Below are 57,671 nucleotides of genomic sequence, written 5' to 3' on the forward strand. Positions count from 1 at the left end.
GTTGTTCCTTTGGATGTTTATAATAAGAAAAAACACATAAAGTAATTTCTTAACTTCATCTTCTTAAGCCTACTTCCTGTAGGCTTTTTTGCTTTTGACTCTTATCTGTTTTTAAAATACAATTTCCTATTAAATAAAAAAACCCTTTCGGGTTTGGTTATTGAACAAATTAATTTGTAAAAGGAGTAAAATCTCCTGATTCAACTTCATTTAACAAAGCAAGTACATCATCCGTTCCGGTATAAGTGCCATAAAATACTCCGTCTGCTACAGCCACAATTAAAGGCGTTGGTACTTGTGATAAACCTAATTGAATATCGACAAGAAAAGAAACTTTGAAATCGTCTTCGTCTGTCATGTTTTCGGTATCAACGAAAAAGATAACTTGTCCATTTTTTTCAATTTGTTTAGCTAATTTTAAGACATCGCTTTTTATAGAAGTACAATTAGTACATGATTCACTGTAAAAATACACTAAATAATCTGGAATTTGATCTTGATTTTCGTCTAGTTGAGTCAATATTTGTTCATACGAATCGATAACGGTGTAATCAGTATAATCGCCTACCTTCGTAGCCAAATCATAAATAAAGGCCACTCCCACTATGCCAATTACAGAAAGAATAATTCCTACGATTACTTTTAAAATAACTTGTTCAGATGTTTGTTTCTTAAATCCTTTTTTATAAGTCGCCATAATTTCACCTCAGCATGTATTATTTTACATAATTTTCTTTGATTTTGCAAGTATTATTTCTCTTCTGAAAAAAACTTTACTCTTTTTGTTCTTCGATAACGCAAAGGCCAATCGCGTAGGTAGACTCGTGAGAGATAGATAGCCAAATTTTTTCGCCTGATAATATTGGCCGGAACAAATATGGTTTTCCAAAACCATCATTTAATACACAAAGTTCTGTCATCGAATAATGTGGGCTTTTAAGATTGAAAGCTTTTATTATCGCTTCTTTTATTGCAAATCTTCCTGCAAGAAATTCTTGTTTTCTTTTCTCAGAAGAAAAACTCATGTAAATCTTGGTTTCTTCTTCACTTAATATTTTATGATTAATTTTATCGGTTATCCTAGAAATCAATACAATATCGGTTCCAATTCCTATAATCATTTCGTTTCCTCCTGAATTAAAAGAGAAAGAGCTAAATCCTTTATGGCTCTAAATCGATGATTTAAAGCGGATTTTGAAATTTTATCTTCAAAATCTTCTTCCGACGCATAACTTAGTTCTAATAAACTTGATTCTGGGAATTTCTTTCTTAAAAAAATTGCTTCTTTCATGCTTTTAGAAATTTGATTTCCTAAATTATTTTCAATAATCTCGATATATTTAAGTTGCTTGTTTGCGGCATCCATTGCTTTTTTTTCATTTGCGATGTCGCAATTAATCACCCGATTAATCGAGTTTCTAAAATCACGTTTAATTCGACTGTCTTCATATTCAAACAATGAATTTGTGGCCCCAATGACTCTCAAAAAATCCGCAAGTTTTTCTGCTTCTTTTAAGTAAGTGATATATCCTCTTTTGTTTGGAGCAACTTTTGCATTCAATTGAAATTCATTTGCAATGTATTTGATTGTATCGGCTTGTTTTTCAGAAAAAGCTTGAATTTCAAGATGATAAGATGCTGTTTCTGGACTATTCATTGATCCTCCAGCTAAGAAAGCGCCTCTTAAGTATGCTTTTTTACAACACTCTTTTTCAACCAAATTTGCATCGACGTCTTGGAAAAAAATAGCGTTTTTATTAATTAATGATAAATCATTTAATATTAATTCTACTTTTTCCGTAATTCGAATGATAAATAAATCATGCTTTTGAAGTCTTGCTTGTTTTTTGCTAATAAGCGTCACATCAATTTTATATAATTCTTTGGTAAGCTTCATTAATTTTCTCACGACTGCATTATTTGTGGTTTGAAACACAAGTTGAATACCTTCGCTATTTAATTGAATAGACCCTCCAATATGCAATAACGCAGATAACTCTGCTTTATTACAACACTCTGCGTGTTTAAGGTTAGCTAATTCTGTTTTTACTTCTGTTGAAAAAGACATCGTTATCACTCCAAATTTCTTGAATCATCTAAATACTTAACAGCACTTAAAGCCGCTATAGCTCCATCGGATATCGCTGTTACAATATATCTAAAATCTTTCTTTGTTACATCTCCGCAGGCAAACAACCCCTTGACCTTGGTTTCCATAAACTGATTTACTGGAATAAATCCCGATTCATCTGTAATTAATAAGTTATTAATATAAGTTGTATCTGCTTGGTTACCTATATAAATAAATGCGCCTTTTGCTTTAAAGTCATATGTAATATTATTGAAACAGTCTAGTAATGTAATCGCATCTAGTTCTTCGTTTCCAATAAATTCAATTACTTTTGTCGATAATTTTACACTAATTTTATCGTGTTCTTGAATTCGTTTTATTAATCCTTTACTCGCAGTAAATTCTTTTAACTCATGTATAATTGTCACGCTTTTACAAATATGACTTAAATAAATACTTTCCTCTAATGCAGAGTCTCCTCCGCCAATGACTACAACATCTTCGTTCTCAAAAAACAATCCATCGCAAACTGCACAATACGAAATCCCTTTTGAAAGTAATTCAAATTCATTTGGAACTTTTAGAGGTTTAGGACTCGTACCTGAAGCCACGATTACCGCTTTAGCGAAATAAGTCTCTTTTTCTGTAGCAACGATAAAATAATCCTTTTCTTTCGTAATTTGATTGACAAATCCTTTTGTATCTTCAATTTCTAAATCTCGTAAGTGATCAACCATTTTTTGGATTAACTCTTCTGCACTCACTTTACCAAAACCTAAATAATTATCTACTTGAAATGTTGAGTGAAGACTTCCTCCTGGAGAAGCTTTATCTAGTAATATAACTTCTTTATTTGCACGTTTTGCATAAATCGCACTCATCATCCCAGAAGGGCCAGCACCAATAATAATGATATCAGTTTGTTTCATCATCAACCAAATTATCTGGTTTAATATACCCAAAATATCCTGGAACGGTATCATAAGTTTTTCCGGGTCTTTTCAAACGAATATATACAGAAAGTAATATTCCGCCAAGTATCATTAAGACTGAAGTTACAATTGCAGATTTTAAAGTCAATCCAAATAATTCAAATGTAAGTGGATCAGTTCTCATAGTTTCAATAAAAATCCTTACGCTACCATACCATATCAAATAAAAAGATAATAATTCTCCAAAGTGAACTTTTTTAACTCTTCTTAAAACAAGCATCATCCCAAATCCAAGAATATTTAAACTTGATTCATACAAGAATGTTGGATGATAAAATCCAGTAACCGGCTCATGTAATCCTTCTAAAATATACATATTATTTACGATAAATTCTGGCAAATGAAGCGTATATCTCAAATAATTAAATTGTTGTTCAAGCGACAAATTCATAACACCGCCTGTCATTCCTCCAACTAATCCTCCATGAGCTTCTTGATTAAAGAAATTGCCCCATCTTCCAAATGCTTGAGCGATAATAAATCCAATTGCAACAATATCCAATACTTTAAATATATCAATTTTTCTTTTTTTAGTATAAAGGTAAGCACATACAATTGCGGTCACAAACGCACCATGAATTGCAAGCCCTGATAATCCAAAACTTGAAAAATCAAGTGTTCCGGTTGTGAAACCTAGAGTTCGTAATAGTGATTCAGTAAAAGTTCCATAAACAAATTGATCCCACTCAAAAACAACATACCATAATCGAGCTCCTAAAATTGCAACTGGTACAATCCATAAAAACCCATCAATTAAGTCGTCTTTTTTGAGGCCAGTTCTTGTTCCTTCTCTCAAACCCAAAGAAAGCGCAACGATAATTCCTGTCATAATAAAAAAGGAATAAAATACTACTGATCTTCCAAATAGTGTAATTACTCGATTGTCCAAAGTATAGATTGCTTTAATCGTTGTATCTTTTTGAATCGAAGAATATTGACTTTCAAAAACATTCCAACGTGTAAAATACGTGTTTTCTTTATTGTCTGGTTCTTCTGGAGGAATAATTTCGCAAGGTGTTCCTACTTCACAAGTTATCGATTTTAAAACGGTAGCATCATAATCAACAAATTCTACGGTATAACTATCCCCAACATTTAAAACTGTCTCTTCGCAGCCAATTAATGTCAAAGTAAAAACAAGAAATAAGAATATGCTAATAATCTTTAATGTGTTTTTCATTCTTCATCCTTCTCTTCCTTTTGATTTAAACGTATTTTTTCATTAAGTAAATCATTAAATTCAGTTGCAGAATGATATCCTAACGCTTTCGACTTATAATCATAAGCGGCGGCTTCAACCAAAGTTGCTGTATTTCTTGCTTCGGTAATCGGGAGTGTGAGGCTTGTTACTTCTGTATCAAATATTAATTTTTTCTCTTCAGTTAATCCTAGACGATCAAATTTAGATTCATCATCCCATTTTTCTAATTCTACAAATAAAGAGATTCGTTTTGTTTCTCTATAAGCCTTAACACCAAATAAATATACGACATTTACAATTCCGATTCCTCTAATTTCCAAATATTTTTTTAGCAAATCGGGAGCTTCTCCAATGATTATACCAATTTCTTTTTGATAAATTTCAATTACATCATCCGCGACTAGCATGTACCCTCTACGAATTAATTCTAAAGCTACTTCACTTTTTCCAACTCCGCTTTTGCCTGTGATCATTACTCCAACTCCGTTTATATCCATTAATACGCCGTGAACAGATGTTCTTTCAGCTAGTTTTGCTTGCAAAAATGCAAAAAGCTCACTAAATAAAGAAGTTGTTTTATAAGAACTTTTTAAAACCGGGATCTTATAATAATTCCCGAATTTAATAAAAATTTCAGGAATAACCACATTTTTAGAAAAAATAAATGCAGGCGGTTGTTTTTCAAACAGCATTTTTACTCTAATTTCTTGGTCTGATTCATTTAACCAGTGGAAAAAAGTTCCTTCTTTAGAACCAATAATTTGAATTCGATCGAATTCATAAAAGTCAAATAATCCAGCTAATTCAAGTCCGGGTTTTGATAAATTCGGATTTTTAATTTCTCGATTGACGCCTGCTTCTCCAGCTGCAATTTCGAGCTTTAATCCTTCAATTACATGTTTAACGGTTATTGACATATTATATTTCACCTTACCTACTATTTTTTTTGGTTTGTATTTCTTATAGAAGAAATTTTTACGGCGCCAACATAAGCTTTTTTGAAAAAAACACGCACAACTTGAAAAAGCAAAACAAATAGAATGGGATAAAGATAATCAACGAATGAAAACATACTTGAAAACACAATTAAGTCAATAAAGTAAAAAAAGAGTACATTAAGCAAAAAGAAAATAAGGCCTGATGAATATAGCACGATTTTTAATTGCTTTTTTAACAAATACTCTTTATACAGTTCTTCGTACAATGTAAATAGAAGAGCAATTAAAATATAGAAATAATCGTTTTTTGCTTCGGCAAATTTAAAAATAAGAATTAATCCATAAATCAATATGAAGTTCACCAAAAAACCCGCAATTAAATTAATGATTCGATTAGTTGAATATTTGGCAGCTAAATCAATTCGAATCACGTTTCCTTGCGGAGGTTTGTTTTCTTTATTTTGTTTTTTCTTTTCTTCTTTTTGTTGATTTTTGACTTGTTCAATCAATTTTTCTAAATCTTCAATGTTTTTTCGCAAGTCTTTGTCATTTTTGTCCATGATAATACCTCTCATGCAAAATCCTACCACTAAATAAAAAGTCTATTATATAATATCATAAGTTCGTGTTTTTTTCGAGTTTTTTGCTAATCTAATATTGAAAAAAAGCAGCAAAAGCTACTTTTTTTGTTCTAAAATTGGTTTTAAATATTCTCCAGTAAAACTTCGTTTTTCTTTTACCACATCTTCGGGCGTGCCAACAGCTATAATTTCTCCGCCTCTATCTCCGCCTTCTGGTCCTAGATCAATGATATAATCTGCGACTTTAATGACATCTAAGTTATGTTCAATCACCACAACTGTTGCTCCTTTTTCTACGATATCTTGTAATACGCTCAATAGATTAACGATATCGTGGCTATGAAGTCCGGTTGTTGGTTCATCTAATATATAAATCGATTTATCTGTGATTCTTTTGTATAATTCGCTAGCTAATTTAACTCTTTGTGCCTCTCCGCCCGACAGCGTAGTGGAGGATTGACCTAATTTTATATAACCTAAACCAACATCATTAATGGTTCTAAGTTTGTTATAAATTTTGGGAATATTGCGAAAGAATTCAACGGCTTCTTCCACGGTCATATTCAAAACATCAGAAATGTTCTTTCCTTTGTATTTAACTTGCAGCGTTTCTTGGTTATATCTTTTTCCATGACATTCTTCACATTCTACGAATATATCAGGCATAAAATGCATTTCAATTTTTATTAAACCATCCCCAGAACAATGTTCACAACGGCCTCCCTTTACATTAAAAGAAAATCTTCCTTTATCGTATCCTCTAATTTTAGCTTCTTTTGTTTTGCTATATAAATCTCTAATTTCATCAAACACTCCTGTGTATGTTGCAGGATTGCTTCGAGGAGTTCTACCAATAGCAGATTGATTGATATCAATAATTTTATCAAATTGATTATACCCTTCAATAGAATCACACTCGCCTGGGATTTCATTTCTCTTTGTCAACTGATTTACAAGGCCTTTGTATAAAACTTCATTTACAAGGCTTGATTTCCCAGATCCAGATACTCCTGTAACCACTGTTAAACAACCGATTGGAAAATCAACATCAATATTTTTTAAATTGTTTTGTCTTGCACCTTTCACTGACAAATAACCTCTAGAATGATCTCTTCTTGAAGCGGGAATTGCTATTTGTAATTTCCCAGAAAGATATTTTCCTGTAATTGATTCTTCACAATGTATTATTTCATCTGGTGTACCCGCAAAAATAACTCTTCCTCCGTGTTCGCCAGCTCCAGGACCAATATCTACTACATAATCAGAACTTTGAATCATTTCCATGTCATGCTCAACAACGATCATGGTATTTCCTAAATCTCTCATTCCTTTCAGAGTTCCAATCAATCTCTTGTTGTCTCTTTGATGTAATCCGATAGATGGTTCATCCAAAACATAGAGGACGCCTGTAAGTCTTGATCCAATTTGAGTTGCAAGTCTGATTCTTTGAGCCTCTCCTCCGGATAGAGTTCCCGACGCTCGAGAAAGTGTCAAGTAATCTAGTCCAACGTTAACCAAAAATAGTAAACGTTCTTTAACCTCTTTTAAAATAGGTCTAGCAATTTCGCTATCGCGACTTGATAGATTAAGTTCATCAAGGAAATCAAGTAAGTGTAAAATGCTTTTTTGTGTAAATTCATATATATTAATATTTCCAACTCTTACCGATAAAGATTCATCACTTAATCGCTTCCCGTGACATTTCTCACAAGTAATATCATTCATCATTGTTTCAATCCAGTCGCGTACCATTCTCGATGTTGTTTCTAAGTATCGTCTTTCCATGCTTGTAATAATACCTTCATATGCACGTTTGGATTGATGAATTTGGTCACTTGATTTAGATTTAAATTGAAAGGATATTTCCTTATCGGAACCATATAAAATTAAATCTTTTTCTTCTTGTTTCAAATCTTTAAAAGGCAAGGAAATGTCTATTTTATGGGCTTTGCACGCCTGAATTACTTGTTGGAGATAAATTGATTCAGTATTAGCGTATTTATCAAACACTCCTTCCAAAATTGATTTTTCAGGATGAGGTATAAGTAACGCTGGGTCTATTTTTCTTTTAAATCCTAATCCAGAACATTCTTCACAAGCGCCATAAGGCGAATTAAAGGAGAATAATCTTGGTTCTAAATGACTAACCGTAAATCCGCAAATCGGGCAACTAAATTGCTCGCTAAATAATACTTCTTCATCGTTAATTAACACCTTAACCAAGCCATCTGATAATTTTGTGGCCGTTTCTAATGAATCATATACCCTTGATCGGATTTCATCTTTAATAATGATTCGATCGATAACAACGTCAATATCGTATCTTTTTGTTTTCTCCAAAATGATTTCTTCATCTAACTCGCGAAGTTCTCCATTAATACGAATTTTTGTATATCCTTCTTTTCGTAACTCTTCAATTGATTTTTCATGCATACCTTTTTTTCCTCTAACAACCGGAGCTAAAATAATAACTTTCGCTTCATGATTCTCAAGAATTTTATTTGTCATCTCTTGGATAGATTGTGCCGTAATTTCGATGTTGTGTTCCGGACAAAAAGGTTTTCCAATTCTAGCATATAGTAATCGAACGTAGTCATAAATTTCCGTCACAGTTCCTACGGTTGATCTTGGATTATGAGAAGTAGTCTTTTGATCAATCGAAATCGATGGAGATAATCCTTCTATAGAATCTACATCTGGTTTTTCCATATTACCTAAGAATTGTCTAGCATACGAACTTAATGATTCTACATATCGCCTTCTGCCTTCTTCATAAATGGTATCAAATGCTAAACTGGTCTTTCCAGAACCAGAAAGACCCGTCATAACGATTAACTTATTTTTAGGAAGAGTTAAATCAATTGATTTTAAATTATTTTCTCTTGCCCCTTTAATAATTATTTGATCATTCATTGTTCATATCACCTGACTTAAATTATAACACAATTTCTTATTTACTATGAGAAAAAAGAACCGTACTAATTACGATTCTTCTGAAATTAAAAGAATGAATTTCTCTTCATCAATAACTGTAACTCCTAATTTTTGCGCCTTATCTAGTTTTGACCCCGCTTCAGCCCCCGCAACAACAAAATCTGTGTTTTTTGATACAGAAGATGAAATGTTTCCTCCTAATTTCTCAATAATTTCTTTGGCTTCGTTTCTTGTATAATGATTAAGTGACCCAGTTAATACTATAGTCTTATTTGAAAATGGCGTTTCTTGATTGATTTGAACTTGTGAATACTTCATATTTAAGTTATAAGTCATTAAAGTTCTTATCAGCTCAACATTCGATGAATCATTAAAATAATCAGTGACACTTTTTGCAATTACTTCTCCAATTTCGGGAATAGATTTTAACTCTTCTTGATTGGCACTCATGAATTGATCCATGGTTTGATAAAATTTAGCTAATACTTTTGCAACTTTGCTTCCTACGTGTCTTATCCCTAGTCCAAAGATAAGTTTATCAAGAGAATTATTTTTGCTATTTTCAATGGCTAAAAGCAAATTTGAAACACTTTTTTCACCGAACCGTTCTTTTTCAATTAATTCAGCATATCTGTTTGAGATCGAGAAAATATCAGAAATGTTTTTTATAAATCCATCGTTAAATAATTCAGTCAGTATTCTTTCTCCTAAACCATCTATATTATATGCTTCACGAGAAGCAAAATGAATCAATCCTTCTAGGTGTTTTGCTTCACAATTGGGATTTAAACAATAATAATCTGCTTCACCTTGTTTTCGCTCTAAAATTGAATTGCATTTTGGGCAATGAGTAATCATTTGAAATGCGACTTCTTTTCCCATACGAAGTTCTTTTAAAACTTTTAAAACTTCAGGAATTATTTCGCCTGCTTTTCTTACAACTACCATATCTCCAATGCGAATATCTTTTTGTTTACAAAAATCTTCGTTATGAAGCGTCGCTCTAGAGACAAGTGATCCAGAAATCATCACAGGAGATAATTCGGCTACTGGTTTAACAACTCCAGTTCTTCCTATTTGAAAACGAATATCATCCATCTTTGTAACGACTTCTTCAGGAGGAAATTTATAAGCAACTGCCCATTTTGGAAATTTAGTCGTATACCCAATCCGTTCATATAAATCAAATTCATTAACTTTAATAACAACTCCATCAATTTCATAAGGTAAATCATTTCGAATAGCTTGGATATGACTAATGTAGTCTATCACTTCTTGTATGTTTTGACATTTCTTGGTTTCTGGATTAATTTTAAATCCCCATTGTTTAAGTTGCATTAAAGATTCATAATGGTTATCTACAAAATCCCGATCCATCAGATAATAGATAAACACATCTAAATTTCGTTTTCCAACAACCTTAGGATCCAATTGTCTCACACTTCCGGCCGCTACATTTCTTGGATTTTTAAAAGGCGCTTCTCCCAGCAAAGTCTTTTCTTGATTCATCTTCTCAAAAGAGATTTTACTTATGTAAATTTCTCCTCGAACTTCTAAGAAATTTTTGTAGGAAATACTTAAAGGAACCGATTTAATGGTTTTGACGTTTTCGGTAATATCTTCCCCAATAACGCCATCTCCCCTTGTTGCGGCTTGAAGTAAATATCCGTTTTCATATTTTAAGGAAACGGATAATCCATCAATCTTTAGCTCGGCAGTGTAGGAATAGTTTTGTGTAATTTTTTTTATTTTTTCGTCAAACTCTAAAATATCTTCTTCGCTAGAAATGTTCCCTAAAGAAAGCATTTGAGAATCGTGTACTACTTTTTCAAACTTGTCTTGCGCAATTCCACCAACCCTTTGAGTTGGTGAATCTTTTGTTTTATATTCAGGATATTCGTTTTCAAGATTTTTAAGTTCTTTCATTAATTGATCAAACTCTTGATCTGATATACTCGAATCATCCAAAACATAATATTCATAATTGTATTGATTTAGCATCTCTGTTAATGTATCAATTCTTCTTTTAATATCCATTATTTTCACCGAACCTTATTTATGCTAGGATGATCTTTCATTAAAACTTTTATGCCAACTTCTTTTTGAAAAGCAATCGTGGCTTTGTCTTCCGAAATTGCGACAATTACGCCATTTCCAAATACTTGATGAACAATTTTATCTCCGATAGTTAACCCTAAATCTTTCTTTTCATAATTTGAAGAAACCTTAGGATTTATAATGGTGTTTTTATGTTGTTTTAATTTTTCAAAAACGATTTCTTTTGGTTTTGCAAGCCCTTGACGTAAAAGCGTATCTTCGTCAATTTCACTTAAAAATTGCGAATCAAGATTTTCCATAAATCTTCCATACATGAATCTCGTTCTTGAACTTGTTAAAACTGCAAGTTCCTTTGTTCTAGTTAAAGCAACATAAAACAAACGTCTTTCCTCTTCTACATCTGCACGTTCTAACAAACTTTGACTTGATGGAAACAATGATTGTTCAAGACATGCAACAAATACAATTTTAAATTCTAATCCTTTTGCTGAATGAACGGTCATTAAACTTACAAATTTTTCATCTTGAAGCAAATCTTCCGCTTCTTCTCGAAGAGCAAGATCGGTCAAAATTTGAACTAATTTTTCGTAATTTGAAACAGAAACATCATAATCTCGAATTTTCTCTAAAATAATTGTCTTAAATTCTTGAATGTTTTCAATTCGTCTCTCTGCTTCTATTTTTCTTTCAACACTCAAATCTTCATTTTGAAGCATTTTTAAATATCCTGTTTTTTGTAGTAAGTCATCATATGTAGTCAAAAGGTTTACTTCTTCAATATTTATTTGAATGGATAAAAGCGAACTTTTCAAATCAATTAATCTTGATGCTGCATGGCTGCTCACAAAATCCAAGTCCGAATCAATAACGTCCATTAACTTTAAATTATGATTATGTGCAAATTCTTTTAATTTTATAAAAGAACTTTCTCCAATTCCTCTTTTTGGTTCATTGTAAATTCTTGAAAAAGAAAAATCGTCACCTAAATTAATAAGTAGATGTAAGTATGCAATAATGTCTTTAATTTCTTTTCTTTTGTAAAAAGATATATTCCCAATGACTTTATGAGGGATATTATATTTAAGGAGGATATCTTCAAATTTACGACTCATAGCATTGTTTCTATAAAGGATAGCCATGTCTTCAAAAGAATAGCCTTCTTTGTGTAGTGATTTGATTTTGTTATAAATATAATAAGCTTCTTCTTCATCAGAATCCGCTTTAAAATGAATAACCTTTTCTCCTTCTCCTAATTCGCTAAATAAGTCTTTAGGAATGCGATTCTTATTATTTTTAATTACGGCGTTTGCGGCTTTTAAAATATTTTCTTTCGATCGATAGTTTTGATTTAAAATGATTTTTTTATGTGTTGGGAAGTCATCCATAAATTTTTTGATGTTTTCAATATTGGATCCTCTAAATGCATAAATACTTTGGTCTTCATCTCCAACTATAAATAGATTCTGATGATTTTTTGCTAACAGGTATACAATTTCATATTGCAAATCATTTGTATCCTGAAACTCATCCACTAAAACATATTCGAACCACTCTTGATATTTTTTTAATACTTCAGGAAAATTTCTAAACAAGTCCAAAACAAGCACTAATAAATCTTGGAAATCTACTAAGTTATTATTTTTTAAATAATTTACGTACACTGGAAAAACAGCATTTAGTACTTTTCGTATAGGTTCTGGGTATATTTCTAATATTTTTCTATCGGCTTTAGCAGCTTCTATCAACCCGTACATAAGTCTTGGGCTGTATTGTTTTATATCATAGTTTAAATCTTTTAAAATATTTTTTGTAATTATTTCTGAATCTTTGTCGTCAATTATTTGAAAATTATTATCATAATCTAAATGGTGAATGTCATTTCTTAATATTTTTGCTCCCATAGCATGAAATGTGGAAATCCACATTCCTTTTAAAGGAAGATCAATCAATTGAAAAACACGATTTCGCATTTCTTCTGCAGCTCTATTTGTAAAAGTAATCGCTAAAATATGACTTGGTGGAATGCCAATTTCATCAATCAAATAAGCAATTCGATTTGTAAGAACTCTCGTTTTTCCAGATCCCGCACCAGCAACTGCCATAACGGGTCCATTCACGATTTGAACTGCCTCGATTTGTCGTTCATTCAGTTCATCAAAAATCACATTTTTCACATTCATCACCTATTAATATTATACCATATTATTGGTATAATATTTCTCGAAATGTATGAAAAAAACCAACTCAAATTGAGTTGGTTTTTATTTTATTTTGAGTCTTTATTAATTTTAATATCCGCAATAATTCTTCGGATTGATGAAAAACTTAAGAATACAGAAAGACATAATAATAAGACAAAACATATTATAAAAACAATAAGTTGTGCAGTACTCCACCACTGTGCAGATGATTGATTCATTTCACTTGCCAAAGAGATGCTATTGGAAACAATTCCAAGAATACTCGCAAAAACGACTAAAATATAGATTCCCAAATATAAGAGTTTTTTTATCATTTTACTTATGACTTGATTTCAATTCGACTGTTCGATTGAAAATCAATTTATCCAAACTCGAATCATAGTCTGTTGAAAAATAGCCGTTTCTAACAAATTGAAATTTTTCTCCTATGTAAGTCGTTTCAAGAGATTTTTCAACAAATCCATAAACAGTTCTCCACGACGAGGGATTCAGCCTGTCCATCATTGGTCTGTCAGAATCCGAATCAACCATTAATGGCTCGAATAAATTAAATGCTGCAGCCCTTGCAGATGAAGCTTCTACAAAATGAATATTTCCATTTGGTTTTCGCTCGTTAAATCCTGATCCTGATTTTGTTTTTTCATCATATGTACAATGAATTTCTTTGATAAATCCTAAGTCATCATAAATTACTTTGTTACATTTCACAAAATATGCATGCATCAATCTAACTTCTAACCCAAGTGACAATCGCTTCCAATGCTTGTCAGGAGCTTCCTCTAAAAAATCATCCCGCTCAATGTATACGGTCTTTCCAAAAGGAAGCACTCTTGAACCTAAATTAGGATTATCTTGATTGAATTCTAGTTCTAGTTCTTCGGTGGTATCTTCGGGATAGTTTGTAATCACTAATTTTAAAGGATTAAGAATCGCATTCACTCTTTTTGCTTTTGTTTTCAAATCATCTCGCAATGAATTTTCAAGCATTTCACTTGATACAGTGGAATTAATTCTTGATAATCCCGTGCTTAGCACAAAGTTTTTAATTGCTTCAGGGGTGTACCCTCTTCGTTTTAAACCAACCAAAGTTGGCATTCTAGGATCATCATACCCTCTTACAACTTGAGCTTCTACAAGTTGTTTTAAATATCTTTTAGACATAATAGTGTTTGTAATATTTAGTCTTCCAAATTCATATTGATGAGGAATTTTTTCCATTTCACACTTTTCAACAAACCAATCATATAATACTCGATGATCTACGTATTCAAGCGAACATAGCGAGTGTGATATTCCTTCAATAGAATCTTGTAAAGGGTGAGCGTAATCATACATTGGGTAAATACACCATTTATTTCCAGTATTGTGATGGTTAATATGAATAATACGATAAATGACAGGATCTCTTAGATTAATATTTGGACTTGACATACCAATTTTGGCTCTAAGGGTTTTTTCTCCGTCTTTATACACTCCGTTTTTCATTTCATGAAATAATTTTAAGTTTTCTTCAATGCTTCTATCGCGATTTGGAGATGCTTTTCCAGCCTCGGTTAATGTGCCTCGATAAAAGCTTATTTCTTCTGCCGATAAATCACAAACATACGCTAATCCTTTTTGAATTAATTTAATTGCAAGATTAAAAGTCTCTTCAAAGTAATCGGATCCAAAAAAGATATTTTCTGGTTCGTATCCCAACCATTTTATATCTTCGATAATTGCGTCAACAAAAGAACTATCTTCCTTTACTGGATTTGTATCATCAAATCTCAGATTAGTTTTTCCATGAAATATTTTTGCAAGTTCAAAGTTCGTAATAATAGCCCTTGCATGTCCAATATGTAAATATGCATTTGGTTCTGGAGGAAATCTTGTAATGATTTCTTTGACCTTCCCAGTTTTTAAATCATCTTCCATTATTGTTTTAATAAAATTAGATTGAATTTCCAAATATACCACACCCTTCTATTTTAAATCTAATCTAGAGTATCCGTTTAACATAAAATCATCTGCAATTGGATCTTTTTGAAACTTAAAATATCCAGCTACTGCAATCATAGCTGCATTATCAGTACAATACTTTATTTGAGGAAAATAAACAGGTACTTCTGTAATTATCTCATACATTTTTTGTCTTAAGCCCTTATTTGCGGCAACTCCACCAGCAACGATTATCTGCTTTACTTGATATTCTTGAATTGCTTTTTGGGTTTTTTTTACCAAAATATCTGTTACTGCTTCTTGAAAACTACTACAAAAATCGATAATATCTATCGTTTCTTTCCTTTGCGTCAAATTATGATGAAAATTAATCACATGCGATTTTAACCCAGAAAAACTAAAATTATAATCTTCAGAATCAATCATAGGTCTTGGAAAATGAAATACATCTTTCCCAAATTGTGCTAATTTATCAACCTGAGGCCCTCCAGGATATGGCAGTCCAAGTATTCTTGCGATTTTATCATAGGCTTCGCCTACTGCGTCATCTAAGGTTTCTCCTAATTTTTCAAATGAATAGTGTTCTTTCATAATAATCAATTCTGTGTGTCCTCCAGACACAACTAATGCTAGAAGCGGAAATTCCATATCGCGTTCTATATTATTTGCATAAATATGCCCTGCAATATGATGAATTCCCACAATAGGAATATGATAATTTAAACTAACGACTTTTGCGGCATTAACGCCAATTAATAAAGACCCAATTAATCCAGGACCTTGCGTAACGGCAATTAAATCTATTTCATCATAATTAATTTTCGCCTTTTTTATTGCTTGATCAAAAACAAAAGTAATCCCTCTTACATGTTCTCTTGAGGCAATTTCTGGGACAACTCCCCCATACTCTTTATGAATATCTATTTGGCTTAATACTTCGTTCGAAAGAACTGTTTTTCCATCTTTAACAATAGATACACTTGTTTCATCACAACTCGTTTCAACACCTAATACAATCATTTATCTTCACATCACATTCTTTTTAACATTAAAAAAGCATCTTCTCCATTGTCGTAGTAATTTCTTCTTATGGCAACTTGAGTAAAACCATAATTTTTATAAAGAATAATTGCTCTTTCATTTGAAGGCCTTACTTCTAAAGTTAATTCTTTTACATTAAAGGATTTCATATAGTCAATCGCAAATTCAATAAACTTTTTCCCAAATCCGTGTTCTTGGTATTTAGGTAATACATATAAATTTAAAATCTGAGCCATTGGGGAATCAATCCAAATACTTAAATGACCTAGAAGTTCTTTTGATTCTTGATCTTCCATCAAAAAATAATGAGCAAAAGGATTAATTTCTAACTCATTTATCATCGTTTCTTTTCCAAGTGTGTGCCCTAGCACCAATCGATCAGCAAGAACAATTTGGTCTACATCTTCGACCTTCATATAGCGAATAACCGAGTTCATTGTAACCTCATATTTCGTTCCGCTTCTGTAATTTGCATATAATTTGGCACTAAGCTGTGAACGTCTTCAACTAAATTCAATAAATTACTTTTTATTATTTTTTCAATTTGAGGTTTGCCTTCTTTTATAATTTCAAAAGGCTCTTCAATTCCGTTTGTGTAGGATTCAACATTTTCTAAAGCCTCATTCTTTATGCAAATTATTCCTTCGCTTGTTTGCTTGTAAAGTCCCATAAAAGCATTTTCTCTTCTTGCATCGATAAAAGGTAAAACATATTTTTCATCAGAACTAGACGCCATTAAAGCTAAAGATGAAACGGTAAATAATGGAATACGGTTAAGATACCCTATCATTTTTGCAACTGAGACTCCGATACGAACTCCCGTATAACTTCCAGGCCCTATGCCAACGATGATTTCATCTAAATCTCTTAATGTTAAGTTGGCCCTTTGAAGTACTTCATTTAACAAAGGAATGATGGTAACCGAATGATTATTAATTCCTTCTTGATATTTATAATCCACTTCAATGTTGTTAATAAGCAAACTCAAATACACATAATTTGTAGCGGTATCAATAACTAATTTCTTGGACAATTTTCGCATATTTTCCACTTCCTTTAACAGTAATATCTCGTATAAATTCATCAACAAATTCTATATTAATTGCAAGGAAATCTTTAGGTAGCATTTGTTCGATATACGGATACCATTCAATAATTGCGACTCCATCATCATATATAAATTCATCAAGTTCATAATCATAAGACGAGTTTTCTAACCGATAAGCGTCGATATGGTAAACAGGTAACTTGCCCTGATAAATTTTTAGTATGGTAAAAGTAGGTGAATTCACCGTTTCGTGAACACCTAAATAGAAAGCTAAATATTTTGTAAACGTTGTTTTTCCACTTCCTAAATCTCCCTTTAATCCTATGATAAAACCTTTTGAGATATAGAAACTTATTTTGTGTGCAAATTCATCCATTTCTAATAGAGAATTTATTCTTAACTTGAAATCCATATCAATCACCTAATAACATATCTACCTCAAATTATAACATATATTCAAAAAAATCCTCTAAAAAATCTAGAACCAAATGTATATTTTCGCTTGATGCGTCGACTTTTTTTTAGAACATCTCGATTTTGTTTCGCTTTATGGTATAATGATTTCTAAGGAGTATAACATCTATACGAATTTTTTAATGGTGTTATAAAATGATGCATATGTTTTTGATTATCCACAATCCATTATCAAACAATCGCAAATCAAAAAAAACAACAAATAAATGGGTGAAGTTTTTTAAAAAAAATCACATACCATTCAGCCTTCGTTCCACACTAAAAATTGAAAATCTAAATACCTACCTAGATAACAATAAAACAATAACTGATATCTTGTATTTAGGTGGAGATGGTTCAATTAATTATCTTATCAATAATGTAGATGTTTCTAAAGTTTCTCAAAATATTTATCTATCAAAAAGTGGATCAGGAAATGACTTCTTACGAAGTTTAAAACAAATTAAAGAAGGGCCCATAACTATAGGTGAAGCTAAAACCAATGTTTCTACAACTAAATTCATAAACGGTTGCGGAGTTGGAGTTGATGCTTCGGTCTGTTATTATGTTAATAATGATAAGAAAAAAAACAAATTGTCTTATTTTATTAATGTATTTAAAGCTGTTGTAAAATACAAAAGAATCGAAATGGATGTTACCGTAGATGGGACAAAGCATTCCTTTACAAAAGCCTATTTAGTCTCAATCCAAAACGGAAAATATTATGGTGGAGGAATGAAAGTGGCTCCTCAAGCAAATCCAACCAATGATACCTTCCAAATTTGTGTTGCTCACTCTTTAACAAACGCATTAATCTTCTTATTATTTTTAACCATTTATCCAGGGCTTCATATCTATATTAAAAAAAGAATTACCGTGCTTGAAGGAAAAGAAATCTCTGTTAAAACAAGCGAGAAACGCTATTTCCAAGCTGATGGCGAAGTGTTAGAAGATGTAAATGAATTAAGTGTAAAAAAAGTTGAAACCAGACAATTTATTGCTTTTAATAAAAAAGATATCAAGAAAAAATTTAATTAGAACTATTAAAAAACGGATGAAAATTTCATCCGTTTTATTTATAGTAATTTTTTTTCTAATTCTTTCCTTAATGTCTCATATCCTGGTTTGCCTAATAAAGCAAACATATTTTTTTTATAGGTTTCAACTCCTGGTTGATTAAAAGGGTTTACTCCTAAAACATATCCGCTGACCCCACAAGCTAATTCAAAAAAGTATACTAAGTACCCAAAACTAAAAGCGTTAATTTCTGGAACATTGATAACAATATTAGGCGACTTTCCTTCCACATGGGCAAGAAGAGTGCCTTGAAACGCTTTTTTATTTACTTCGTCAATTGTTTTATCAACTAAAAAATTCAGTCCATCTAGATCTTGTCCTTCTTCTTCAATCGATATGTTAATCTGTGGATGTTCGATATTGATTACTGTTTCAAACAAAATTCTTCTTCCATCTTGGATGTATTGACCCAAAGAATGTAAATCCGTAGAAAAAGAAGCGCTTGTTACAAATAGTCCTTGATAATCTTTTCCTTCTGATTCACTAAATAATTGTTTCCACCATTCAGAAAAACTAATTAAACTAGGTTCATAATTTATAAGCATTTCAATCGATTTATCATTTCGATATAGCAAATTTCGAATTGCTACATATAAATGTACATCATTGCTATAAATATCATACTTTTTATAGGCTTTTTTCGCCTCGTAAGCGCCTTTCATAACTTCCTTAATGTTTATTCCTGCCGTTGCGATAGGAAGCAACCCAACGGGAGTTAATACGCTGAATCTACCACCAACATCATTTGGAACGGTAAATGTTTCATAACCTTTTTGAGTCGCAAGCGTTTTTAATGCTCCTCTGGTTGCGTCTGTTGTCACATAAATTCTTTCTTTTGCTTCTTGAATTCCATATTTATTTTCAAGCGCCTTTTTAAACAAGCGAAAGGCAATTGCGGGTTCGGTTGTTGTACCCGATTTTGAAATGACATTGATAGAAAAATCTTTTCCTGAAACATAATTTAGAAGTTGACTTAAATACGTTGAAGACATATTTTGCCCTGCAAACACGATTTCCATTTTTTGTTTTTTTTCAAAATATGGCGTTAACATTTCAATGGCCGCTTTTGCACCAAGATAAGACCCTCCTATTCCAATAACAACTAAAATATGAGATTGCTTTCTGATTTTTTTTGCAGCTATTAAAATTCTTTTAAATTCTTCTTTATCATATTGATCTGGTAAATTAACCCATCCAAGAAATTCATTTCCTTTCCCGGTTTGATTATTTAATTCTTTTCTTGCTAAATTAATTTCTTTTTGTATTGATTTTAAAGCACCCTCAGAAATAAAAGGTAATGCTTGATTGATATCAACGTTAATATATTTTTCCATGAAATATCCTCCATACATAAAACTAAAGATTATTATACCATAATATCTTGTTTAGAAAAAGTGTGTAATTATGTTTTATTCTGAAGCAAAAGAAAAAGCGGCATAAATTATTTGCCGCTTTTGTGGTATTTTTCAATCCACTCTGGTAACATAGTTTCAAATGGCTTAAATCCCATTTGCAATTCTACTTCCACGTATTTCTTTCGTCCTTTGTTGTTAACTTTTTTATAACTTAAACTAAGTTTATTGTCTTCACTTACACTTAATACTTCTAAGTTTACTTCGTCACCAACGCTTACAAAGTCTTCAATACTTCTAACAAACCCATCGCTCATTTCAGAGATATGAACTAAGCCATCAATTTCATTTTCAATTTTAACAAAAGCCCCATATGGTTTGATTCCCGTAATCCGACCTTTGACGATGTCTCCTGTTTTCATAACTAACACCTCACAAAGATTACTGTATGTATTATAACATAAAATCGTCTATTTTGCACTTAATAAGAAAGAAAATGACCCGGAAATGATTCCCGAGTCATAAATAAGGTTTAAATTTTGAGTTTACTTTTCTGAGTTGTGAGCAACAGAACTAGCTGCCGCTGCGGCTATTGCGCCAATGATATCATCTAAAAATGTATGACATTTATTAGATAATTTTCCTTCTTGATCCAATTTTCCAATAATTCCGGGTTTTACCTTGTCAACATATCCAAAATTTGTAAGTCCAATGGATCCATATACATTACAAATAGACAAAACCAAGATTTCATCAATCCCATACAAAGGATTATCTGAATCAATCAAACTTTGAAGCGGCTCAGATAACATTTGCTTTTCCGCAAGCATATCAAGTTCGATTCCGGTTAAAACAGCATAATGAACTTCTCTTTTGCTCAACACTCTTAATACTGCATCTTCACATACTTCAAAAGATAAATCAGAAATATATTTCTTTTGTAAATCAAAGACAATATCCGTAATATCAGAAATCTCCACACCTCTATCATGAAGTAAATTAATACATATTTTTTTTAATTCTTCTGGTTTCATGCTCATAATAGATCTCCTACCAAACGTGTTCTACTCCTATAACTCCCGGTACTCTTTCAAGTAATGTATCTTCAACTAATTCTCGCAATGTTCCTTCAAACCCGCCACAACCAACACAAGCTCCAGACATTTTTACAAAAACAATGCCGTCTTCAAATTTAATAAATTCAATGTCTCCGCCATCTCGTTTTATATAGGGTCTAATCATATTAATAACTTCTTTTATTTCATGCAAAATATCTTCGTAAACCATCATTACACTCCTGTTATTCTTCTCTTTTTTTGTTAGGATTGTGATTGGGATTTTTTAGAATAAAATAGGAACAATTTAGCGGACAAGATTCCATTAAATAATCTGGAATCATTTTATAATTGTTTGTTTTACCGTTTTTTGAAAAACCTTTTAACCTTAACATTCCTGCAGAATAATCGCCAACAATATAAGGATAAATATCAAAAACATCTGTATATCGTTTGTTAAAATCATCTAAAACAAACGCTTCGCGATAGTTTTTAATAATCTCAAATTCTCCATGAATTGAATCTACCATATTACTCATCTCCTAGCACATAATATTGTAACACAAAAAGATGAAATTCAAGCATTTTATGCATCGAATTCCCTTTAGAAATAAAGCGGGCCATGGTAGCCCTCTTTATAGCATTATAAATAAATCGTTTTGTAGTAACACTATTGCTTCACAAATAATTGCTTGTTCTTTTCCGACAATTCCTAATCCTTCAAATGTTGTTGCTTTAATTGATACTTTCCCAATTTCAACATCAAGAATATCAGCAATATGCTGTCTCATTTCATCGACATAAGGCCTTAGTCTTGGTTTCTCTAAAGAAACCATGCAATCGAGATTTGATATTTCATATCCCTTTTTTCTTACAAATTCATACACTTCTTTTAAAATTAACCCAGAGTCATAATCTTTATACTTTGGTTCTGTTTCTGGAAAAAACTTTCCTAAATCTCCAAGCGCAACTGCCCCAAGAATTGATTCTGCAATTGCGTGTAGCAAACAATCTGCATCAGAATGTCCAACCGGGCCATTGTGATGGTCGATTTTGATACCGCCTAAAATAAATGTCTTTCCTTCAATCAAAGGATGAATATCTTTTGAAAAACCAATTCTTAGCATAATAGCGCCTCCAAAATTATTAAATCTATTAAAGTTGTGCCCTTTAAATTATCTTCTCTTCCAGGCACAATAAAAACATCTTTATGTAATTCGCTTCTATAGACGGATGTATCATCTGAGTATGTATGTTTAGATTGATTTGCAAGTTCATGAGCTTTTATAATTTCTTGAGTAATAAATACTTGCGGTGTTTGCAGAGTGTAAACAGAGTTTCTATCAACATCTCCAACAATTCTAAGGTTGGTTGTTTGTTTTAATGTATCTTTTACCCGTATTCCAAGCGTCAAAGCATTCTTTTTCTTTAAAGCTTCTTTCAACTGGTCGATTTGTTCTATTTTTATGTTTGGTCGAGCTCCATCATGAATAAAAACATATTTTGTTTTAACTTTGCTTAATCCCAAATATACACTTTCTTGTCTGGTTTCTCCGCCAATTACTATTTTAACATTTAAATCTAAAAAAAGATTTTTAATTTTTTCATAATCAATTTTATTAGTGACAACAATTATTTGTTCACAATCAATATCTTTAAGAAAAACCTCGACGCTGTAGCAAATCATTGATTTACCTTTCAGCAAATAAAACATTTTATTATACTCAAGTCCGGTACGCATACCAGAGCCTGCTCCAACAATCACTGCAGAATACATAATACCTCCCGATCTGTTAGAATCATGCTTAATCTAACATCCTGATAATTATGTTCAATTTCACTCGCAAGTTGAATTTGAAACCCAATTCCCATTGTATTTCCTTTAAAAGCTTTTAAATACAAATCATAATATCCTTTTCCATATCCAATTCGATATCCACCCCTTGAGAACACAAGCCCTGGAATTAAAATTAGGTCGATATCAGTTGCATTTATAGGGTTCCCTATTGGTTCAAACAAATCAAAGGGGCCCTTTTTAAAGTTTTTAGAATTTGGTATAAATTCCATTATTGAATGTAATTGATCCGTTACTCTAGGAAAGCAAAATCTCTTTGAACCATCCTCTAAAAGATCCAATAAATCTACTTCAGTTTGAATGGGATAAAATAATGCGATAGTCTTTGCGTTGATATAAACATCAGTTGATTTTATTTTATGAATAATAATTTCTGACAATCGCTTTCTTTTTTCAAATGAAAGTTGGTTTCTTTTTGATTTATATTTTTTTCTTAATTCTTCTTTTGATTCCAAAATTACTCACCGAATATAGCATAATTTTTCTTTTGATTTCGAATGGCTTCGTTCAAAGCTTTATTAGATAATCCTATAAATTCATTCATTGAGTAATTGGACCAAGGTTCATGCTTAATAATACCTAAGTTCGGATAAACTATTTGTTGAATTCCACCAATGTTTAGAGCTAAATTCACTAAATCTCCTCCGCTTTGGAGCGCTCGGAATAAGATATCATATTTTCTTTGTTCTTTAATGATTAATGCAAATTGAATTCCTGTCACTCTAAAAATGCTATTGACATCTTTCGCGAAATGGAATCGCATTTTTTTTATATATTCCGCAATCATCAAATTTCCAACTTCTCTACCAAATCGTTGGTTAAGATCCGGAATATTTGTAAGTTGAATCATAACTAAATAAAAAGGTTCTGTTTCTTTGCTAATTTGATTTAAATACTGAAACATGTGTTGTTCGGTTGGCAAAGAATCAATTTCATGAATCGATGTCTCAGGAAAAAGTTTTATGTCGACGCCTTTTACTGCGGAAATAATTTGAATTTTTTTTTCGAATTCAAATACTTTTCCTTTTTCTTCTATCCAAACAAAAATACCGTTTCGTTTAATCCGATATTTCATATCATAAGATGGATTCTTTTTATTTGCCTTTTTAATAGCTGCTAGATATGAGACTTGATCATCTTCATAAATTTGGTTAACATATTCTTCCATCGAAAATTTGTTTTTGCTCGTATTTGCGATTTGTAAGAATTGATCAGTAACAAATACTCCGCTTAAATCATCGTCATAAAACAACAACGCTTCTCCTAATAATCCAATGGTTGAAATAAATCTTAATCGAAGCAACTCGGAAGACGATTTTGTTTCTTCTAATTCTTTTTCAAGTTCAAAGAAATCATAATCTGTTAAGTTTTGAGTAATTTTAATTTTATTTTTAAAGGTAATCCCCAAGAGAATAACAGCTGCATACAATAGGTAGGAAAAATATAATTCGGCCAATTCCATTGATATAAAAGAAATCCAACTAGGTGAAAAGGTCAAAATTGCAAATACAGCAAAAAATAGAAATATTAGAATTAATTTCCACAATCGAAATTTATGATAAATTATTGAACTGAGTGTCATCAGCAAAACAAGAAGTCCTAAAGAGCAATAAATTAAGTTGTCGTTCATAAATTCAGCCCTTTCTCACTAAAGTTATTTTTTTATGTTCGTCTTTATATACATAATTGGATAATAATATGTTAAAAAAATGCCTAGAAAAACAAGATTATATAAAACTGATACATATCTTTCTCCGGTTACATAAGTTCCGCCTAAAATTCCTAGAAAGATTAGGGCCCAAACCAAAGTTAACCCATTATTGATTACTTTAAATAGAACCGTGTTAGCATAATCTTTACGATAATCAAATTGATGGAAGTCATAGACGATTGGTTTACTTATCATTCCAGAAATTAAAAAAACAAATCCAATAATCCCAAGAAAAGGATCGTCGCTTTTCAATTGATTAAATGCTGGCCAGAATATTGCCATAAACAATGTTGTTAAATATATAAAATTCATTAAATATTCAAACCACGAAATTTTGTGAAAAATGCGAAATTTTAATAAAGTAATTAAAATAGATAATCCAAAAGCAAAAGGAATTAACCAAATCATATTTAGATAATTACTTAGAAAAGCGACTATCGAAAAAACAAGTAAATGAGCAAATAAAAATTTTACACCTAAATACTTGATTTTGTTTTGTGCTTGATACGAATTATCATACTCTTCATAATCATCTAAGTTAAACGCAGGAATTGCTTGATACAATAATTCTGTGCTTCCAGTATATTTTAGACCACCTTGTTTAAGCACTTCTTCAAATGTTGTTTTCTTTAATAACAAATTTGATAATTTATCATTTGTAGTGTAAATAGACAAATCTGGGTTGCTGTAAACTCCATGATGAAGTGTAATGTTTTTGCCTTTTGTTCGCACAAAATAATTACTTTTACCTACGTGAAAATTAACATGAATTTCCGAATTTCCTAATAAAATTTTTCCGTAATTATGACGAATCATCATCATAATTTCGTCGTTTGTCAAATAATAGAACGAATCATCATCTTCTCCATAATATAATCTTTCTTCTATTTTATCTCCCATAACAATACCTGAATGAATAACGCCAAATATTCCAGCTTCAGGTCTTAACCATTTTCCGGTAACATATAGATTATCCACAATTTGAATATGCTCAGCTGCCTCTATAGCTATTTGCTCATTAATGGAAAGTCCTTTTCGAACCGACATTTCGCTTAACATTGATAGATATTGTCTTGGTTTTCCTTCACGAATACCAACAATCGTTTTTTTCATTTTAGGAAAAACTTTGTAAAGACGCTTAAGTAACTCGTCTTGTGTAGTGGGGTTTTCGTTATCGTATGTATAATCCAAACAAATTGTCCCAGACTTCGCTGAAGAGGAATCTTTGCCAAATAATTTGTAATTATAAAGACGAATAATTTTTCCTTTTGATTGGCTGTCATTTTTGAAAAAGTACGATTTTTCAATCATGCCAATGTTTTGTGGCTTTTGATTAAGAGCGATATAAAGTGTATTCACCATTTGAGTACTGTCTAGATTAGGATAGAACTTACTAATGGTATCAATTTCTTCCGTAAAGTCAGAAAAATAGGTTTGATAAAACTGTTTTGGATTTTGATTAATTACAAAATATTTTGCGGTAACTTCTTTGTTTTCTGAATCGATAAGATGTGTTACTTTTTTAGATTCGTCGTAGATATAGTGTTTAATTTTTCGCTTTTGAAAAATATTAGGATTAATAATTAATAGTTTAGAAATCAATAGTTTTCTGATTTCATCAATACTTTGATTTAAATAATAAAACCCGTGTTTCAGTCCTAAAAAATAATTCATAAAAAAATTATAACTATTTATGGATTCAGGCTCTAATCCGTTTACTTGGTTATTTAATATAAACTCATTCACTAATTCTAAATCCGTAAAATATTTTTCTAATAAATCATTTAAGCTATAGTCTCCCCATTCAATCATAAGAGACGTTAATGTATAATCCGTGTTAACAAGCATGCTTTCTTGTTGAGTAACAAAATTCAAATAGTGACGTTCTAAATCTTTAAAAAATCGATGGATATTATCCCTTTGCTTTGGATAATATCTTACCAAATAGACTCGAAATTGTTCGAAAGAATGAAATCTCTTGCGAACGGAATCGTCCAATTCAATTATCATTTCATATTCGGATTTTATTCCTTTTAAATCATTATTCAATCCAAGAACTTCTAAATATTTATAAAGCAACCCAGATTCTAAAGAAGTAATTATATTATCTCTTTGGTATTTAAAGTGATACTTATTATTTTCCGGATCAGTAATGTTCGTGATTTCAAAGCCGTCTTGTTCTTGTTTCTCATCTAATATTATGGACACATTTCTCATTTTTCTCGCTAAAAAAAGTGCCGCAATTAAAGAAGTGATGTCTCCACCAATTACAAGCACATCGAATTGTTCCAAAATATCACCTCAAATCAAGATCTTTCTCATCAAATTATATCATACTATCAAAAAAATTACTATGTGAGAAAAAAAGAAAAGTGCTTGCGCACTTTACAATATTTTTAAATATTTTTCAAAATAGAGATTGAGTGTTTCCCTGCTAACATTATAATCAATTTGTCTATTTATAGTAACGCTTATGTATCCCGTTTCTTCAGAAACCACGATTGTTAACGCGTCGCTTTGTTCGCTTATTCCGATTGCTGCGCGATGTCTTGTTCCCAAATGCAACGGAAGATCGGTTCTTTCAGTAGAAGGATAATAAGCTTTAGCACATAAGATTGAATTTCCTCTTATTATAACCGCTCCATCATGAAGAGGTGTTGTTGGAATAAAAATGGATGCAAGCAATTCGCTTGTGACTGGAGCATTTACCATTAACGCTTTGCTAATAAAAGCAGATAAGTTAATTCCTCTTTCAATCGTAATTAAAGCGCCTATTTTGCGATTTGAAAGAAACTCTACTGTTTCTAACAATTTATCCGCTAAATCATTATTGATTTTAGATGATCTTTGGCTTTTAACTTTCGTTAACTTTAACTTTTTAAAAAGAAAAGTAAGCTCATTAAAATAAAGCATTGCTAGCAAATAAGGAATTGGTAATAAAATGACAATTTGAGTTATTAATGTAAAAGAATCTCCAAGATTCACAATAAATAAAGTAAAGTCTAACCCTATAAGAAAAATAAAAAGTATTTTAAAAGGGCGTATGGTAATATGGCTTATTTTTACTCTTAATGTCAGTAAAAAAATGGCGTAAAGGTAAGTAATAGTTACCGCTAAACTAAAGTTTTCCATAATATCCCTTCTTTCAATGAATCTTAATTCTATTTTAACCGATTATTTGTTATTTGAAAAGGTAAGATTGGTATTATTTATTTTTTTTTATATCCGTCTTCTTAAAAACATAATCTAACGTAAAATACGCTACCGGAATTAATAATGCAGATCCAAAAAATGGTGCAATATACGTTGCAAGTGGATAAAGAATATAATCAATATGAAACACATTAATGATAATTAAATCAAAGCCTACAGTTAAGCCACTGCCAAGAAGCCATCTAATTAAAAAAACTAGCATTACCACAGAAAATTGCATTGTAGATTTGTTTTTTGGCTTAAAAGTAAAAATTGCATTTGCAAAATAGGAAAAAATTGAAGCCGATACAAATGCAACCGAAAAAGACCAAAACGCTCCTGCAGATAGTTTATTATAAAATACTCCATAAATTAACAAATGAATTACGGTGTTTATAACACCGATAATACCAAATGTTAAGAATTTTTTAGTTAAAAATTTCTCTTTAATAAATAAAATCAATTTCCTCAATTTCTTATTCCTCCGAAGTTTCTTCCACCAAATAAATAGGTCTGTTTAATAATTGTCTTCTCATTTGATATAACAAATAGAAAACACCATAACTAACAAGCCCAAATACAAGCAATATAAACCCGCTTAATAATCCTAAAATAAACTCTGACGTGGAAAAAACAGAGAAAGCATAAAGCAAGGCAACTCCAATCAATACTATCACGCTAGCAAATAAAACAAAAACAGGCAAAATGATTAAAATAGTAGAAAATTGGTTCATACCATTAAAAGCATATTTAAATAATGATTTAAAACTCCAACTACTTGATCCGTTCACTCTCGGAATAAAATCATACTCTAAACATTTTCTTGGATACCCAACCCAAGAAAATATTCCTTTGACAAAACGATAGTTATCGTTTAACTTTAAAAATGCTTCCACTACCACTTTATCTAATAATTGAAAATCCTTGGCTCCGTTATCAAGTGGCATTTCTGTATGCGAATTATAGATTCGGTAAAACCAATTGGCAAAGAATGTTCTTAATTTAGGCTCTCCTTTGCGTGTTTTTCCTTTTGTATAAACTATTTTGTATCCTTCTTCATAAAAAGAAAGCATTTCTGGAATTAAAGCCGGAGGTTGTTGAAGATCACAATCAATAATGATGACTGCGTCACTTGATTTAGAATGTTCTAATCCAGCGTGCATTGCAGACTCTTTTCCAAAGTTTCTAGAAAAACTGATGAATTTTATATTTTCATCTTTTGCTCTTAATTTTTTAATTTCAGAAAGGGTGTTATCTTTAGAACCATCATTAATATAAAGAATTTCAAATTGATATTTTGAATAATCTAAATATTTGTTAATTTCTTCATAGAAAGGTAAAACATTTTTCTCTTCATTATATGAGGGAACTATAATCGTTATTCGCTTCATCTTTATTCATCTCCAAAATCGTTTTAGATTTCTTTTTGTTTCTTTCAATTAAGCAAGTAGGAATAAATATTGCTCCATAGATTAAAATTCCTGCAAGAGAACCTAATGCACCAAGTTTTAGCCCTTTTGGTACAAACTTTAATTGAATATCTATACTGTTTACTCCTTCAGGAATAATAATCCCTAAGAATCCTCCGCTTGCGCTTAGTGTTTCGTACTTCGTTTCGGAAGTGAAAACCCATTCTTCAGAATAAGCAACTGGGATAACGATAAGTTGATCATAAGTTGATACGCTGATTCGGTCATAACTTAGATTAATTTTACTATGAGCTATCGTTAATGATTCGTTTTCACTCAATGACGATGCTATCATATCTCTATAATCACTTAAATCATCAAAAGAATAATCTAGAGATAAATTAAATAAATCTGGTTGTGAGTACATATCGCCTGTCTTAAAAACATACAATACATTTGGTGCAGATTCAAAATAATAATATCCTGGATAACTTTCTATTTCGTTTCCAAAATCATCTACCGCAAACACTCGATCAAACGCTAGAAAAGTTTTATGTAAATTATTATTTCGATTTCTAATTTGATAATTCAATAATCCACTATCTGATATTAATGCATCTGAAAAATCATATACTAAATAAGCGGCTCCATCTATGGCTCGTTCAGAACGATAGATTAGCGTTTTCGAAGAATTAAAATCTTCCGTAGCTTCAAAATAGATGTAAGCGGGTTCTTCCCAAAATTCACATTTAACTTGATGAGCTTGGTCTGGTTGTATCTCACAAGCTTTTCTATCTCCATCAGCAAATTCCATAAATACTTCACCATAAGAATTAATATTTAAACCACTTACTTTAATATAGATTGCTCCTTGGTCAAAATTAACTCCCATTTCTTCGTTGTCATATTGGTAAAATATTCTTTCGATATCGCTCGCAATTCCTTCTGTAACGATTGCTTCAGCCGAGTCTATTGTGCTGTATGCCGTTATAGCTCGTTGTGCAACCTTTCCATCCAATTCATAATTGTTTAAATTTAAAAGCTCAGTATCGTAAGTTTCTGCATCAATTAGAGCGCTTACTAATAATATCTTTTGAGACTGCAAATCATTGTAATATTTTTCAGTATACTCACTGTTTACAGCATACGATTCATAAACTTGAAATGGTTTCGAATTAAGAATTTCATATAATTGATATTCCGTATTTGCATATTTTAATTGATAGAACTCGCTATCAAAGTAGTATGGAGTGTTCGAGTTAACTAGAATATATTTATATCCTAAGAATTGATTTAAATAAATTGCTTGAATTTCTAATTTCTCTTTTGTTTGATATTCCCAAGTGTTAAACAAAAGATAACCTATAAGATTTGTTTCTTTGTCAGACCAAGAATGAAATATTTCAGTGTTTGTTGGAAAAGATGTCATACGATTAAAATTAAACTTTTCAACATCAAACCTTTCAAGATCCACATAAACTCGATAAAATTCGTCTTGATCTAAAACTTCATTTAAATATTCATCAATAGAGTTCATGGTTTGAAAAGAATCAATTTTATTGGGAATGGAAAAAGGTCCAGAATAGATATACACTATTCCTATTGCAAACTCCATCCAAAACAACCATTTAATATACTTATGTTTTTTCATCCATCCAAAAATTAGAATTAAAATCATTACAATTCCGGCTACTCCCATTAAAATGGTATCCGCCGTTAATACGTCTCTTGAAATATAAGTAACGTCTAAGCTAAGTTTTTTGATGTAATAGATAATTAATAAAGCGTCGGCTATAAACATGCAGGCAAGAGAAATCGTAAAATATTTCATTTTTACTTTTTCAAATCCAAATTCATCAAATACATGCGCTAAAATCATAATCATAACTATTGGGAACATATTTATCCATCGAGTGTAAGGAAAATCGGGAGTTCCTGAGAATATTCGAGAAAAAATAGGGAAAATCATAAAGACTAATCCAACGACAAGCGTGGTTTTATAAACTTTGCTAATTCTTCCTCTCATAAAAAAGATATAGGACATATAAGCAAACCCAATAATAGAAATATACAATGAAACGTGTTCTATTTTATAATCATCTGTAAATCCATAAAATCCAATTGGTTTTTGCTCAGTAAAAATCTTGGCTAACATACGTATATAAATCTCTGGCTGAAATAATTCAATTTCAATTGGGCCAAAATTAAACAAAACTGGATCAAAAGTTCCTTCCGGTCTATAAGTGTCTTGAAGAATGTATAGAACAGAAGGATATAAAATCACCAAAGACATCGCTACTCCCAGCAACAATAATCCTAAAAACAAGATTCCTTCTTTGATAAAATTAAGCAGCCTAAAATTAGGTCTTTTAAAATATTCAACCAAGAACATAACACTAATAAAAGCCAAAACAGTGTAGCCGAGGTAAAAATCATAAAAGATTAGTGCCATAGTAAAGAGCGGGACAATCCATCTTTTTTTGTGGAAAAAGAAGTGAATGACGACCAAACTTAATGGTAAATAGAAAACCATTGATAAAAAGACAGGGAACGCCATAAAACTTACTGTTCCACCGCTAATAAAATAAATCATACTCATCCAAAAAATGGTTCTATTTTTCATTCCTTGTAAAGAAAAATAATAGGCGAAAATTAGAACTCCTGCTAATATTTTTATCAATTCAGTTGTTGAATAGGCAATTTCAGTAGGCATCACATAGCTAAAAATAAAGGTAATGAATGTGAAAATATCTAACGGAACATAATATACATCCGAGAAAATAGATGCTCCTAAATAATTATTTAGATTAAACCATGAAATCGTCCCATCTTTTACTTGAGCAATAAAGTCACACATAATACTATAATATTGGATAACATCATCAGAAAAATTGTTATAGAAACTATTGTTAATTAAAATAATTAAGATGTCAATGACAAACAAAACAGTAAAAACAAGAAAAGCAATAAGTAAAAAAGTTTTTTTCTTACTCGAAAACGTTTCTTCAATATAAGCGTGAAACTTATTAGAAAAATTTTTCATTCTCTCTTTGCGTCTATTTTTTTTGTCTTCCATTTGAGTACCTCATTTTTCCTAAATGGTTGATTTATTATATCATATTTGAAGTTTTTTTTATAGATTATTTTTTTTGATTTGTTAGGTATATCTAATAGTTTGATATATAATATGGATAAGGTGATAATATGGAAAAAGCAATTTTAGTAGGTTTAGATATCGGGTTTCGCCAAGAGTTTCAAGATTCAATGGAAGAATTAAAGAATTTAGCTGAAGCATGTAACATTGAAGTATTGTCTATTTTAACTCAAAAAGCAGATTCTCCAACTGCTAATTTTTATATTGGAAAAGGCAAAGTTGAAGAACTAAAACAATTAATAACCACTTTAGATGCAAATGTAGTGGTTTTTGATGACGAATTAAGCCCTAGCCATATTCGAAATCTAGAAAAGGCTTTGGAAATTAAAGTAATTGATCGAACAATTCTAATCTTAGATATTTTTGCTAGTAGAGCTAAAACAAAAGAAGCAATGTTGCAAGTCGAATTAGCCCAATCCATGTATATGTTACCAAGAGTTATTGGTTTATACAAATCATTATCAAGGCAAAAAAGTGGAACAGGATCTAAAGGACCCGGAGAACAACAATTAGAATTGGATCGAAGATTATTGAGAGATAATATTACAAGATTAAAACACGAATTAAAAGAAGCGGTTGTTATTAGAAGAACTCAAAGAGAAAAACGGAAGAAAACCGATATCCCAACCGTTGCATTGACAGGATATACTAATTCAGGAAAATCTACTTTAATGAACACTCTTCTTTCGTTTTCAATTGTAAATCAAGAGAAATACGTGTTTGAAAAAGATATGTTATTTGCTACTTTAGAAACACAAACAAGAAACATAACGCTTGAAAATAATCACTCTTTTTTAATAACAGATACCGTGGGTTTTATCTCAAAATTGCCACATCATTTAATAGAAGCTTTTAAATCTACTTTAGAAGAAATTAAAGAAGCGTCTCTAATTCTTCACGTCATTGACTTATCTAACCCGCATTTTTTAAAACAAATTGAAGTAGTCAAATTCGTTTTAAAAGAAATGGGGATTGAAAACATTCCGTTGATTTATGTTTATAATAAAATTGACTTATGTCAAGACTTACCTATTATAGAAACTCAACCTTCAATTTATGTTAGTGCTTTAAAAAACATATATCTTGATCGATTGCTTGAACTAATGAATAAAACATTATTTCCTAATATTCATAAGGTACATATGCTTCTACCATTTGACAAAGGTCAAATTTATAATTTTTTGAAAGAAAATGCAAATATACTAGAAACAGAATATCTAAATGAAGGAATTTTTTTCACAGTTGAATTAAACGAATCTCAATACTTGAAGTACTCAGAATATATCAAATAACTCTATTTATGTAAACCAAAAACGTTCCTTTTTTATTGGTAAAGCTCATTAGCGTCTGCTAATGAGCTTTTTAATTTAAGTTAATTCGGAAAAAAATTCATTTAGTATTTTTCGTAATTCTTTTTCTGTTTTTGCATTTGCAATTTTATTTTTTGTAAGCGAGGCGTTCTTAAGCCCTTTTAAATACCAAGGCCCATGACTTCTCATTTCTAAAACCGCTATTTTTTCCCCTTTTAGTTGAATTAGTTTTTCGAAATGTTTAAATAACCATTCTTTTTTCTCTTCGACTAAAATCGTTTCATTAAATACTCCGGTTTCTAAATAATCGACTGTTTGTTTAATAATCCATGGGTTACCTAGAATTCCTCTTCCAATCATAACTGCATCACATTTTGTTTCTTCTAACATTTTCAAAGCATCGTATGGAGTTAAAATGTCTCCATTCCCAATTACGGGAATGTTAACCGCTTCTTTTACTTGTCTAATAATATCCCAGTTTGCTTCTCCTGAATACATTTGACTTTTGGTTCTTCCATGAATTGCGATTGCACTAGCTCCTGCTCTTTCAATTTGCTTAGCAACTTCTACTGCATTCACGTTTGATAAATCCCATCCACTTCTTATTTTTACGGTGACCGGTTTTGATACCGAAGCAACAATAGAAGATACGATTTCATATACTTTTAAAGGTTCTAACAACAACTTTGATCCCGAATCTGATTTAATAACTTTTGTGACAGGACATCCCATATTAATATCAATAATATCTGCATTGGTTTCTATATCAATTCTTTTAGCGGCTTCTACCAAACTAGATACGTCACTTCCAAAAATTTGTAAAGAAATGGGTTTTTCTTCATCGGTTATTGAAAGCATTCCAAGTGTTTTTTGATTATTATATCCTAACCCTTTATCTGAAATCATTTCAGTGTAAATTAATCCTGCACCAAATTCTTTAACAATTAATCGAAACGCTTGATTTGTTACTCCAGCCATTGGAGCAACCACAACTTGATTTGCAATCTCAACGTTTCCAATTTTCCATTTCATACCATCAACTACTTTCATTATGATTATATAATAGGCTCTCATAAAAAACAAAACAATTTGAATATTATAGGAATATGATATAATACTTTTCAGGAAGTGATGATTATGCAAGACTATTTAGTAAAGGCGATTGCTTTTGATGGAATGGCGAGAATTTACGTTGCAAAAACAACTGATTTAGTTGAAAAAGCGAGAAAAATTCACGATTCATAGCCAGCTGCTACAGCGGCATTTGGCAGAGTTTTAACTGCTTCAGTTATCATGGGAGCAATGTCTAAAGAAAATCAAACGCTATTGATTCAAATTGATGGCAGTGGTCCGGTTGGAAAAATCATCACTAAAGCAAATGCTCAAGGAGAAGTTAAAGGTTTCATTACAAACCCTCATGTACATGCATCAACTAAAGAAGACAAATTGGCCGTTGGTTATGTAGTTGGTACTAATGGGTTTATTCGCATAACTAAAGATTTAAAAGTCAAAGAACTATTTACATCTAGTGCTAAATTACAAACCGGAGAAATAGGAGATGATTTTACCTATTATTTTATGGTGAGCGAACAAATTCCATCTTCAGTCGGCCTTGGAGTATTGGTAAATGATGATAACTCCGTTCTAGCAAGTGGAGGCTTTATTCTTCAGGTCTTACCTGGTGCAACCGATGAAATTATCCAAACGATAGAAACTAATATTTTATCTATGAAATCAATCAGCAGTTTAATTCAATCAGGATTTACTCCGGAGGAAATCGTAAAGGAAATCACGAAAGGAAATCACGAATTTATGGAAACTATGAATCTTCAGTACATTTGTGATTGCAACCAAGAACGATTTGCTAAAGGGATTTTTTCGCTCGGAAAATCCGAGATAGAAGACATGATTAAGCAAAACGAACCAATTGAAATTACCTGTGAATTTTGCAAAAAAAATTACTTTTTTACTGTAGAAGATTTAAAAAAGTTTATTTCTTTATAAAAATAAAAATTATCTATTAAAAAAAGCGAAAAGACTTTAATTTTCGCTTTTTTATATAACTATTTGGTTTCTAATTTTTTTAAGATGTAATGATAGCCATCTGCTCCATACAATAAAGATTTATTTACTCGGCTAATCGTTGCAGAAGATGCGTGGGTTTCAGATTCAATCATTTGATAAGGGATTTTTGCATGCAACATTTTTGCGACTTTAATTCTTTGCCCCATTTCTTGAAGCTCGTTTATCGTACATAAATCCTCAAAAAAACGATAACATTCGTCTTTTTCTTTTAACAGTAAAATGGCATCAAATAGTAAATCAATATCTGCATTCGCAAACTTCGATTTATAAGTCATTATATCACCCCTATTGAATCATTATATCATGAATATGATAAAGTAAAAAAGATGCTTTTCAAAAAATGAAGAGCATCTTATATTTTTAGATTACTTTTATGTATCTTTTAATTTCCCACTCTGTAACCGCGCTTCTAAATTCGTCCCATTCTCTCGTTTTTAATTCAACAAATTTTTCAAAAATATGGTTGCCTAAAGCTTCTTTAATCAAATCGTCTTCTTTTAAAACATCTAGTGCTTCCTTTAAATTATCTGGTAAATTTTTAACACCAAGTGCTTTTCTTTCTTCTGCCGTCTTTTCGAATAGGTTTTCATTTACAGGCCCAATAAGTGGAAGATTGTTTTCAATTCCATCTAATCCAGCTGCTAAAATAACTGCCATAGCTAAATAAGGATTCGAAGAAGTATCAACACTTCTAATTTCAGTTCTGGTTGTTAAACCTCTTGTGGCAGGAATTCGTACCATTACACTCCTATTGTGTTCAGACCAAGACACATAACAAGGAGCTTCATATCCTGGAACCAATCGTTTGTAAGAATTAACTGTAGGATTGGTTATAGCACAAAAACTTCTAGAATGTGTTAAAATTCCAGTTAACCATTGACGACAAATAAGACTTAGCCCCATTGGATCTTTAGAATCATAAAATGCATTGTTTCCATCTAAATCAGCTAAAGAACAATTTGTATGCATTCCAGATCCGTTTATTTTAGCAATCGGTTTTGGCATAAACGTCGCATGAAGACCATGTCTTCTTGCGATGTTTTTTACAACCAACTTAAATGTTTGTACATTATCACACGCTTCAACAATATTTGAAAATTGAAAGTTAATTTCGTTTTGTCCTGGGGCCACTTCATGATGAGAAGCCTCCATTGTAAATCCAATTCGTTCTAATTCCAAAACAATATCTCTTCTGCAGTCTCCAGCACCATCCATTGGTGATAAATCAAAATATCCACCATTATCAGTAACATCCATTGTAATTTCGCCTTTTTCATCTAGTTTAAAAAGGAAAAATTCTGGTTCAAATCCGATGTTCAATGTAGAAAAACCTAATTTTTTCATTTTTAAAGCTACTCGTTTTAAATTTGATCTTGGATCTGCATCAGATGCTTTTCCATTTGGAGTATAAACATCACAAATAAGTCTAGCAACTTTTCCATATGTCGTTTCTTCCCAGTTAAGAATTAACCACGTATTATAATCTGGGCGCAAATACATGTCCGCTTCCATAATTCTAACAAAACCCTCTATAGAAGATCCATCAAACATTACTTTTCCATCTAGTGCTGTTTCCAATCTTCCTACAGGTACTTCAACGCTTTTAATGGTTCCATTAATGTCAGTAAACATTAATCGAATGTATCTAACGTTTTCTTCTAAAGCATTTCTTAAAATTTCTTCTTTTGTCCTTTTAATCATTTTTCTTTTCTTATAACGCCTGAAGACAATGCAAACGCACTCTTAAGCCCGTTACAACCTTTCGTTTTTAAAAGACGCCATTGTCTTTTATATTTAGGGTTCATTATACTCGGTTTCTAATATTAATCAATATCTTTTATCTTTTTTTCTTTTAAAATAAAGCCACAAGCATCATACTTACTTATTTGGTTATTCATAGCAATCTGAATAATTTTTTGATGGGATTCATTCTCTGAAAGCCCTAAACTCATAAGGTATTTCTTACATTTACTCATAATCTTTTCTGTTAAAAGTTGTGAAGACAATTTTTTGTTTTCTTGAATCAGTTTTTCGGTTTCGTTCAATCTCTTCGAAAAAAGAGAAAGAACTAGTGGCAGTTCAATATCCATTTTTAATTCTTCGATTTGCATAAAATTAGGGTGATTCATAAATTTGTGAAAATTTCCCGATCCTGAATTCATAGAAATATATATAATTGGAATCACATTTAAAATTAATAGATTTTCAATAAATGGATGAAGTCCTATCAATCTGTAGGAAGAATGAACTACTAAAGTACTATATCTCATCAAATCTTCTTTTTTGATTGGATGCTTTACCAAATCAAATGAAATTCTTTTATCTGTCAGTAATCGGTTTATTCGAATGCTAAGCAATCCATCTTCAATGCAAACAAGAATTTTATTCATTTTGATATGGTAATGGGTGGTTATCAGTAAGTATTTTTACTCGTCTTATCACGTCTGTTAAAATCTCGATATTTGTTGGATTGCTTAATGCATTATCAATCAAAATTGCGACCTCTTCAAAGTCAGTTTCGTTAAAGCCTCTTGTAGTCATCGCCGGGGTTCCAAGTCTAATTCCGCTAGCAATAAATGGTTTTTGAGTGTCATAAGGAATCGTATTCTTATTACAAGTTATATTGACACTATCCAGTAAATTTTCAGCCTTTTTACCTGTTAAATTCGTTTTTGATAAAACATCTAATAATAATAAGTGATTATCGGTACCTTGAGACACCACGTGGTATCCTAATTCCATAAATTTATTTGCAAATGCTTTAGCATTTTTAACTACTTGTCTTTGATATTCATTAAATTCTTCGGTCAACGCTTCTTTAAAAGCGACTGCTTTTGCTGCAATAATATGCATTAAAGGTCCGCCTTGAATTCCGGGAAATATCACTTTATCAACTTTTTTTGCAATCTCTTCGTTATTCGTAAGAATAATTCCACCTCGAGGCCCTCGTAATGTTTTATGTGTTGTGGAAGTAACAATATCCGCAACTTCACAAGGATTTGGATGAAGCTTAGCTGCAACAAGCCCTGCAATATGGGCCATATCAACCATCAATAATGCTCCAACAGAATCTGCGATTTCTCTAAAGCGTTTGAAATCTAATGTTCTTGGGTATGCACTTGCGCCTGCGACAATTAATTTTGGTTTTATTTCTAATGCTTGTCTTGCTAGATCATCATAATCTATCATTTCGGTGTTCTTATTCACAAAATAAGGATGAAATTCATAATCAATTCCACTAAAATTAAGGGGATGTCCATGTGTTAAATGTCCCCCCTGATCAAGAGCCATTCCCATAACTATGTCTCCTGCCTCTAATACAGCTCGATAAGCCGCCATATTTGCAGTTGATCCAGAATGCGCTTGAACATTTGCGAATTTTACTTTAAATAATTCTTTTACCCTATCTCTAGCGAGTGTTTCAACTTCATCAACAAATTCACAACCTCCATAATATCTTTTGCCGGGATATCCTTCAGCGTATTTATTTGTCAACACACTTCCATCTGCACTCAAAACTGCTTCAGAAACAAAGTTTTCTGATGCGATTAATTCGATATGAGATTGTTGTCTTTCTAGCTCTTTGTGAATTAGTAATGCAATTTCATTGTCTACTTCAATCAATTTTTTCATATGCGTTCTCCTACTTTTTCGATCTAGTATTACTTCCTTGTCTTACTACAAACACAATTATATCATGAGTACTAAATTAATGAGTAATCATTTTTTTGCCCCAATATTATATTTTAAAATTTATAAACAACTATTCAATCTTCTTTAAATAAAAGATGTAGCGAAAAATACAATCGCTACATCTAAAAAGTATTAAGTTTTCATGGTCAACAGAAAAGATTTTTACTTAAAGAAATTATTTACGTTGTAATAACGGTTTCAAAAATATCAGAAAACTTACCGGAGTAATCCATAGCAATAATCTTTATATAATTATCTGAATCTTCTATTAAATTTGTAAATAAAACTCCTGGAACAGAGGTTTTATCAAACAAGACGTTGTTCACATACACTTCATACAATTTAATATTTTTATCGTCTTGTGCTTCGTCCCATATTAAATACGCGTGTTTTCCACTAACATTAAATACTTGAGGATTTGAGATAACGCCCGGGGAAGAAGTGTCTCCTGTTATATAATCCTGTTGATATACTCTAACATAATCTATGGTATAGGTCGCAGGAAATATCAAGGCATCTACTCCTTCAACTCCGCCCCAATTTCCACCAATTGCTAAGTTTAATATCAAGTAAAAAGATTGATCAAAAGGCCAGTCAACTGTTGTATCGTACGAAGTAGTCCCTGTCAAATATGGATTGTATCCTACGCTTGCAAATTCATAACCATCATAGTACCAAGTAATGCTTGTTTCATCCCAAATGATTCCATAGGTATGAAATTCGTTTGCAACATCGATCGAAGTAATTGTTCCATCAGTTATTAGTGATGTTGTACTTCCTCCTCTACCATTTGAACCCGCAAAACGTTCAGTATGAATGGTACCATGGACAACATTCATATCATATCCTACGTGTTCCATGATATCAATTTCTCCACTATCTGGCCACCCGCCATATTTAAAAGTGCTAGGCATCATCCAAAAAGCAGGCCAAGTACCGGTCCCATAAGGAATCATAGCTCTCATCTCAAATTTACCGTATTTCCAACTTTCAGTATTAACAGTCCAAATCTTTGCCGAAGTATATTCATAGTATTCATAGTCTTCATATAGAGCTTTAATAAGCAAATTATTCCCATCTACATATAAATTTTCTTCTCGATCTGTGTAATATTGTAATTCATTATTTCCATAACCTCCACCACCGGTTTGGTAACTCCATTTTGTCAAATCAATTCCTCCCGTATAACTAAATTCGTCACACCAAACAGGAACCCAACCATCAGTTATTTCTAACTGTTGACATTCTGTAGGAATTAAGTCAATCAAACTTGTAGTAACTCCCGAGGATACTGTTGTAGATGAAGTTGAAGTTAACGAAGACGACGTTGTTGTTGTAGTTATATCCGATGAAGTTGTTGTTGTAGTTGTTTGATCACACCCTATAAGTGCGATTGTGGCACTAAACATCATCATAAGTATGATAATTTTTTTATACATTAGAACAATCTCCTTTTTATGTAAACTGTTACACACTAAATAATATCATAGGAAAGATAAAAAAAGAAGAAAAAAAGCTCAATAGCATTTTTTTTCTTCTACTAATTATTTTTCATCTAATTGAAGAGCGTTTGCAAGCTCAAGCAATTGCTCTAAAGAGAGAGCTTCTGCCCGAACGGTTAAATTTAGTTTTTGGTTTGTCAGCAATGCTTCAAAATAAATTCTGTTTTGATTTGGATAACCTTGAAGCAAATTATTGATAAGTGTTTTTCTTCTTTGCGCAAAAGCAAAATGAACAAAAGCAAAAAAGAAAGATTCATCTATTTTGAATTTTTCTTCATCATTCTTTAATTCTACTAAAATTACAGCCGAATCAACGTTTGGAGCTGGAATAAATACCGTTTTTGGAACTTTAAACAAAATCGAAGTATGAGCGCGATACTGTATGACAACACTAAGCGCGTTGTAATCTTTTGTATTTGGAGCTGAAGTGATTCTTTTTGCGACCTCATACTGCATCATTAATACCAATTTTTTTACTCTTTTTGATGTTTCAAGAAACTTCATTAAGATTGGCGTCGTAATGTAGTAAGGAAGATTGCTAATTACAACAATATCTTCTTCGTTTTTTATGTATTTTTCAATATCTTTATCGATATCTATTTTTAAGATATCCTCATTAACTAGAATTAAGTTATCAACATCACAAAAATTGTCATTCAAAATAGGAATTAAATCTCGATCTATTTCATATGCTAATACTTGACTTGCGGTTTTGACGAGTTTTTCAGTTAAAGACCCAAACCCAGGACCGATTTCAATAACAAATGTTTCTTTAGTGATTTTTGATCTTTTAATAATGTTCTCAAGAATGTTTTGATCAACTAAAAAATTTTGTCCATAATGTTTTTTGATTCTAAACTCGTTATCTCTTACTGTTTGTGCTACTTCAGACTGTGTTCCTATTTTCTTCATTTTATCACTTCATCTATCTGAGATATTGAAATATTTAGCATCTTTGTTAATTTTAAAAACGTTTTTCCATTGCAAATAGGCAGATTTAACACATTGCAAATCATTTGTCTTTTCATAGCGGATTCTGGATAATTTACAAGCTTTCTTTGCATTAAATCTTCAAGAGTAACTGTATTTTCGATTTGGTACTGAATAGAAAATAAATGGTCTAAGCTTTCCTTAATATCTGCAGTACTTGCATGTTCAATCCCAACCTTTTTTTTGTTTTTACTAATCGCTTTGGCTTGAGCTAAAAACGCAATCTTATAATTTCCTTTGCGAGCTACTATTTTGTTAGTTATTTGTTTTCCTGGAAAATCAGGATCTAAAAATAAAATAACTCCTCGATTTAAGCTAACTTTTTGAATAATATCCAGACTGTTATTACTTATTTCGCTTCCTCCAGTGATAATACATTCTATCTCTGGGTAGATGCTTTGAAGACGTTGCATATCGTGTATGCCTTCAACTACGATAACTTCTTTAAACACTTACTTCACTTTTCCTTTGGTTTTTAAAATATTTTTTTCGAACCTTATCTGGAATAATAATCGATACGGCTTGTTTACACACTTTAATATCTTGATTGCCTACTCCGCCAGATTCTCCATCAACGTTCCATCTAGATTTTGTATTTGTTACTATTTTTAATGAACTTGTTTTAAATCGTTTCACAAGTGGTGTTGACCAAAACGGTAATAAAAATGAAACAAAATAAATAATTGAGTTTAAAGGAAATAAATGACGATATAAAACGACATCAACGAGTCCGTCATCTAAACTTGGCTTATAAATCATATTTACTCCAGCAACTCTTTTGGAATTAATGATTAACATCAAGGAGAATATTCCTTTAAATTCTCCGTTATCATGAATGACTCTAGTACGAATCCTTGGAATTGTAAAAAGTTCTTCTGCCCCTTTAATTAAGTAAGCAAAATAACCTATTTTTCTTTTTAATTTTGAATCAGTAACATAACTTATATCAATAAAAGCTCCATTGCCCGACACATAACAAAAATATCTGTCATTTGATTTAACAACATCCATTTTTACTGTTTTATTGGTTAATATATTTGTTAATGCTTTTTCAACGTTCCTAGATATTCCTAAAGTAGTTCCTATATCGCAACAAGTTCCTGCTGGAATATATCCGATAAATGGTTTTTCATCAAAATCCATAAGCCCATTGACACATTCGTTAAAGGTCCCATCTCCTCCAACGATAATTAATACTTCATAAAGTTCTTTACAAGCAATTTGAGATAATTCAGTAGCTTGTCCTGGGTATTTTGTCTCAAAGACAACAACGTCATAGTCGTTGTCTTTCAAACGATTAATGACGTAGTCTAATTTGGATTTGAAATTTTGTTTACCGCTTTTTGGATTAAAAATCATCATTGTTTTTTTCACAAAATCACCTAGTTCATTATATCATACTAAGAAACAGAACGCTATTCATTCAAGCGTCTAATGAAATACTTTACAAAAAAACCACAATTTCTGTTATAATTAATTTGGTGATATTATGGCGAAAATAGATACATTACTCTTTGATTTAGACGGTACTTTAATTGATTCAAATGATTTGATTATTGAAACATTTCGTTTAACGTTACAAACTTATCTTCCTAAAAGGGTATTTTCAAAAGAAGAATTAATTGCCTTAGTAGGCCCTCCTCTTTTTGAAACCTTTCAAATGATTTCGAAAGATCAATTCATCATTCAAAATGCAATTGAAACGTATCGTCAAATATACACTGATTTAGAATTTAAATATATTGATATTTACCCGAGTGTCCTTTTTATGCTAGAATATTTTAAAAAAAAGGGCTTCCACATCGGAATTGTAACCACAAAATTCCGTGTTTCAGCTCTTCCATCTTTGAAACATTTTAAAATTGATGAATGGATTGATGTATTGATTGGTTTAGATGATGTAACTCATCATAAGCCTCATCCAGAATCCATCTATAAAGCATTAAGTTGTTTTAATCACCAAGAAGCTATAATGATTGGAGACAGCTCTTCTGATATTCTTGCAGGATTTAATGCTGGAATTTTAACTTGCGGCTTAGACTGGTCAATTAAAAGAGAAGAACTATTGGCTTTACATCCAAATTTTTGGATTAAAAATTATATAGACTTAATATTACTCGTAGAAGAGTATAACAAGGAGGAAACGTAATGGAATGTGTTTTTTGTCGAATTTTAAACGGAGAAATTCCAACTTACAAAATTTATGAGGATGATAAAATCATTGCGATTTTAGATATATCTCAAGCAACAAAAGGTCACACCTTAATTATTTCAAAAGAACATTACAAAAATCTGTATGATATTAACGAAGATGTTGCTGCAAATGTATTTAGAGTGGTTCCAAAAATTGCAAATGCAATAAAAAATGCTTTTAATCCTATCGGGCTTAATGTATTAATTAATACTGAAAAACCATTACAAACTGTTTTTCACTTTCATTTGCATTTGATTCCAAGATATCATAATGATGGTGTTGAAATTGATTTCATTAATAATGCTGGAAATACTTCAAAAGAAACCTACCTCCAAATATTAAAAAAGATTCAAGATAATTTAAAATAAAAACAAGAGGCTTAAATTAGCCTCTTGTTTTTATTTAATAACGTCAATTCCCATATAACTTTGTAGTATTTTTGGAACGAGAATTGTCCCATCTTTTTGTTGGTAATTTTCCATAATAGCAATTACGGTTCTTCCTACTGCTAACCCTGACCCATTTAGAGTGTGTACATATTCAAGTTTAGCGTCGTTTTCTCTTCTAAACTTGATGTTTGCTCTTCTAGCTTGATAATCTTCTGCATTAGAAATAGAACCGATTTCTCGATATTTATTTTCTGAGGGTAACCATACTTCAATATCATATGTCTTTCGCATCGAAAAGCCTAAATCTCCAGTACACAGTTCCATGACTCGATAAGGAATTTCAAGTAATTTCAATACTTTTTCTGAGTTTTCAAGCATTTTTTCTAGTTCAATAGCTGATTCCTCTGGTTTGGTAAATTTAATCAATTCAACTTTATTAAATTGATGTTGCCTCAATATTCCCCTTGTATCTCGTCCGGCAGAACCTGCCTCTTGACGAAAAGCTGTAGTATATGAAACATATTTAATTGGCAGTAAATTTGCATTCAAAATTTCATCTCTATGTAAATTAATTGTTGGAACTTCTGCGGTTGGATTTAGATATAAATTGCGATCATCATATAATTTAAAAGCATCATCTTTAAATTTTGGAAATTGTCCTGTTGCATACATTGAAGCTTCATTGACAATGTAGGGTGGCATTACTTCAGTATATCCGTGTTCATTTGAATGCAAATCCATCATCATTTGAATTAAGCAACGCTCTAATCTAGCTCCCATTCCTTTATAAATAACGAATCGGGCTCCAGATATTTTGCTTGCTCTATTGAAGTCTAGTATGTCTAAGCTTTCTCCCAGTTCATAGTGACTTTTAATTGGAAAATCAAACCTTTTTGGCTCGAATACTTTTTTTAATTCTTTGTTCATGGAGTCATCTTTTCCAATTGGAATAAACTCATCTGGAATGTTTGGTGTTAAAAGTAATGTTTGTTTGATTTCTTCATCGTATAAAGTAATCATTTCATCAAGAGCTTTTATCTCCAAAGAACAATTTTCAACTTCTTGTAAGATGGGTTCAATATCTAACCCTTCTCTTTTATACTTTCCAACATTGCGAGATACTTCATTTTTCTTCGCTTTTAATATTTCGACATTTTGAATGGCAACTCTTCGTTTTTGATCTTTTTCAAGAAGATCATAAAGATACGAAAAATCGCCTCCGCGTCTACTAAGTAATTGTATTATTTTTTTAGTATCATCTTTAATTGTTTTTAAATCTAACATAATATCGCCTCGATTAATAGCTATCGCTTAAAATATCATCAAGCGGATCTGAATCATCATTTTCTTCTTCGTTGTCTTCATCTTCTAATTTAAGATCTGCGAATTGTTTGTATCCTTTTGCCACTTCATCAATGTTAATTTGAACCGGTTGTTCCTTTGGTTCTTCTTGAACGCACGGAATATCTTCTGTGCTTTCATCAAATTCATCACATAATTCTTCTTTAGGAACAATTGCAATTGTTGCTACTTTATGCGTATCTAATAAGTTGATAATGCGAACCCCCTGAGTAGATCTTTTTGTTTGAGCAATTTGATCTATCGGAACTCGAATAATCATTCCTTTGTCTGTAACGACAAGTAAATCTTCATCACCAACAACACTAATCAATTTTTTTAGAGGTCCGTTTTTTTCAGTAACGTTAATGGTTTTAACGCCTTTACCTCCTCGTCCTTGAAGACGATATTCATCCACAATTGTTCTTTTTCCATAACCAAATTCGGTTATAGCTAATACTTCATTTCGTTCATCTGTTACGGTTGTTACACCAATCACTTCTTCGTTATTTGATAACCAAATTCCTTTCACTCCTGCTGCATTTCTTCCCATATATCTTACATCCGTTTCGTTAAAACGAATGGCTTTTCCATTAGAAGCTCCTATGATGATATCTCTATGACCGTCTGTTAATTTAACGTTATGTAATGCATCATCATCTTTAAGGGAAATCGCGCGAATACCGTTTGTCCTGATGTTTTGGAAATCTGATACTTTCGTTCTTTTCACGATACCTTTTGCAGTTGTGAAGAAAAGATATCCTTCATCAAAATTCTTAATACTCATAATTGCTGCAAGGTTTTCTCCTTCAACAAGATTAAGCAAATTAACGATAGGTAATCCTTTAGAACTTCGTCCGTAATTTGGAACTTTATACCCTTTAATTTTGTATACTCTTCCAAGAGTTGTAAAGAATAATAAATAGTCATGAGTGGAGGTTGAGATGATCGAATCAATGACATCATCTTCGTTCATCTTCATTCCTGTTTTTCCTCTTCCGCCTCGGTTTTGTGATTTATAAACATCGATATTCATTCGTTTTACGTAGCCGTTGGTCGTAACAGCAATGATAACTTCCTCTACAGGGATTAAGTCTTCGTCTTCGATATCATAATCACCAAACGGATCAATCTCGCTTCTTCTTTCGTCTCCAAATTTTTGATTAATTTCCGTTGCTTCATCAATCAAAATTTGATGTTGTAATTCTACGTTAGATAATACTTGATTATAGTAAGTTATGGCTTTTTCAATTTCTTCAAGTTCTAAATGAATTTTATCTCTTTCTAAGCCTGACAATCTTCGAAGTTGCATAGCTAAAATAGCTTTTACTTGAACTTCGCTTAATTCAAAGATTGTCATTAATCTTTGTTCAGTATCATCATAGGAATCTCGAATGATTTTGATAACTTCTTCTATGTTATCTAACGCTTTAATAAATCCATTTAATAAATGTTCTCTTTGGACGGCTTTATTTAAATCGAAATTTGTTTTACGAATTAGCACTTCGGTTTGATGATTGAAATAGTGTCTAATGATATCTTTTAGTGGTAGTGTTTCTGGCTTGTCATTAACTAATGCAAGCATATTAATTCCAAATGAAACTTGAAGTTGAGAGTTTTTATATAAGTTATTTAAGAATACTTCGTGATTAACATCTCTTCTTAACTCCATCACTACCCTCATTCCGTTTCGATTTGATTCGTCACGCAAATCAGTAATTCCATCAATTTTTTTATCTTTCGCTAATTCAGCGATTCTTTCAATTAAAGTTGTTTTATTGACTTGATATGGAATTTCTTTAATAATAATTTGTTTTTTCCCAGATGCCATTTCGATGATATCTGTTTTTGCTTTTACTCGAATAATTCCTCTTCCGGTTTCATAAGCTTCTCGAATACCAGAAACTCCTAAAATGATTCCTCCTGTTGGAAAATCAGGGCCTTTTATATATTCCATTAACTCTTCCGTTGTGATTTCGGGATTTTTAATATAAGCAATATACCCTCCAATAACTTCTGTTAAATTGTGTGGAGGAATATTTGTGGCCATACCTACAGCAATTCCTGTAGCCCCATTCACAAGGATATTAGGTATTTTTGATGGCAAAACCTTTGGTTCTCTTTCAGAACCATCATAATTATCAATAAAATCTACTGTATCTTTTTTTAAATCTTTTAACATTTCAATGGTAATTTTTTCCATTCTTGCTTCGGTGTACCGCATTGCTGCAGCTCCATCACCATCAATAGAACCAAAATTCCCGTGTCCATTTACAAGAGGATACCTATAACTAAAATCTTGGGCCATTCTTACCATTGAATCATAAATCGCTGTATCACCATGAGGATGATACTTACCCATAACATCTCCGACAATTCTTGCCGATTTTTTAAATTGTTTATCTGGTGTAACTCCTAATTCTTCCATACCAAACAAAATTCGTCTATGAACGGGTTTCAATCCATCTCTAACATCTGGCAAGGCTCTTGACACGATAACGCTCATTGCATAACTTAAAAAAGAGTTCTTCATTTCGTTGTTAATATTAATTTCAATAACTTTATTTGCTTGATTCATTGCTTTTTCTACACTAATATTGTCTTCCATGCCGGCCTCCTTATATATCTAAATTACGCACATATTCTGCGTTTTCTTGTATAAATTCTCTTCTACTTAATACGTCATCACCCATTAACATAGAAAAAATACGATCTGCTTCTATTGCGTCTTCTAACCGCACTTGAAGCAAGGTTCTAGTTTGTGGATCCATTGTTGTTTCCCAAAGTTGCTCTGGATTCATTTCCCCTAGTCCTTTATATCTTTGAAGCGTGGGCTTCCCGCTCATTTTGGAAAGAATTAATTCTAATTCTTTTTCTTCATAAGCGTATTCTATTGTTTTTCCTTGTTGTATTTTGTATAAAGGTGGTTGAGCTATATATACATACCCTTTTTCAATTAATTGACGCATGTATCTAAAGAAGAAGGTTAAAAGCAATGTTCTAATGTGCGCTCCATCGACATCAGCATCGGTCATGATGATTATTTTATGATATCTAGCTTGCTCAATTTGAAATTCTTCTGCGATTCCAGTACCAAAAGCTTGAATCATAGATAATATTTCTTTGTTTTGTAACGCTTTATCTAACCTTGCTTTTTCAACATTTAACACTTTTCCTCTTAAAGGTAAAATTGCTTGATTTTCAGAGTCTCTGCCTTGTTTTGCTGAACCTCCAGCAGAATCACCTTCCACAATGTATATTTCTGCTCTTGTTGCGTCTTTAGTTCTGCAATCAGCTAGTTTTGAAGCAAAGCCCAAAGAGTCTAAAGGGGATTTTCTTCTAGTGGCTTCTCTGGCTTTTTTTGCAGCAATTCTTGCCCTTTGAGCCATTAAAGCTTTTTCTAAAATTATTCTTGCGGCACTTGGATTTTCAAGCAAAAAGCGTTCTAATCCTTCTGACATAATATTTGAAACAACTCGTCTTGCATCACTTGATCCAAGTTTTGATTTGGTTTGTCCTTCAAATTGAGGATCGGGATGTTTAACTGATACTATGGCAACTAAGCCCTCTCTAGTATCTTCGCCCAACAAGGATTCATCTTTTTTGTATATATTATTGCTTTTTCCATAGTTGTTTAAAATTCTAGTTAACGTCATTTTAAACCCTTCTTCGTGAGTACCGCCCTCAGGGTTTGTAATGTTATTAGTAAACGGATAGATATTAGCAGAATATCCATCATTATATTGCATAGCAATTTCAACGGTAATTCCTTCTTGTTCTCCTTCAAAATAAGCTACATTAGCATGTAATTTATCTTTCCCTACGTTTAGAAATTCGACATATTCTTTCACTCCCCCTTCATAACGATAATCTTTATGAATTATATTTTCTGGATTTCTAGAATCTGTAATTGTAAACTGAATTCCTTTGTTTAAAAAAGCAAGTTGTTGAATTCTTGTTCTCAATATTTCATATTCATATACATTTGACTCTTGAAACACAACTGGATCTGCTAAAAACGTGACTATTGTCCCGGATTTATCTGTGTCTCCAATACATTCCAATTCATTTTTTACAAATCCGTGATCAAATCCAATGGTATATATTTTTCCATCTTTATGGATTTCTAAATTCATATACTCGCTAAGAGCGTTAACAACCGATGCTCCTACGCCATGTAATCCACCCGATACTTTGTATGAATTGTGATCAAATTTTCCACCGGCGTGAAGTACGGTATATACTGTTTCCACTGTTGGCCTTTTGGATTTTGGATGAATATCTACCGGAATTCCTCGACCATTGTCATTGACAGAAATCACATTTCCTGGAAGAATTTCAACATTAATCGAATTTGCATAGCCGGCTAGTGCTTCGTCTACGGCATTATCAACAATTTCCCATACCAAATGATGCAATCCTCTTGGCCCGGTTGTACCAATATACATTCCCGGTCTTTTTTTAACAGCTTCTAATCCTTCGAGTATTTGAATGTTACTCGCATCATATTTTGAGTTGTTATTTACCATTTTGTCTTTCCTCCTTGATGTAACCCTGTGTTACTTTAAATATTTTAGCTTGTTTTAAGATGTTTTCTTTAATTTCATTAATTGACGTTGTGGTAATAATGGTTTGTTCATTTGATTGTAATAAATAATCTATTAATTTATTTTGCCTTTTTGCATCTAATTCGGAAAAGACATCATCTAATAAAAAAATAGGACGCTCTTTTTTTAACAGAAACACCATTTCTCCAAGAGCCATATTTAATGCTAAAACAATCATCCTTTGTTCGCCTTGAGACGCATGATTTTTTGCGAGATATTCTCCTAAAGAAAAATCATAATCATCTCTATGTGGGCCGAAATTTGTCATTTTCGAGTAAATATCTGTTTTATACTTTGATTTTAAAAACGAGTTAATCTTCTCTCCTTGAATTGAAGGTTGATATTGAATCTCAAATAATTCTTCTTTTTCAGATAATTTATAGTACATTTTTTTTGCTAATTCATTTATCTCTTGAATAAATTGGACTCTGCGTTCCATAATAAGATACGCTGATTCTGCCAATTGTTCTGTGAGAACATCTAACAATACTTCGTCTTTTTTCTCAGCTTCGGCTATCTTTTTAAGTAGTTCATTTCTTTGTCTTAAAATATACTTATATTTTGTTAGATTATTTAAGTAGTTTTTGTCAATTTGACCAAGAAATAAATCTATAAAATATCTTCTTTCTCTTGGAGACCCTTTTACTAAATTCATATCTTCTGGCAAAAAAGAAACGACATTTAATTTTCCAATGTATTCGCTTAATCGTTTCATTTCTTGTTGGTTGATCAATGCTTTTTTCCCCATTTCAGAAACAATCATTGTCAATTCAACTAATCGATCATTCGTTTCAATGGATGCTTGAATTTTTGCAAAATCTTCCCCGTATTTAAGTGTGTCAATATCGTTGACTTTATATGATTTTGCTAAGGCGAGAAAATAAATTGCTTCTAAAAAATTAGTTTTTCCTTCACCGTTCGCTCCAATTATAAAATTAATACCCGAACCAAGCTCTATCGTTTGCTTTTGATAATTTCGAAAATTGGTTAGGGTTATTTTTTTGATTTTCATAATTTTGACTCGATTTTTAAAGTAATATCGGGTTTAATTTTTACAATATCTCCTGGATAAATTTTCTTACCTCTTCTGACGTCTAAAACACCGTTAATAAACACGTCGTTTTCCATTAAATAGAATTTAACTTCTCCTCCATTTTGAATTATATTTGTGTATTTTAAAAGTTGTCCCAAAGTAATGAAAGGACTGTTAATTTTGATAATTTTCATCATATTGTCTCAACCTCTTTAGGAGCTAAATTACTCACTTATATATATATACTATTATATAATATAATTATATAATTATCAATGCTTATTTTGGATTTTGGTTTAAAACAATTTGGATATTTTTCTTTTTAATTTATAACAAAAGCGCAGTATTTTCTGCGCTTTATTTTTTTTGCTTATTCGTTGTAAAATGTCATAATTTTCTCAAGGAAATTTACCATTGTATATAGCCAATGTTTTTCCAAACTAATTTTGTCTAATATAATATGAATTCGATCTTTTTTGTACGCAAATCGAATAAATTTTGAAACTTCCATACCCGAAGAAAATAGCCGATCTCCAGCAAGTAATTTCGTCCCTTCTTCTGACACAATTAATGTTACGTTTGTTTTACCATCTATAATTTTTTCAATTTTTATGGCTGATGTCAAATGTTCAAATAATTTTTCATACATGTATATTTCAAGTTCGTTGTCGTATTTACCAAATCGATCTGAAAATTCATTAAGCAATTCTTTTATATCCTTTGATGATTTAATATTATTGATTTTTCTGTGCATTTCAATCTTAATAAAATCATCTTCTATGTATTCTTCATCAATAAATTTTGATACCTTTGCTTTAACTCCTTGTACCGTAATCTTATCTTCTGGAAGCCCTTGCTTAATTTGAATTTCTTCTTCAAGAATTTTCATATATAAATCAATTCCAACCGAATCAATAAACCCTGATTGTTCGCTTCCAAGAACATCTCCAGCTCCTCGAATAGATAAATCTCTTATAGCAATCTTAAATCCACTACCTAATTCTGTAAATTCCTTAATAACTTTTAAACGTTTTTCAGCTTCTTCGGTTAAAACTTTACTTTTTTGATACATTAGATATGCATAAGCTATTCGATTACTTCTTCCAACTCTGCCTCTAATTTGATATAATTGCGAAAGCCCTAATCGATCTGCGTCGTGAATAATTAATGTATTTGCATTTGGAATATCAATTCCAGTTTCAATGATGGTTGTGGATATTAATACATCTATTTCTTGACTAATGAAATCGTCTATCACGCGCTCTAAATTCAATTTGTGCATTTGACCATGGGCTATTTGAATTCTGGCTTCAGGAACTAATTTTTGAACTCTGGCGGCCACTCTTTCAATGTCTTCAATTCGATTGTAGATATAAAACACTTGTCCCTTTCTTGATAATTCTCTTTCTATTGCGTCTTTAATGATTGTATCGTTTCGTTCTAAAACGTAAGTTTGAATTGGATATCTATTTTCTGGAGCCGTTTCCAATAAAGACATGTTTTTTACACCCATTATGGCCATTTGAAGTGTTCTTGGTATGGGGGTGGCAGACAGAGATAACACGTCTACGTTTACTTTCATTTCTTTAACTATTTCTTTGTGTTCTACGCCGAAACGTTGTTCTTCATCGATGATTAATAATCCTAAATCTTTAAATAGTATGTCTTTGCTCAAAATTCGATGAGTCCCTATTAAAACATCTACTGATCCTAGTTTTAGTCTATTTAAAATATCTTTTTGATGTTTTTTTGTTATAAATCTATTTAATAATTCAACGTTAACTCCATATTTTTCCATTCGATCCACAAATGTGTGAAAGTGTTGTTTTGATAATACGGTAGTAGGCGCAAGGTATGCGACTTGTTTATTATTTAACACCGCTCGAAAAGCTGCCCTTAAAGCAACTTCTGTTTTTCCAAAGCCTACATCTCCACAAAGCAATCTGTCCATGGGCTTAATTGAGGACATATCATTTAAAACTTCTTCAATAGCTGTAGTTTGATCTTTTGTCTCTTCAAATGGGAAGTCGTTTTCAAAATCATCTTCTAAATTGTCGTTTGGAAGAAATGCAAAGCCTTTAGCTTGTTCTCTTAAGGCGTACAATTTAATTAATTTATCTGCAATATCTTTTGCTTTGGATCTAACTCTTTGTTTTGTCTTGGCCCAATCTGTACCGCCTAATTTACTTAATCTCGGAACAAACCCTTCGCTTCCTGCATATTTTTGAATTTGTTGAAAAGATTCTATTGGGATATAGAGTTTGTCTCCATCTCGGTATTCGATATGAATGTAATCGTTTTTTGTATTTCCTAATTCCATCGTTTTTATTTCCAAAAATTTTCCAATTCCATAATCATAATGAACGATATAATCGCCTAATTTTAAATCACTAATTGATGACAGTCTTTTACTATTTTCATAAACAGAAATATAACTTCCTTTTTTCTTTGAAGTTTGCCTCTTTTGTATGGTTTGTTCTGTAATAATAACAAGTTCAAATGTATCTGAATACAAATCAAAATATTCATCAGATACCAAAAGATTAATTTCATTTGAAAAAAGATAATCTTCCTTGCCAATTAATTGAAAGTGAATATTGTTTTCATCTAGCAAATCTTGAAAATTTTGTCTTGCTTTAAGTGTCTGAAAAGAAATAATAGTTGTTTTTTTATTTATATATCCTTTCAAATCTTGAAATAATAAAGTTAAATTCCCATCATACTTAAAAGAATCTCTATCGTGAAGGATAAAAGCTTTATCAAAGTTTTCAGAATATTTGTATTCAAGAAAATCGAAAAAAACTCCTTGATCGTAATGAATGCAATCAAAATTATAAAGCATAGAAAAATCCATTTTAACATAATCATCGGTTGTCATATACCAATCAGTAACATCGTCAATCATAGTGGAATATTGCTCTTTTATGCGATTGTAATCAAAAAAGAAAACCGACTTATCCTGAACAAAATCTAAAATTGTTTCGTGAGTATCGGTCAAAAAGGGGATATACCTTGTCAAACGATCTAACTCTCTATGTTCTCTTAATGATTCTAAATCACTAAATATTTTTGATTTTGCTTCATCCGAAAAAGATACTGATTCTAGTTTAGAAGAAATAATATTTTGTAATTTTAAAAAACCGGATTCCCCGTAAAAGAATTCAACCATTGGAATGATTGTAATTTCATTTACAACACTAATTGACCTTTGTGATTCAATATCAAACACTTTAATTTTTTCGATTTGATCTCCAAAGAAATCAATCCGAAAAGGCTGTTTTTCTCCAAAAGGAAATATATCAACGATTCCGCCTCTTACGCTAAAATCCCCTGGCTTTTCAACGGTGTATTCTTTTATATATCCATATTCTATTAGTGTTTCTGATAACCTAGATATAGAATGTTGCTCTTTTGTTACAAGCCTAAATATGGCGGTTTTCCAATCTTCTAATCTCATTTGTGGTTTTAGCAATCCCGGAAGATGAGTAACGATAATTCTTTTGTTTTTTGTTAAAATATCTTTGATGGTATTAATTCTTTCAACTTTAAATTCAACCGACGAAACCAACATTTCGCTTGTAATAAATTCGTCTTGAGGAAAAAAATCAACTTGCTTGTTTCCAAGAGTTTGATATAATTTATCGTAAATAATTTGAGCTCTGTATAAGTTTGGTGCAACCACAAATATGGAAGATGATTCTTGTAAAAATTTTGAAATCACAAAAAGTAAACTAGATTCTTCCGTAGTATTTTGAATATGAATCTTGTTTGTTTTTAAATGTAATTCTTTTTGAATTGCCTGATAAGTTAAATTCTTTGAAATGAATTCTATTGCTTTTTTCACTCTATCACCTCACGCACTTTTAGCGAGTTCAAGAACTCGCCAGGGTATCATTATTTATTGCTTAACTCTATTACAAACTTAATCTATTTCATTTTTTTTTGGTTTTGTATTCTATAGGAAATCGCTAAAATTAAGGATGTTGGAATGATTTTAACTAGAAAATGTATTAATTTCATTTGAGCTCCAGGAATAATAATTCGTTTCTTTTTGAAGATGCCTTTTACTGCAATGCTTGCGCATCTTTTTGCGGTCATTCCCTTAAGCGACATCGTAGCTTCTGCAACTTTTCCAAACTCTGTTGCAACGGGTCCTGGGCAAAGCGTTAAAACTCTTACGTCTTTGTTTTGTTTTTTTAGTTCATAATTTACTGCTTCGCTAAGGTGAAGCACATATGCTTTAGTAGCTGCATAAGTCGATAAAAATGGTGTCGATAAAAAAGCCGCCATACTGCTTACGTTTAAGATGATTCCTTTTTCCATTGTTTGAGAATACAATTTAGTTAATATATGTACCGCCTGAATATTTAAATCTATCATTGATAATTCTATTTCTAAGGGAACATCACTGAAAAACCCAACCTTCCCAAACCCTGCATTATTTATAAATATTTCAGGATAATACTGAAGTGTTTCTTTATGCAAAAGAAAGCAATTTTCTTTATTGCTTAGATCCAAACTTTTAACAACAACTTTTACTTGATAGGTTGATTCAATTTCTTTTTTTAGTTGTTCCAACAAATCGGTTCTTCTGGCAACCAATACTAAATTAATTTCTCTCTTAGCTAATTCAAAAGCTATTTCTTTTCCTATTCCACTTGATGCTCCGGTTATAATTGCATACATAATTTATGTTCCTTTCTATTTTAACGCTTTGTATTGTGCTTTAATTTTTCTAATAAATGTATTATCTTATATTATACATTATTTTCGGTAAAAAAGGCGAATAAAACTCTGCAATTCAGTATAATAAACCCTTAATGATTAAAGTATTAAATACGCATATTGAAATTATATAAAAACGTGGTACAATATATACAACGAATATAAGGGAGATTATACCTATGATTTTTGAAGCAATTTTGCATCTACCAAAAAGCCAAATGGCCTATGCAATCGATGAAACTCATTTACATATTTATCTGCGCACCGCAAAAAACGATATTTCAAAGGTCGAGCTAATTATTGGAGACCCTTTTGAATGGTATCAAAAAGATGGAGTATACACTTGGGGTGGAAGGTCGTTTTCTTTCAAAGAAATGCAACCTTCCTACTCCACAGAATTTTTTGACTATTATTTTCTAGAGGTTTGCGTCCCTACCAAGAGAAGCAAATATGCTTTTTTAATTTACAATAATAATGATGTGTATTTTTATGGTTGTAGAAGCATAGAAAAAATCGATTTAATGAAAGATCAAGAGTTCATCTATGATTTGTTTGGTTACTTTAATTATCCGTACATAAATAAAGAGGATTTGATTGATTCCCCGACATGGACAAAAGATACTGTTTGGTATCAAATTTTTCTTGATCGCTTTAATAAAAGTGATAACTCTTCTGATAATTATATTCCTTTTGGTTCAATTAAAGATGGAATTCAAAACAATATGTTCTTTGGAGGAAATTTACTTGGTGTCATAGAAAAGATCCCTTATTTAAAAAATCTAGGAATCTCAGGAATCTATTTCACTCCAATTTTCAAAGCATATACCGCTCATAAATATGATACAGAAGATTACTTCTTAATAGATCCTTCTTTTGGCACGAATGACGACTTTTATCTTTTGGTTAAAGAATGTCATAAGGCCGGTATTAAAGTTATGTTAGACGCTGTATTTAACCACTGTGGCTTTGGACATCCATTCTTTCAAGATGTAATAAAGAACAAACGTAATTCTCCTTACTGGGATTGCTTTTTCATAGAAGATGAAAATTTTATTGACTTTGCGCTTAACGAATTTGGTCGACCTCTTCTTCATAATTTTAAACCAAAATATAGAACCTTTGGTTTTACTCCAAATATGCCAAAATTAAATACGTCTAATCCATTAATGGAAGAGTATTTATTAAAGGTAGCCTCTTATTGGATAAAAGAGTTTGATATTGACGGTTGGAGATTAGATGTTTCAAATGAAGTAAGTCACTCTTTTTGGAGAAAATTCAGAACTACTGTGAAGGCTATTAAACCTTCTATCTACATTCTTGGAGAAAATTGGGACGATTCAACCCCTTGGCTAAGAGGGGATCAATTAGATGCGGTTATGAATTACGAAATCAGTTATCCTATTTGGCAATTTTTTGGAAAACAAAAGATTTCAAAAGTCATTGATGCCAAAACATTTAAATATCAAATAAATAATTTGTTACTTCGATATCCAAAGAACGTATCAATAAATATGTTTAATCTTGTTGATTCACACGATACA

51 protein-coding genes and 1 pseudogene (1 of these 52 running past the window's edge) are annotated in these 57,671 nt (G+C 31.4%); 6 read left to right on the forward strand and 46 right to left on the reverse strand.

The features are described from left to right. Positions 1-169: 169 nt before the first annotated feature. The 16 genes from KJ971_00950 to tsaE form a co-directional block, all read right to left on the reverse strand. Positions 170-697: a hypothetical protein gene (locus tag KJ971_00950; GenBank protein ID MBU1144409.1), complete on the reverse strand. Its 528-nt coding sequence runs from the start codon at positions 695-697 to the stop codon at positions 170-172. Between the two features lie 76 nt (positions 698-773). Further along, positions 774-1,121: a holo-ACP synthase gene (gene acpS / locus KJ971_00955; GenBank protein MBU1144410.1), complete on the reverse strand. Its 348-nt coding sequence runs from the start codon at positions 1,119-1,121 to the stop codon at positions 774-776. After that, the gene (gene whiA, locus KJ971_00960; GenBank protein MBU1144411.1) at positions 1,118-2,068 is read right to left on the reverse strand and encodes a DNA-binding protein WhiA; all 951 of its coding nucleotides are present in this window, start codon (positions 2,066-2,068) and stop codon (positions 1,118-1,120) included. Before whiA ends, acpS begins: the two co-directional genes overlap by 4 nt. A 5-nt stretch (positions 2,069-2,073) precedes the next feature. Further along, entirely contained in the window at positions 2,074-3,000 is a 927-nt protein-coding gene (locus KJ971_00965) for an FAD-dependent oxidoreductase (protein MBU1144412.1), read from the reverse strand. Beyond that, positions 2,987-4,243: a prolipoprotein diacylglyceryl transferase gene (lgt, locus tag KJ971_00970; protein ID MBU1144413.1), complete on the reverse strand. Its 1,257-nt coding sequence runs from the start codon at positions 4,241-4,243 to the stop codon at positions 2,987-2,989. The genes KJ971_00965 and lgt overlap by 14 nt, the downstream gene beginning before the upstream one ends. Then, positions 4,240-5,181, reverse strand: coding sequence for an HPr(Ser) kinase/phosphatase (hprK, locus tag KJ971_00975; protein ID MBU1144414.1), 942 nt, complete (start codon positions 5,179-5,181; stop codon positions 4,240-4,242). The genes lgt and hprK overlap by 4 nt, the downstream gene beginning before the upstream one ends. Positions 5,182-5,201: 20 nt before the next feature. Further along, positions 5,202-5,762 carry a hypothetical protein gene (locus tag KJ971_00980; protein MBU1144415.1) on the reverse strand — a complete coding sequence of 187 codons (561 nt, stop codon included), beginning with the start codon at positions 5,760-5,762 and terminating at the stop codon, positions 5,202-5,204. 117 nt (positions 5,763-5,879) lie between these two features. Continuing rightward, positions 5,880-8,696 (reverse strand): excinuclease ABC subunit UvrA, encoded by a 2,817-nt coding sequence (uvrA, locus tag KJ971_00985; protein MBU1144416.1) that lies wholly within the window; start codon positions 8,694-8,696, stop codon positions 5,880-5,882. 69 nt (positions 8,697-8,765) lie between these two features. Then, positions 8,766-10,754: an NAD-dependent DNA ligase LigA gene (gene ligA, locus KJ971_00990; GenBank protein ID MBU1144417.1), complete on the reverse strand. Its 1,989-nt coding sequence runs from the start codon at positions 10,752-10,754 to the stop codon at positions 8,766-8,768. Positions 10,755-10,759: 5 nt separating this feature from the next. Continuing rightward, a complete protein-coding gene (locus KJ971_00995) occupies positions 10,760-12,949 on the reverse strand; it encodes a UvrD-helicase domain-containing protein (GenBank protein MBU1144418.1) in 2,190 nt (729 codons plus the stop codon). 92 nt (positions 12,950-13,041) lie between these two features. Further along, positions 13,042-13,290 (reverse strand): hypothetical protein, encoded by a 249-nt coding sequence (locus KJ971_01000; GenBank protein MBU1144419.1) that lies wholly within the window; start codon positions 13,288-13,290, stop codon positions 13,042-13,044. A gap of 1 nt (position 13,291) precedes the next feature. Beyond that, complete coding sequence (locus tag KJ971_01005; GenBank protein MBU1144420.1) at positions 13,292-14,935, reverse strand: glutamine--tRNA ligase/YqeY domain fusion protein; 1,644 nt, start codon at positions 14,933-14,935, stop codon at positions 13,292-13,294. Positions 14,936-14,941: 6 nt separating this feature from the next. Next, positions 14,942-15,937, reverse strand: coding sequence for a tRNA (adenosine(37)-N6)-threonylcarbamoyltransferase complex transferase subunit TsaD (gene tsaD, locus KJ971_01010; GenBank protein ID MBU1144421.1), 996 nt, complete (start codon positions 15,935-15,937; stop codon positions 14,942-14,944). 11 nt (positions 15,938-15,948) lie between these two features. After that, on the reverse strand, positions 15,949-16,395 hold the full coding sequence (gene rimI, locus KJ971_01015; GenBank protein ID MBU1144422.1) for a ribosomal protein S18-alanine N-acetyltransferase: 447 nt from the start codon (positions 16,393-16,395) through the stop codon (positions 15,949-15,951). Beyond that, a complete protein-coding gene (tsaB, locus tag KJ971_01020) occupies positions 16,392-17,000 on the reverse strand; it encodes a tRNA (adenosine(37)-N6)-threonylcarbamoyltransferase complex dimerization subunit type 1 TsaB (GenBank protein ID MBU1144423.1) in 609 nt (202 codons plus the stop codon). The genes rimI and tsaB overlap by 4 nt, the downstream gene beginning before the upstream one ends. After that, positions 16,969-17,418, reverse strand: a complete 450-nt coding sequence (gene tsaE / locus KJ971_01025) for a tRNA (adenosine(37)-N6)-threonylcarbamoyltransferase complex ATPase subunit type 1 TsaE (GenBank protein MBU1144424.1) — start codon at positions 17,416-17,418, stop codon at positions 16,969-16,971. Before tsaE ends, tsaB begins: the two co-directional genes overlap by 32 nt. A gap of 197 nt (positions 17,419-17,615) precedes the next feature. Between tsaE and KJ971_01030 the strand changes: the two genes are divergently transcribed. Beyond that, a complete protein-coding gene (locus tag KJ971_01030) occupies positions 17,616-18,497 on the forward strand; it encodes a hypothetical protein (GenBank protein ID MBU1144425.1) in 882 nt (293 codons plus the stop codon). 38 nt (positions 18,498-18,535) lie between these two features. Here KJ971_01030 and KJ971_01035 read toward each other — a convergent pair whose 3' ends face one another. The 14 genes from KJ971_01035 to KJ971_01100 form a co-directional block, all read right to left on the reverse strand. After that, positions 18,536-19,870 (reverse strand): glucose-6-phosphate isomerase, encoded by a 1,335-nt coding sequence (locus KJ971_01035; protein ID MBU1144426.1) that lies wholly within the window; start codon positions 19,868-19,870, stop codon positions 18,536-18,538. Between the two features lie 107 nt (positions 19,871-19,977). After that, on the reverse strand, positions 19,978-20,310 hold the full coding sequence (locus KJ971_01040; protein MBU1144427.1) for a S1 RNA-binding domain-containing protein: 333 nt from the start codon (positions 20,308-20,310) through the stop codon (positions 19,978-19,980). A gap of 123 nt (positions 20,311-20,433) precedes the next feature. Continuing rightward, positions 20,434-20,928, reverse strand: coding sequence for a phosphatidylglycerophosphatase A (locus KJ971_01045; GenBank protein ID MBU1144428.1), 495 nt, complete (start codon positions 20,926-20,928; stop codon positions 20,434-20,436). Positions 20,929-20,938: 10 nt separating this feature from the next. Further along, on the reverse strand, positions 20,939-21,175 hold the full coding sequence (locus tag KJ971_01050) for a NifU family protein (GenBank protein MBU1144429.1): 237 nt from the start codon (positions 21,173-21,175) through the stop codon (positions 20,939-20,941). Between the two features lie 13 nt (positions 21,176-21,188). Then, a complete protein-coding gene (locus KJ971_01055; GenBank protein MBU1144430.1) occupies positions 21,189-21,473 on the reverse strand; it encodes a YutD family protein in 285 nt (94 codons plus the stop codon). A gap of 105 nt (positions 21,474-21,578) precedes the next feature. Beyond that, positions 21,579-22,070: a 2-C-methyl-D-erythritol 2,4-cyclodiphosphate synthase gene (gene ispF / locus KJ971_01060; GenBank protein MBU1144431.1), complete on the reverse strand. Its 492-nt coding sequence runs from the start codon at positions 22,068-22,070 to the stop codon at positions 21,579-21,581. Next, positions 22,064-22,720, reverse strand: coding sequence for a 2-C-methyl-D-erythritol 4-phosphate cytidylyltransferase (ispD, locus tag KJ971_01065; protein MBU1144432.1), 657 nt, complete (start codon positions 22,718-22,720; stop codon positions 22,064-22,066). Before ispD ends, ispF begins: the two co-directional genes overlap by 7 nt. Then, positions 22,705-23,253 (reverse strand): 5-formyltetrahydrofolate cyclo-ligase, encoded by a 549-nt coding sequence (locus KJ971_01070; GenBank protein ID MBU1144433.1) that lies wholly within the window; start codon positions 23,251-23,253, stop codon positions 22,705-22,707. The genes ispD and KJ971_01070 overlap by 16 nt, the downstream gene beginning before the upstream one ends. 2 nt (positions 23,254-23,255) lie before the next feature. Next, a complete protein-coding gene (locus KJ971_01075; GenBank protein ID MBU1144434.1) occupies positions 23,256-24,428 on the reverse strand; it encodes a diguanylate cyclase in 1,173 nt (390 codons plus the stop codon). Between the two features lie 24 nt (positions 24,429-24,452). Then, positions 24,453-26,801: a hypothetical protein gene (locus KJ971_01080; protein MBU1144435.1), complete on the reverse strand. Its 2,349-nt coding sequence runs from the start codon at positions 26,799-26,801 to the stop codon at positions 24,453-24,455. Between the two features lie 93 nt (positions 26,802-26,894). Then, positions 26,895-27,641, reverse strand: coding sequence for a DNA integrity scanning protein DisA nucleotide-binding domain protein (locus tag KJ971_01085; GenBank protein ID MBU1144436.1), 747 nt, complete (start codon positions 27,639-27,641; stop codon positions 26,895-26,897). Between the two features lie 73 nt (positions 27,642-27,714). Beyond that, positions 27,715-28,173, reverse strand: a complete 459-nt coding sequence (locus KJ971_01090; GenBank protein MBU1144437.1) for a GtrA family protein — start codon at positions 28,171-28,173, stop codon at positions 27,715-27,717. Between the two features lie 4 nt (positions 28,174-28,177). Then, positions 28,178-29,092 (reverse strand): glycosyltransferase family 2 protein, encoded by a 915-nt coding sequence (locus tag KJ971_01095; GenBank protein ID MBU1144438.1) that lies wholly within the window; start codon positions 29,090-29,092, stop codon positions 28,178-28,180. Continuing rightward, positions 29,058-32,186: a YfhO family protein gene (locus KJ971_01100; protein MBU1144439.1), complete on the reverse strand. Its 3,129-nt coding sequence runs from the start codon at positions 32,184-32,186 to the stop codon at positions 29,058-29,060. The genes KJ971_01095 and KJ971_01100 overlap by 35 nt, the downstream gene beginning before the upstream one ends. Positions 32,187-32,314: 128 nt before the next feature. On the opposite strand from KJ971_01100, the gene hflX reads away from it, so the two are divergent. After that, the gene (hflX, locus tag KJ971_01105; GenBank protein MBU1144440.1) at positions 32,315-33,556 is read left to right on the forward strand and encodes a GTPase HflX; all 1,242 of its coding nucleotides are present in this window, start codon (positions 32,315-32,317) and stop codon (positions 33,554-33,556) included. 75 nt (positions 33,557-33,631) lie between these two features. Here hflX and dusB read toward each other — a convergent pair whose 3' ends face one another. Then, entirely contained in the window at positions 33,632-34,606 is a 975-nt protein-coding gene (dusB, locus tag KJ971_01110) for a tRNA dihydrouridine synthase DusB (protein MBU1144441.1), read from the reverse strand. Between the two features lie 105 nt (positions 34,607-34,711). On the opposite strand from dusB, the pseudogene hslO reads away from it, so the two are divergent. Continuing rightward, a pseudogene (hslO, locus tag KJ971_01115) lies at positions 34,712-35,578 on the forward strand (Hsp33 family molecular chaperone HslO). Positions 35,579-35,637: 59 nt separating this feature from the next. Here hslO and KJ971_01120 read toward each other — a convergent pair. The 8 genes from KJ971_01120 to KJ971_01155 form a co-directional block, all read right to left on the reverse strand. Next, positions 35,638-35,934, reverse strand: coding sequence for a TrpR-like protein YerC/YecD (locus tag KJ971_01120; protein ID MBU1144442.1), 297 nt, complete (start codon positions 35,932-35,934; stop codon positions 35,638-35,640). An 85-nt stretch (positions 35,935-36,019) separates the two neighbouring features. Next, positions 36,020-37,360 carry a type I glutamate--ammonia ligase gene (gene glnA, locus KJ971_01125; GenBank protein MBU1144443.1) on the reverse strand — a complete coding sequence of 447 codons (1,341 nt, stop codon included), beginning with the start codon at positions 37,358-37,360 and terminating at the stop codon, positions 36,020-36,022. Between the two features lie 122 nt (positions 37,361-37,482). Continuing rightward, the gene (locus KJ971_01130; GenBank protein MBU1144444.1) at positions 37,483-38,049 is read right to left on the reverse strand and encodes a hypothetical protein; all 567 of its coding nucleotides are present in this window, start codon (positions 38,047-38,049) and stop codon (positions 37,483-37,485) included. Beyond that, complete coding sequence (locus tag KJ971_01135; GenBank protein ID MBU1144445.1) at positions 38,042-39,292, reverse strand: serine hydroxymethyltransferase; 1,251 nt, start codon at positions 39,290-39,292, stop codon at positions 38,042-38,044. Before KJ971_01135 ends, KJ971_01130 begins: the two co-directional genes overlap by 8 nt. 239 nt (positions 39,293-39,531) lie before the next feature. Next, positions 39,532-40,791: a glycoside hydrolase family 16 protein gene (locus KJ971_01140; protein MBU1144446.1), complete on the reverse strand. Its 1,260-nt coding sequence runs from the start codon at positions 40,789-40,791 to the stop codon at positions 39,532-39,534. A 105-nt stretch (positions 40,792-40,896) separates the two neighbouring features. Continuing rightward, a complete protein-coding gene (rsmA, locus tag KJ971_01145) occupies positions 40,897-41,766 on the reverse strand; it encodes a 16S rRNA (adenine(1518)-N(6)/adenine(1519)-N(6))-dimethyltransferase RsmA (protein MBU1144447.1) in 870 nt (289 codons plus the stop codon). Further along, positions 41,763-42,296: a ribonuclease M5 gene (gene rnmV, locus KJ971_01150; protein MBU1144448.1), complete on the reverse strand. Its 534-nt coding sequence runs from the start codon at positions 42,294-42,296 to the stop codon at positions 41,763-41,765. Before rnmV ends, rsmA begins: the two co-directional genes overlap by 4 nt. Continuing rightward, positions 42,289-43,218, reverse strand: coding sequence for a diacylglycerol kinase family lipid kinase (locus KJ971_01155; protein MBU1144449.1), 930 nt, complete (start codon positions 43,216-43,218; stop codon positions 42,289-42,291). Before KJ971_01155 ends, rnmV begins: the two co-directional genes overlap by 8 nt. Positions 43,219-43,333: 115 nt before the next feature. Between KJ971_01155 and KJ971_01160 the strand changes: the two genes are divergently transcribed. Next, positions 43,334-43,993, forward strand: a complete 660-nt coding sequence (locus KJ971_01160; protein ID MBU1144450.1) for an HAD-IA family hydrolase — start codon at positions 43,334-43,336, stop codon at positions 43,991-43,993. Next, complete coding sequence (locus KJ971_01165) at positions 43,993-44,406, forward strand: HIT family protein (GenBank protein MBU1144451.1); 414 nt, start codon at positions 43,993-43,995, stop codon at positions 44,404-44,406. The genes KJ971_01160 and KJ971_01165 overlap by 1 nt, the downstream gene beginning before the upstream one ends. 30 nt (positions 44,407-44,436) lie before the next feature. Here the strand turns inward: KJ971_01165 and serS are convergent, their stop codons facing one another. The 7 genes from serS to KJ971_01200 all read right to left on the reverse strand — a co-directional run bounded on the left by serS (position 44,437) and on the right by KJ971_01200 (position 56,091). Then, positions 44,437-45,711, reverse strand: coding sequence for a serine--tRNA ligase (gene serS / locus KJ971_01170; protein MBU1144452.1), 1,275 nt, complete (start codon positions 45,709-45,711; stop codon positions 44,437-44,439). 13 nt (positions 45,712-45,724) lie between these two features. Beyond that, positions 45,725-48,343, reverse strand: coding sequence for a DNA gyrase subunit A (gyrA, locus tag KJ971_01175; GenBank protein ID MBU1144453.1), 2,619 nt, complete (start codon positions 48,341-48,343; stop codon positions 45,725-45,727). Between the two features lie 40 nt (positions 48,344-48,383). Next, positions 48,384-50,294, reverse strand: coding sequence for a DNA topoisomerase (ATP-hydrolyzing) subunit B (gene gyrB, locus KJ971_01180; GenBank protein MBU1144454.1), 1,911 nt, complete (start codon positions 50,292-50,294; stop codon positions 48,384-48,386). Then, positions 50,284-51,384, reverse strand: a complete 1,101-nt coding sequence (gene recF, locus KJ971_01185) for a DNA replication/repair protein RecF (protein ID MBU1144455.1) — start codon at positions 51,382-51,384, stop codon at positions 50,284-50,286. Before recF ends, gyrB begins: the two co-directional genes overlap by 11 nt. Continuing rightward, positions 51,381-51,602, reverse strand: coding sequence for a S4 domain-containing protein YaaA (gene yaaA, locus KJ971_01190; GenBank protein ID MBU1144456.1), 222 nt, complete (start codon positions 51,600-51,602; stop codon positions 51,381-51,383). The genes recF and yaaA overlap by 4 nt, the downstream gene beginning before the upstream one ends. Before the next feature lie 173 nt (positions 51,603-51,775). Continuing rightward, a complete protein-coding gene (gene mfd / locus KJ971_01195; protein ID MBU1144457.1) occupies positions 51,776-55,249 on the reverse strand; it encodes a transcription-repair coupling factor in 3,474 nt (1,157 codons plus the stop codon). A gap of 83 nt (positions 55,250-55,332) precedes the next feature. Then, positions 55,333-56,091, reverse strand: coding sequence for an SDR family oxidoreductase (locus KJ971_01200; protein ID MBU1144458.1), 759 nt, complete (start codon positions 56,089-56,091; stop codon positions 55,333-55,335). 218 nt (positions 56,092-56,309) lie between these two features. Here KJ971_01200 and KJ971_01205 point away from each other — a divergent pair, with 218 nt between their 5' ends. After that, positions 56,310-57,671: the 5' portion of a glycoside hydrolase family 13 protein gene (locus KJ971_01205; protein ID MBU1144459.1), read on the forward strand. The gene runs 456 nt beyond the window's last position; 1,362 of the gene's 1,818 nt are visible here — the first part of the coding sequence; the start codon lies at positions 56,310-56,312; the stop codon falls past the right edge of the window.

The organism is Bacillota bacterium, from assembly GCA_018818595.1.
Taxonomy (GTDB): domain Bacteria; phylum Bacillota_I; class Bacilli_A; order Izemoplasmatales; family Hujiaoplasmataceae; genus JAHIRM01.

Coding starts and splice junctions, on each gene's coding strand:
- KJ971_01200 (MBU1144458.1), bottom strand. CDS start 56,091: ATGTATGCAATTATAACCGGAGCATCAAGTGGAATAGGAAAAGAAATA.
- ispD (MBU1144432.1), bottom strand. CDS start 22,720: ATGTATTCTGCAGTGATTGTTGGAGCAGGCTCTGGTATGCGTACCGGA.
- tsaE (MBU1144424.1), bottom strand. CDS start 17,418: ATGGATTTCAAGTTAAGAATAAATTCTCTATTAGAAATGGATGAATTT.
- glnA (MBU1144443.1), bottom strand. CDS start 37,360: ATGATTAAAAGGACAAAAGAAGAAATTTTAAGAAATGCTTTAGAAGAA.
- KJ971_01120 (MBU1144442.1), bottom strand. CDS start 35,934: ATGACTTATAAATCGAAGTTTGCGAATGCAGATATTGATTTACTATTT.
- tsaB (MBU1144423.1), bottom strand. CDS start 17,000: ATGCGAAAATTGTCCAAGAAATTAGTTATTGATACCGCTACAAATTAT.
- tsaD (MBU1144421.1), bottom strand. CDS start 15,937: ATGATTGTATTAGGTGTTGAAACGAGTTGTGATGAAACAAGTGTATCT.
- lgt (MBU1144413.1), bottom strand. CDS start 4,243: ATGAAAAACACATTAAAGATTATTAGCATATTCTTATTTCTTGTTTTT.
- KJ971_01135 (MBU1144445.1), bottom strand. CDS start 39,292: ATGAAAAAATTGATTGAAGTAGACAATGAAATTGCATTACTAATTCAC.
- hflX (MBU1144440.1), top strand. CDS start 32,315: ATGGAAAAAGCAATTTTAGTAGGTTTAGATATCGGGTTTCGCCAAGAG.
- KJ971_01075 (MBU1144434.1), bottom strand. CDS start 24,428: ATGAACGACAACTTAATTTATTGCTCTTTAGGACTTCTTGTTTTGCTG.
- gyrA (MBU1144453.1), bottom strand. CDS start 48,343: ATGAATCAAGCAAATAAAGTTATTGAAATTAATATTAACAACGAAATG.
- recF (MBU1144455.1), bottom strand. CDS start 51,384: ATGAAAATCAAAAAAATAACCCTAACCAATTTTCGAAATTATCAAAAG.
- KJ971_01160 (MBU1144450.1), top strand. CDS start 43,334: ATGGCGAAAATAGATACATTACTCTTTGATTTAGACGGTACTTTAATT.
- acpS (MBU1144410.1), bottom strand. CDS start 1,121: ATGATTATAGGAATTGGAACCGATATTGTATTGATTTCTAGGATAACC.
- KJ971_01165 (MBU1144451.1), top strand. CDS start 43,993: ATGGAATGTGTTTTTTGTCGAATTTTAAACGGAGAAATTCCAACTTAC.
- KJ971_01140 (MBU1144446.1), bottom strand. CDS start 40,791: ATGTATAAAAAAATTATCATACTTATGATGATGTTTAGTGCCACAATC.
- ligA (MBU1144417.1), bottom strand. CDS start 10,754: ATGGATATTAAAAGAAGAATTGATACATTAACAGAGATGCTAAATCAA.
- KJ971_00950 (MBU1144409.1), bottom strand. CDS start 697: ATGGCGACTTATAAAAAAGGATTTAAGAAACAAACATCTGAACAAGTT.
- KJ971_01000 (MBU1144419.1), bottom strand. CDS start 13,290: ATGATAAAAAAACTCTTATATTTGGGAATCTATATTTTAGTCGTTTTT.
- KJ971_01040 (MBU1144427.1), bottom strand. CDS start 20,310: ATGAAAACAGGAGACATCGTCAAAGGTCGGATTACGGGAATCAAACCA.
- KJ971_00965 (MBU1144412.1), bottom strand. CDS start 3,000: ATGAAACAAACTGATATCATTATTATTGGTGCTGGCCCTTCTGGGATG.
- gyrB (MBU1144454.1), bottom strand. CDS start 50,294: ATGGTAAATAACAACTCAAAATATGATGCGAGTAACATTCAAATACTC.
- ispF (MBU1144431.1), bottom strand. CDS start 22,070: ATGCTAAGAATTGGTTTTTCAAAAGATATTCATCCTTTGATTGAAGGA.
- serS (MBU1144452.1), bottom strand. CDS start 45,711: ATGTTAGATTTAAAAACAATTAAAGATGATACTAAAAAAATAATACAA.
- hprK (MBU1144414.1), bottom strand. CDS start 5,181: ATGTCAATAACCGTTAAACATGTAATTGAAGGATTAAAGCTCGAAATT.
- yaaA (MBU1144456.1), bottom strand. CDS start 51,602: ATGATGAAAATTATCAAAATTAACAGTCCTTTCATTACTTTGGGACAA.
- KJ971_00980 (MBU1144415.1), bottom strand. CDS start 5,762: ATGGACAAAAATGACAAAGACTTGCGAAAAAACATTGAAGATTTAGAA.
- KJ971_01050 (MBU1144429.1), bottom strand. CDS start 21,175: ATGGTTTACGAAGATATTTTGCATGAAATAAAAGAAGTTATTAATATG.
- KJ971_01045 (MBU1144428.1), bottom strand. CDS start 20,928: ATGAGCATGAAACCAGAAGAATTAAAAAAAATATGTATTAATTTACTT.
- KJ971_01055 (MBU1144430.1), bottom strand. CDS start 21,473: ATGGTAGATTCAATTCATGGAGAATTTGAGATTATTAAAAACTATCGC.
- dusB (MBU1144441.1), bottom strand. CDS start 34,606: ATGAAATGGAAAATTGGAAACGTTGAGATTGCAAATCAAGTTGTGGTT.
- KJ971_01100 (MBU1144439.1), bottom strand. CDS start 32,186: ATGGAAGACAAAAAAAATAGACGCAAAGAGAGAATGAAAAATTTTTCT.
- KJ971_01095 (MBU1144438.1), bottom strand. CDS start 29,092: ATGAAGCGAATAACGATTATAGTTCCCTCATATAATGAAGAGAAAAAT.
- rsmA (MBU1144447.1), bottom strand. CDS start 41,766: ATGAAGAAAATAGGAACACAGTCTGAAGTAGCACAAACAGTAAGAGAT.
- rimI (MBU1144422.1), bottom strand. CDS start 16,395: ATGAACTCGGTTATTCGCTATATGAAGGTCGAAGATGTAGACCAAATT.
- KJ971_01130 (MBU1144444.1), bottom strand. CDS start 38,049: ATGAATAAAATTCTTGTTTGCATTGAAGATGGATTGCTTAGCATTCGA.
- uvrA (MBU1144416.1), bottom strand. CDS start 8,696: ATGAATGATCAAATAATTATTAAAGGGGCAAGAGAAAATAATTTAAAA.
- whiA (MBU1144411.1), bottom strand. CDS start 2,068: ATGTCTTTTTCAACAGAAGTAAAAACAGAATTAGCTAACCTTAAACAC.
- KJ971_01030 (MBU1144425.1), top strand. CDS start 17,616: ATGATGCATATGTTTTTGATTATCCACAATCCATTATCAAACAATCGC.
- KJ971_01035 (MBU1144426.1), bottom strand. CDS start 19,870: ATGGAAAAATATATTAACGTTGATATCAATCAAGCATTACCTTTTATT.
- KJ971_01085 (MBU1144436.1), bottom strand. CDS start 27,641: ATGGAAAACTTTAGTTTAGCGGTAACTATTACTTACCTTTACGCCATT.